Origin of the sequence: Caballeronia glebae (genome assembly GCF_001545035.1) — a bacterium.
In the GTDB taxonomy this organism is placed as follows: Bacteria; Pseudomonadota; Gammaproteobacteria; order Burkholderiales; family Burkholderiaceae; genus Caballeronia; species Caballeronia glebae.
In genome coordinates, this window is the sequence record NZ_FCOJ02000010.1 from 115,343 (window position 1) to 161,746 (window position 46,404).

General features: G+C 62.7%; 57 protein-coding genes and 1 tRNA gene (1 of these 58 running past the window's edge). 23 read left to right on the plus strand and 35 right to left on the minus strand.

Going from position 1 to position 46,404, the window contains the following annotated elements; genetic code table 11:
* The 3 genes from AWB82_RS09510 to AWB82_RS09520 form a co-directional block, all read left to right on the plus strand.
* Window positions 1-589, plus strand: partial view of a PhoH family protein gene (locus AWB82_RS09510; RefSeq protein WP_086966876.1) — the final stretch only. 1,268 nt of this gene lie to the left of the window's left edge; only the last 589 of its 1,857 coding nucleotides appear in the window; its start codon lies beyond the left edge, outside the window; its stop codon occupies window positions 587-589.
* Window positions 590-783: 194 nt separating this feature from the next.
* Window positions 784-1,755 (plus strand): C40 family peptidase, encoded by a 972-nt coding sequence (locus AWB82_RS09515; RefSeq protein WP_086966877.1) that lies wholly within the window; start codon window positions 784-786, stop codon window positions 1,753-1,755.
* Between the two features lie 58 nt (window positions 1,756-1,813).
* Window positions 1,814-2,620: an SDR family oxidoreductase gene (locus AWB82_RS09520; protein WP_086966928.1), complete on the plus strand. Its 807-nt coding sequence runs from the start codon at window positions 1,814-1,816 to the stop codon at window positions 2,618-2,620.
* 39 nt (window positions 2,621-2,659) lie between these two features.
* Here the strand turns inward: AWB82_RS09520 and AWB82_RS09525 are convergent, their stop codons facing one another.
* The 8 genes from AWB82_RS09525 to AWB82_RS09560 all read right to left on the minus strand — a co-directional run bounded on the left by AWB82_RS09525 (window position 2,660) and on the right by AWB82_RS09560 (window position 8,597).
* Window positions 2,660-3,670: an inorganic phosphate transporter gene (locus tag AWB82_RS09525; RefSeq protein WP_086966878.1), complete on the minus strand. Its 1,011-nt coding sequence runs from the start codon at window positions 3,668-3,670 to the stop codon at window positions 2,660-2,662.
* A gap of 112 nt (window positions 3,671-3,782) precedes the next feature.
* Window positions 3,783-4,409 (minus strand): DUF47 domain-containing protein, encoded by a 627-nt coding sequence (locus AWB82_RS09530; protein ID WP_086966879.1) that lies wholly within the window; start codon window positions 4,407-4,409, stop codon window positions 3,783-3,785.
* A gap of 123 nt (window positions 4,410-4,532) precedes the next feature.
* Window positions 4,533-5,921, minus strand: coding sequence for a replicative DNA helicase (locus tag AWB82_RS09535; protein WP_086966880.1), 1,389 nt, complete (start codon window positions 5,919-5,921; stop codon window positions 4,533-4,535).
* A 123-nt stretch (window positions 5,922-6,044) separates the two neighbouring features.
* Window positions 6,045-6,500, minus strand: coding sequence for a 50S ribosomal protein L9 (gene rplI / locus AWB82_RS09540; RefSeq protein ID WP_086966881.1), 456 nt, complete (start codon window positions 6,498-6,500; stop codon window positions 6,045-6,047).
* 28 nt (window positions 6,501-6,528) lie between these two features.
* The gene (gene rpsR / locus AWB82_RS09545) at window positions 6,529-6,804 is read right to left on the minus strand and encodes a 30S ribosomal protein S18 (protein ID WP_086966882.1); all 276 of its coding nucleotides are present in this window, start codon (window positions 6,802-6,804) and stop codon (window positions 6,529-6,531) included.
* A 2-nt stretch (window positions 6,805-6,806) separates the two neighbouring features.
* Window positions 6,807-7,106, minus strand: a complete 300-nt coding sequence (gene priB, locus AWB82_RS09550) for a primosomal replication protein N (protein WP_007000151.1) — start codon at window positions 7,104-7,106, stop codon at window positions 6,807-6,809.
* A gap of 44 nt (window positions 7,107-7,150) precedes the next feature.
* Entirely contained in the window at window positions 7,151-7,522 is a 372-nt protein-coding gene (rpsF, locus tag AWB82_RS09555; RefSeq protein WP_086966883.1) for a 30S ribosomal protein S6, read from the minus strand.
* A 121-nt stretch (window positions 7,523-7,643) separates the two neighbouring features.
* Window positions 7,644-8,597, minus strand: coding sequence for a LysR family transcriptional regulator (locus tag AWB82_RS09560; protein WP_086966884.1), 954 nt, complete (start codon window positions 8,595-8,597; stop codon window positions 7,644-7,646).
* Between the two features lie 168 nt (window positions 8,598-8,765).
* Here AWB82_RS09560 and gcl point away from each other — a divergent pair, with 168 nt between their 5' ends.
* The 4 genes from gcl to lysM all read left to right on the plus strand — a co-directional run bounded on the left by gcl (window position 8,766) and on the right by lysM (window position 13,147).
* Window positions 8,766-10,541 (plus strand): glyoxylate carboligase, encoded by a 1,776-nt coding sequence (gene gcl, locus AWB82_RS09565; protein WP_086966885.1) that lies wholly within the window; start codon window positions 8,766-8,768, stop codon window positions 10,539-10,541.
* Window positions 10,542-10,611: 70 nt separating this feature from the next.
* Entirely contained in the window at window positions 10,612-11,412 is an 801-nt protein-coding gene (gene hyi / locus AWB82_RS09570; protein ID WP_086966929.1) for a hydroxypyruvate isomerase, read from the plus strand.
* A gap of 27 nt (window positions 11,413-11,439) precedes the next feature.
* Window positions 11,440-12,348, plus strand: a complete 909-nt coding sequence (locus AWB82_RS09575; protein WP_086966886.1) for a 2-hydroxy-3-oxopropionate reductase — start codon at window positions 11,440-11,442, stop codon at window positions 12,346-12,348.
* Between the two features lie 304 nt (window positions 12,349-12,652).
* On the plus strand, window positions 12,653-13,147 hold the full coding sequence (gene lysM / locus AWB82_RS09580; protein WP_086966887.1) for a peptidoglycan-binding protein LysM: 495 nt from the start codon (window positions 12,653-12,655) through the stop codon (window positions 13,145-13,147).
* Window positions 13,148-13,317: 170 nt separating this feature from the next.
* Here the strand turns inward: lysM and AWB82_RS09585 are convergent, their stop codons facing one another.
* From AWB82_RS09585 to AWB82_RS09620, 8 genes are all read right to left on the minus strand, one after another.
* Entirely contained in the window at window positions 13,318-14,934 is a 1,617-nt protein-coding gene (locus tag AWB82_RS09585; protein WP_086966888.1) for a T6SS phospholipase effector Tle1-like catalytic domain-containing protein, read from the minus strand.
* 18 nt (window positions 14,935-14,952) lie between these two features.
* Complete coding sequence (locus AWB82_RS09590) at window positions 14,953-15,354, minus strand: DUF3304 domain-containing protein (protein ID WP_235023241.1); 402 nt, start codon at window positions 15,352-15,354, stop codon at window positions 14,953-14,955.
* 692 nt (window positions 15,355-16,046) lie between these two features.
* Window positions 16,047-17,039: an asparaginase gene (locus tag AWB82_RS09595; protein ID WP_086966890.1), complete on the minus strand. Its 993-nt coding sequence runs from the start codon at window positions 17,037-17,039 to the stop codon at window positions 16,047-16,049.
* Window positions 17,040-17,081: 42 nt separating this feature from the next.
* A complete protein-coding gene (locus AWB82_RS09600) occupies window positions 17,082-18,008 on the minus strand; it encodes a CysB family HTH-type transcriptional regulator (RefSeq protein WP_086966891.1) in 927 nt (308 codons plus the stop codon).
* 34 nt (window positions 18,009-18,042) lie between these two features.
* Window positions 18,043-19,113, minus strand: coding sequence for a sulfate/molybdate ABC transporter ATP-binding protein (locus AWB82_RS09605; protein WP_086966892.1), 1,071 nt, complete (start codon window positions 19,111-19,113; stop codon window positions 18,043-18,045).
* A gap of 15 nt (window positions 19,114-19,128) precedes the next feature.
* Window positions 19,129-20,025: a sulfate ABC transporter permease subunit CysW gene (gene cysW / locus AWB82_RS09610; protein ID WP_086966893.1), complete on the minus strand. Its 897-nt coding sequence runs from the start codon at window positions 20,023-20,025 to the stop codon at window positions 19,129-19,131.
* On the minus strand, window positions 20,022-20,906 hold the full coding sequence (gene cysT / locus AWB82_RS09615; protein ID WP_086966894.1) for a sulfate ABC transporter permease subunit CysT: 885 nt from the start codon (window positions 20,904-20,906) through the stop codon (window positions 20,022-20,024). The genes cysW and cysT overlap by 4 nt, the downstream gene beginning before the upstream one ends.
* A 93-nt stretch (window positions 20,907-20,999) precedes the next feature.
* Window positions 21,000-22,034, minus strand: a complete 1,035-nt coding sequence (locus AWB82_RS09620; RefSeq protein WP_086966895.1) for a sulfate ABC transporter substrate-binding protein — start codon at window positions 22,032-22,034, stop codon at window positions 21,000-21,002.
* 257 nt (window positions 22,035-22,291) lie between these two features.
* On the opposite strand from AWB82_RS09620, the gene lexA reads away from it, so the two are divergent.
* From lexA to AWB82_RS09635, 3 genes are all read left to right on the plus strand, one after another.
* Window positions 22,292-22,969 (plus strand): transcriptional repressor LexA, encoded by a 678-nt coding sequence (gene lexA, locus AWB82_RS09625; RefSeq protein ID WP_200818074.1) that lies wholly within the window; start codon window positions 22,292-22,294, stop codon window positions 22,967-22,969.
* A gap of 206 nt (window positions 22,970-23,175) precedes the next feature.
* A complete protein-coding gene (locus AWB82_RS09630; RefSeq protein ID WP_086966896.1) occupies window positions 23,176-23,502 on the plus strand; it encodes a hypothetical protein in 327 nt (108 codons plus the stop codon).
* A gap of 98 nt (window positions 23,503-23,600) precedes the next feature.
* A complete protein-coding gene (locus AWB82_RS09635; RefSeq protein WP_086966897.1) occupies window positions 23,601-24,200 on the plus strand; it encodes a DUF2939 domain-containing protein in 600 nt (199 codons plus the stop codon).
* A 4-nt stretch (window positions 24,201-24,204) separates the two neighbouring features.
* On the opposite strand, the gene AWB82_RS09640 is transcribed toward AWB82_RS09635, so the two are convergent.
* Entirely contained in the window at window positions 24,205-24,714 is a 510-nt protein-coding gene (locus AWB82_RS09640) for a universal stress protein (protein WP_086966931.1), read from the minus strand.
* A gap of 314 nt (window positions 24,715-25,028) precedes the next feature.
* Between AWB82_RS09640 and nodI the strand changes: the two genes are divergently transcribed.
* Window positions 25,029-25,991 carry a nodulation factor ABC transporter ATP-binding protein NodI gene (gene nodI / locus AWB82_RS09645; RefSeq protein WP_200818075.1) on the plus strand — a complete coding sequence of 321 codons (963 nt, stop codon included), beginning with the start codon at window positions 25,029-25,031 and terminating at the stop codon, window positions 25,989-25,991.
* A gap of 4 nt (window positions 25,992-25,995) precedes the next feature.
* A complete protein-coding gene (locus tag AWB82_RS09650) occupies window positions 25,996-26,841 on the plus strand; it encodes an ABC transporter permease (protein WP_200818076.1) in 846 nt (281 codons plus the stop codon).
* Between the two features lie 61 nt (window positions 26,842-26,902).
* Here the strand turns inward: AWB82_RS09650 and gnd are convergent, their stop codons facing one another.
* The 3 genes from gnd to AWB82_RS09665 all read right to left on the minus strand — a co-directional run bounded on the left by gnd (window position 26,903) and on the right by AWB82_RS09665 (window position 31,349).
* On the minus strand, window positions 26,903-27,883 hold the full coding sequence (gnd, locus tag AWB82_RS09655) for a phosphogluconate dehydrogenase (NAD(+)-dependent, decarboxylating) (RefSeq protein ID WP_086966898.1): 981 nt from the start codon (window positions 27,881-27,883) through the stop codon (window positions 26,903-26,905).
* A gap of 6 nt (window positions 27,884-27,889) precedes the next feature.
* Window positions 27,890-29,983 carry a transketolase gene (gene tkt / locus AWB82_RS09660; RefSeq protein WP_086966934.1) on the minus strand — a complete coding sequence of 698 codons (2,094 nt, stop codon included), beginning with the start codon at window positions 29,981-29,983 and terminating at the stop codon, window positions 27,890-27,892.
* Between the two features lie 313 nt (window positions 29,984-30,296).
* Window positions 30,297-31,349: an NADP(H)-dependent aldo-keto reductase gene (locus tag AWB82_RS09665; RefSeq protein ID WP_086966899.1), complete on the minus strand. Its 1,053-nt coding sequence runs from the start codon at window positions 31,347-31,349 to the stop codon at window positions 30,297-30,299.
* A 183-nt stretch (window positions 31,350-31,532) separates the two neighbouring features.
* Here AWB82_RS09665 and AWB82_RS09670 point away from each other — a divergent pair, with 183 nt between their 5' ends.
* Window positions 31,533-32,957: a DHA2 family efflux MFS transporter permease subunit gene (locus tag AWB82_RS09670; RefSeq protein ID WP_086966900.1), complete on the plus strand. Its 1,425-nt coding sequence runs from the start codon at window positions 31,533-31,535 to the stop codon at window positions 32,955-32,957.
* 5 nt (window positions 32,958-32,962) lie between these two features.
* On the opposite strand, the gene AWB82_RS09675 is transcribed toward AWB82_RS09670, so the two are convergent.
* A complete protein-coding gene (locus tag AWB82_RS09675; RefSeq protein ID WP_086966901.1) occupies window positions 32,963-33,253 on the minus strand; it encodes an XRE family transcriptional regulator in 291 nt (96 codons plus the stop codon).
* Window positions 33,222-33,602 carry a type II toxin-antitoxin system RelE/ParE family toxin gene (locus AWB82_RS09680; RefSeq protein ID WP_086966902.1) on the minus strand — a complete coding sequence of 127 codons (381 nt, stop codon included), beginning with the start codon at window positions 33,600-33,602 and terminating at the stop codon, window positions 33,222-33,224. Before AWB82_RS09680 ends, AWB82_RS09675 begins: the two co-directional genes overlap by 32 nt.
* 192 nt (window positions 33,603-33,794) lie before the next feature.
* On the opposite strand from AWB82_RS09680, the gene AWB82_RS09685 reads away from it, so the two are divergent.
* From AWB82_RS09685 to AWB82_RS09700, 4 genes are all read left to right on the plus strand, one after another.
* Window positions 33,795-33,992 carry a hypothetical protein gene (locus tag AWB82_RS09685; protein WP_086966903.1) on the plus strand — a complete coding sequence of 66 codons (198 nt, stop codon included), beginning with the start codon at window positions 33,795-33,797 and terminating at the stop codon, window positions 33,990-33,992.
* Between the two features lie 191 nt (window positions 33,993-34,183).
* Window positions 34,184-34,573, plus strand: a complete 390-nt coding sequence (locus AWB82_RS09690) for a hypothetical protein (protein WP_086966904.1) — start codon at window positions 34,184-34,186, stop codon at window positions 34,571-34,573.
* 4 nt (window positions 34,574-34,577) lie between these two features.
* Window positions 34,578-34,937: a hypothetical protein gene (locus AWB82_RS09695; RefSeq protein WP_086966905.1), complete on the plus strand. Its 360-nt coding sequence runs from the start codon at window positions 34,578-34,580 to the stop codon at window positions 34,935-34,937.
* An 18-nt stretch (window positions 34,938-34,955) separates the two neighbouring features.
* Window positions 34,956-35,417, plus strand: coding sequence for a lytic transglycosylase domain-containing protein (locus tag AWB82_RS09700; protein ID WP_086966906.1), 462 nt, complete (start codon window positions 34,956-34,958; stop codon window positions 35,415-35,417).
* A 22-nt stretch (window positions 35,418-35,439) separates the two neighbouring features.
* Here the strand turns inward: AWB82_RS09700 and AWB82_RS09705 are convergent, their stop codons facing one another.
* Complete coding sequence (locus AWB82_RS09705) at window positions 35,440-36,177, minus strand: SDR family oxidoreductase (protein WP_086966907.1); 738 nt, start codon at window positions 36,175-36,177, stop codon at window positions 35,440-35,442.
* A gap of 236 nt (window positions 36,178-36,413) precedes the next feature.
* Here AWB82_RS09705 and AWB82_RS09710 point away from each other — a divergent pair, with 236 nt between their 5' ends.
* Window positions 36,414-37,439: a methyltransferase gene (locus tag AWB82_RS09710; protein ID WP_086966908.1), complete on the plus strand. Its 1,026-nt coding sequence runs from the start codon at window positions 36,414-36,416 to the stop codon at window positions 37,437-37,439.
* 25 nt (window positions 37,440-37,464) lie between these two features.
* Here the strand turns inward: AWB82_RS09710 and AWB82_RS09715 are convergent, their stop codons facing one another.
* The 3 genes from AWB82_RS09715 to AWB82_RS09725 form a co-directional block, all read right to left on the minus strand.
* Window positions 37,465-37,668 (minus strand): hypothetical protein, encoded by a 204-nt coding sequence (locus tag AWB82_RS09715; protein ID WP_086966935.1) that lies wholly within the window; start codon window positions 37,666-37,668, stop codon window positions 37,465-37,467.
* Between the two features lie 114 nt (window positions 37,669-37,782).
* Window positions 37,783-38,178, minus strand: a complete 396-nt coding sequence (locus AWB82_RS09720; protein ID WP_086966936.1) for a DUF5594 family protein — start codon at window positions 38,176-38,178, stop codon at window positions 37,783-37,785.
* Window positions 38,179-38,209: 31 nt separating this feature from the next.
* Window positions 38,210-38,512 carry a hypothetical protein gene (locus tag AWB82_RS09725; RefSeq protein WP_086966909.1) on the minus strand — a complete coding sequence of 101 codons (303 nt, stop codon included), beginning with the start codon at window positions 38,510-38,512 and terminating at the stop codon, window positions 38,210-38,212.
* 182 nt (window positions 38,513-38,694) lie between these two features.
* Here AWB82_RS09725 and dusA point away from each other — a divergent pair, with 182 nt between their 5' ends.
* The 4 genes from dusA (at window position 38,695) to AWB82_RS09745 (ending at window position 40,783) form a co-directional block, all read left to right on the plus strand.
* Window positions 38,695-39,696, plus strand: a complete 1,002-nt coding sequence (gene dusA, locus AWB82_RS09730) for a tRNA dihydrouridine(20/20a) synthase DusA (RefSeq protein WP_086966937.1) — start codon at window positions 38,695-38,697, stop codon at window positions 39,694-39,696.
* 118 nt (window positions 39,697-39,814) lie between these two features.
* A tRNA-His gene (locus tag AWB82_RS09735) sits at window positions 39,815-39,890 on the plus strand.
* A 112-nt stretch (window positions 39,891-40,002) separates the two neighbouring features.
* Window positions 40,003-40,248 carry a hypothetical protein gene (locus AWB82_RS09740; protein WP_086966938.1) on the plus strand — a complete coding sequence of 82 codons (246 nt, stop codon included), beginning with the start codon at window positions 40,003-40,005 and terminating at the stop codon, window positions 40,246-40,248.
* 109 nt (window positions 40,249-40,357) lie between these two features.
* Window positions 40,358-40,783, plus strand: a complete 426-nt coding sequence (locus AWB82_RS09745) for a hypothetical protein (protein ID WP_086966910.1) — start codon at window positions 40,358-40,360, stop codon at window positions 40,781-40,783.
* Window positions 40,784-40,862: 79 nt separating this feature from the next.
* Here AWB82_RS09745 and AWB82_RS09750 read toward each other — a convergent pair whose 3' ends face one another.
* The 6 genes from AWB82_RS09750 to AWB82_RS09775 form a co-directional block, all read right to left on the minus strand.
* Window positions 40,863-41,972: an enoyl-CoA hydratase/isomerase family protein gene (locus tag AWB82_RS09750; RefSeq protein WP_086966911.1), complete on the minus strand. Its 1,110-nt coding sequence runs from the start codon at window positions 41,970-41,972 to the stop codon at window positions 40,863-40,865.
* Complete coding sequence (locus AWB82_RS09755) at window positions 41,969-42,658, minus strand: TetR/AcrR family transcriptional regulator (protein ID WP_235023242.1); 690 nt, start codon at window positions 42,656-42,658, stop codon at window positions 41,969-41,971. The genes AWB82_RS09750 and AWB82_RS09755 overlap by 4 nt, the downstream gene beginning before the upstream one ends.
* A gap of 49 nt (window positions 42,659-42,707) precedes the next feature.
* Window positions 42,708-42,890 (minus strand): hypothetical protein, encoded by a 183-nt coding sequence (locus AWB82_RS09760; RefSeq protein WP_086966913.1) that lies wholly within the window; start codon window positions 42,888-42,890, stop codon window positions 42,708-42,710.
* Between the two features lie 211 nt (window positions 42,891-43,101).
* Window positions 43,102-43,386 (minus strand): DUF1488 family protein, encoded by a 285-nt coding sequence (locus AWB82_RS09765; protein ID WP_086966914.1) that lies wholly within the window; start codon window positions 43,384-43,386, stop codon window positions 43,102-43,104.
* A 211-nt stretch (window positions 43,387-43,597) separates the two neighbouring features.
* On the minus strand, window positions 43,598-43,951 hold the full coding sequence (locus AWB82_RS09770; protein ID WP_235023246.1) for a hypothetical protein: 354 nt from the start codon (window positions 43,949-43,951) through the stop codon (window positions 43,598-43,600).
* The gene (locus AWB82_RS09775) at window positions 43,951-44,217 is read right to left on the minus strand and encodes a hypothetical protein (protein ID WP_086966916.1); all 267 of its coding nucleotides are present in this window, start codon (window positions 44,215-44,217) and stop codon (window positions 43,951-43,953) included. Before AWB82_RS09775 ends, AWB82_RS09770 begins: the two co-directional genes overlap by 1 nt.
* 333 nt (window positions 44,218-44,550) lie before the next feature.
* Between AWB82_RS09775 and AWB82_RS09780 the strand changes: the two genes are divergently transcribed.
* Window positions 44,551-44,904, plus strand: a complete 354-nt coding sequence (locus AWB82_RS09780; RefSeq protein ID WP_086966939.1) for a hypothetical protein — start codon at window positions 44,551-44,553, stop codon at window positions 44,902-44,904.
* 7 nt (window positions 44,905-44,911) lie between these two features.
* On the opposite strand, the gene AWB82_RS09785 is transcribed toward AWB82_RS09780, so the two are convergent.
* From AWB82_RS09785 to AWB82_RS09795, 3 genes are all read right to left on the minus strand, one after another.
* Window positions 44,912-45,250: a DMT family transporter gene (locus tag AWB82_RS09785; RefSeq protein WP_086966917.1), complete on the minus strand. Its 339-nt coding sequence runs from the start codon at window positions 45,248-45,250 to the stop codon at window positions 44,912-44,914.
* A gap of 47 nt (window positions 45,251-45,297) precedes the next feature.
* Window positions 45,298-45,795, minus strand: a complete 498-nt coding sequence (locus tag AWB82_RS09790) for a heme-degrading domain-containing protein (RefSeq protein ID WP_086966918.1) — start codon at window positions 45,793-45,795, stop codon at window positions 45,298-45,300.
* Window positions 45,796-46,059: 264 nt separating this feature from the next.
* On the minus strand, window positions 46,060-46,404 hold a 345-nt coding region (locus AWB82_RS09795; protein ID WP_143756696.1), incomplete at its 5' end, for a ShlB/FhaC/HecB family hemolysin secretion/activation protein.

Consider the following 46,404-nt stretch of genomic DNA (forward strand, 5'->3'; position numbering starts at 1 on the left):
AGTCGATTTCGTCACGCTGCTGGGTCAGGCCGGCACCGGCAAGACACTGATGGCGCTCGCCGCCGGTCTCGCGCAAGTACTCGACGACAAGCGCTACAACGAGATCATCGTGACGCGCGCGACGGTTCCGGTCGGCGAGGACATCGGCTTTCTGCCCGGCACCGAGGAAGAGAAGATGCAGCCGTGGATGGGCGCATTCGACGACAACCTCGAAGTCCTGCAGAAGACCGACGACGCCGCTGGAGAATGGGGCCGCGCCGCGACGCAGGAGCTCATCCGTTCGCGCCTGAAGGTGAAGAGCATGAACTTCATGCGCGGACGCACGTTCGTCGACAAGTACGTGATCATCGACGAGGCGCAGAATCTGACGCCGAAGCAGATGAAAACGCTCGTCACGCGCGCCGGCCCCGGCACGAAGATCGTGTGCCTCGGCAATATCGCGCAGATCGACACGCCTTACCTCACCGAAGGCAGTTCGGGTCTCACGTATGTCGTCGATCGCTTCAAGGGCTGGACGCACAGCGGTCACGTGACGCTCGCGCGCGGTGAGCGCTCGCGCCTCGCCGACTACGCTTCCGAAATCCTGTAAGCGCACGGCGTTCATCGCGATAAACGGCCCGGCGGAGCGATCCGCCGGGCCGTTTCTTTTTGTCATTACGTTCCACGCCCGCAACACTTACGGCACGAACTTCATGTAAATTCTCAAGACATCTTGCCGCACGAGCGTGCGGCGGCTAGTATCGGCACACTGCCCTTCCTGGCGAGTTTCGCTCGCCTATCGCAATGCGTCGAATCTGGCTGCCGCTTCTCGTGACCGTACTGCTCGCCGCGTGTGGAACCGCGCCGCAGCAGGCGGCACGCAGGCCGGCCGCCAGCACGAGCGCCAATCGTACTTTCAGTGCGCCGCCCGGCTTTCCGAATTTCGTCGATCACAGTATCGGGCGCGAGGAAATCTCCATTCAGGCGATGTCGCTCGTCGGCGTGCCTTACCGCTGGGGCGGCAACACGCCCGATGCGGGCTTCGATTGCAGCGGACTCGTGCGGTATGTCGTCGACCGCGCGGCGTCGGTCAATTTGCCGCGCACGACAGCCGATATGAGTTCGCGCGGCGAATCGGTCGAACCGGAGCAGATTGCGCCGGGCGACCTGATCTTCTTCAATACGACTGGGCGGGCGCATTCGCATGTAGGCATCTATGTCGGCAAGCTGCGCTTCGTGAACGCGCCGTCGACGGGCGGCACCGTGCGACTCGACTATCTGACGAACCCTTATTGGGCGAAGCGTTTCGACGGCATTCGCCGCGTCGCGCCGCCGAAGGCCGCACCCGCGCCGTTCGATGCGCCGACATACATGGCGTCGCCTGTGCCTGTGCCAGTTGTGCCAACGCCGACGCCCGCGCCGACGCCGACTTACGCGCGCCAGGCCGCGACCGCTCCGGCGAATGCGGATGCCTTCGAGCCGCCGCCTCCGTCCTTAAGTGCGGCGCAGCGTCAGGCGCAATCCGCGGGCGCAACGGCGCCGAGGATCGCGACGACCAACGCATCGTCCGATCCGATTCAGGCCGCCGCTGACGCCTTCGAACCGCCGCCGCCGACATCGAACGCCGCACGTCAGCAGGCACGCTCCGCGCAGGCCACCGCCGATCCCGCCGAGCCGCCCTTACGTGTCATGCGCGCCTCCACTGGCTCTCTTGCCGCGCCCCAACCCGTGCAGAACGACGATCCCATCGCCCGCTTCGCGACCGGCACGAACTGACGCGCGCTGCGCGTCTCTGCTATCGTGTTTCGATCATTCTTCGATGGAGCGCAACACCATGGACCTGGGACTCGCGGGCAAGGTCGTCCTGATCACGGGCGGCAGCAAAGGAATCGGATTTGCATGCGCCAAAGCGTTCGCGAGCGAAGGCGCGAAGGTCGCGATCGTCTCGCGCGACGCCGCGAATCTCGCCCGCGCCCGAGAGCAACTGGCGAACGCCGGGCATCACGTCCATCTCGCGCGCGCTGATCTGCATGAAGCGCACAGCGCCGAGGATGTCGTCGAGGAAGCGAGCGCCGCGCTCGGACCCATCGACATCCTTATCAATAGCGCCGGCGCCGCGCGCCGCTACGATCCGGACATGCTCGACGCCGCAGCCTACAGAGCGGCGATGGACGCCAAATACTTCTCCTACGTCTATCCACAGCAAGTCGTGCTGAAACGCATGGCCGAGCGCCTGCGCAACAATCCGGCCGCCGAGCCCGGCGCGATCGTCAATATCGTGGGAATGGGCGGAAAAATCGCGACGGACATCCACATTGCGGGCGGCGCGGCCAACGCCGCGCTCATGCTCAACACCGTCGGACTCGCGCATTACTACGCGAAGCTCGGCATTCGCATCAACGCGATCAACCCGGGCGCGACGCTTACCGAACGCGTCGAGGAAGCGCTCGATCTGGAAGCGAAGCGCCAAGGCGTGACGCGCGACCAGGTGCTCGCCGACAGTCAGGCTAAAGTGCCGCTCGGACGCTACGCGAAACCGGAGGAAATCGCCGACGTGGCGCTCTTTTTGGCGAGCCGCCGCGCGAGCTACGTGTCGGGCGCGATCATTCCGATGGACGGAGTCTCGTCGCCGATCATTTGATGCGCTGCGGGCCCGGAAGGCGCCCGCAGGCGGATGAAATCAAAGGAAGCGGTGGCCGACCCACCAGCCCGCTGCCGCGAGCGCGGCGGATGCGGGAATGGTCAGAATCCACGCCCACACGATGTTGCCCGCGACGCCCCAGCGCACCGCGCTGAACTTCTGCGTCGCGCCGACGCCGACGATCGCGCCGGTGATCGTATGTGTCGTCGAAACGGGAATGCCGAGGAAGGACGCGACGAAAAGCGTGATCGCCCCGCCCGTCTCCGCGCAGAACCCGCCGACCGGCTTCAGCTTCGTGATCTTTTGACCCATCGTGCGCACGATGCGCCAGCCTCCGAAGAGCGTGCCGAGACCCATCGACAGATAGCACAGGCCGATCACCCATACGGGCGGCGCGTCGGCGCTCGCCGAGGCGTAGCCGGTCGCGATCAGCAACATCCAGATGATACCGATGGTCTTCTGCGCATCGTTGCCGCCGTGACCGAGCGAATACAGGCCCGCCGATACGAGCTGCAAGCGGCGAAAGCGCCGGTCGACCTTCGAAGGCGGCGTACGGAAATACAGCCACGACACGAGCAGCATGAAGAACGAGCCGAGCACGAAGCCGAGCAGCGGCGAGATGAAGATGAACGAGACGGTCTTCAGCAGCCCGTCCACGTTGAGCGAACTCCAGCCCGACTTGGCAAGCGCGGCACCGACGAGACCGCCGATCAGCGCGTGCGACGAGCTAGATGGAATGCCGTAGATCCACGTGACGATATTCCAGCCGATCGCGCCGACGAGCGCACCGAAAATGACGTATTGATCGACGATTTCGGGATCGATCGTCCCTTTGCCGACGGTGGCGGCGACCTTCAGGTGAAAGATGAAATACGCGATGACGTTGAACGCCGCGGCGAATGCGACCGCCTGCTGCGGCTTCAGCACGCCGGTCGAGACGACCGTCGCGATGGAATTAGCGGCGTCGTGAAAACCGTTCATGAAGTCGAACGCGAACGCGACTATGACGAGGAAGGCGACTGCCCAGATTGCGAGTTGAATCGAATGCATCGGTTGGTGTTGTTTTGACCGGTCTTGAGGAGCGATGCCAGGGTATCGTCCCGGTTTTCGCGTGTCCCGCCGCGCGCGGGCCTGCCGCGCGCCGGGGGCTCGGACGGCTTGGTCAGGCGTTTTCCAGCACGATGCCTTCGATGATGTTCGCGACGTCTTCGCACTTGTCGGTGATCGTTTCGAGCAGCTCGTAAATCGCCTTCAGCTTGATGAGCGTCTTGACGTCGTCTTCCTCGCGGAAGAGCTTCGACATCGCCGAGCGCAGCACGCGGTCGGCGTCCGACTCCAGACGGTCGATTTCCTCGCAGATTTTCAGGATCTCGCTCGCGCGCTTCATGTCCGCCAGCAACGCAACTGCCTGCTGCACGCGCGTGACGGTGCCCGTGCAGATATGCGCGAGCTGGCTCGCCTCGGACGTCACGGCACGCACGTCGTACAGCGAAATAGCAGTGGCGACGTCCTCCATCAGGTCGAGGATGTCGTCCATCGTCGTGATGAGCTTGTGGATCTCGTCGCGGTCGAGCGGCGTGATGAACGTCTTGTGCAGCAGGTCGATAGTCTCGTGCGTGAGCTTGTCAGCGCGCTTTTCGTTCGCCTGCACGTTCTGCTTGTGGATCTCGGCGTCGTCGAGGTTATCGATCAGCAGTTCGAGCTCGCGGCTGGCGTCGACCAGGCACTTCGCGTGCGCGTTGAAAATCTCGAAAAATTTGCCCTCGGTGGGCATGAAACGACCGAACATGAAAATCCCGCTAAATGGGTCAATCTGAGTCAGACATCAAACTGACATATTGTACCTGTGCGCACTATTCGACGCACCGCGCGCATCTGTCGCGGACAACTGACAGCGAGTGCGCCGACCGGCTTATTCGCTGCCGTAGAAGTTCTGCGCGCCGGCGAAGTTGTCGAATTTCGTGTACTGGCCGTGGAAGGTGAGGCGCACCGGACCGATAGGACCGTTACGCTGCTTGCCGATGATGATTTCGGCGGTGCCCTTGTCGGGGCTATCGGGGTTGTAGACTTCGTCGCGATAAATGAACAGGATCACGTCCGCGTCCTGTTCGATGGCGCCCGATTCGCGCAGGTCCGACATGATCGGCCGCTTGTTCGGACGTTGTTCGAGACCACGGTTCAACTGCGACAACGCGATCACCGGCACGTCGAGTTCCTTCGCGAGACTCTTGAGCGAACGCGAAATTTCGGAGATCTCGGTTGCGCGGTTCTCGCCGCCGCCCGAGCCTGACATCAACTGCAAGTAATCGACGATGATCAGGCCGAGCTTGCCGCACTGCCGCGACAAACGCCGCGCGCGCGAGCGCAGTTCCATCGGATTCAGGCCGCCGGTTTCGTCGATGAAAAGTTGCGCCTCGCTCATTTTCTGCACGGCGTGCGTGAGTTTCGGCCAGTCCTCGTCCGTGAGACGGCCCGTGCGCATGCGATGCTGATCCAGCCGGCCGACGGAGCCGAGCATACGCATTGTCAACTGCGTGCCGGGCATTTCCATCGAGAACACCGCGACGGGCAAGCCGTACTCCACGGCCACGTATTCGCCGATGTTCATCGACAACGCGGTCTTACCCATCGACGGGCGCCCCGCCACGATGATCAGCTCGCCGCCGTGCATGCCCGAGGTCATCCGGTCGAGGTCGACGAAGCCTGTCGGCGTGCCGGTCACATCGCTCGGATTGGCCGTGTGATAAAGCGTATCGATGCGCTCGACGACCTGCGTCAGCAGCGGCCCGATTTCCAGGAAGCCCTGCGTGCCGCGCGCGCCGTCTTCAGCGATCGAGAACACGCGCGCTTCCGCTTCGTCGAGAATCTGGCGGACTTCCTTGCCTTGCGGATTGAACGCATCGGCGGAGATTTCATCGGCGACGGACACGAGACGGCGCAGCACCGCGCGATCGCGCACGATCTCCGCGTAGCGGCGGATATTCGCCGCACTCGGCGTGTTCTGCGCCAGCGCGTTCAGATAAGCGAGCCCGCCCACTTCCTCGGCCTTGCCGGCCATCGTGAGCGCTTCGTGGACGGTAATGACGTCCGCCGGGCGCGTCGACGCAATCAGCTTGCCGATGTGCTCGTAGATGATGCGATGGTCGTAGCGATAGAAATCGCTCTGATGCATCACGTCGGCGATGCGGTCCCATGCGGCGTTGTCCAGCAGCAGGCCGCCGATCACGGATTGTTCGGCTTCGATCGAATGCGGCGGGACCTTCAGCGCGTCGAGTTGCGGGTCTTTGGACGGTGCGTTCATGGGGTTGAATTATCGATGAATTCAGCGCGTAAGAACAACGCTCAGACAAATAAAAAAGGCAGGAACCTCGACGGTTCCTGCCCTTCTTTCCTGCGTTGCGAGGCGCGAGGCCTCGCCTGAAACTTACGCGTGCTCGCCGAGCACCGACACCGTGACGTCGACCAGCACGTCGGTGTGCAGCGCCACTTGAACCGGATGGTCGCCGACCAGCTTGATTGGCCCTTGCGGCAGACGCACTTGCGCCTTTTCCACTTCCGCGAAGCCTTGCTTCTTCAGCGCGTCAGCGATGTCCGCGTTCGTGACCGAACCGAACAGACGGCCGTCGACGCCAGCCTTTTGACCGATCTGAACGGTGAAACCGTTCAGCTTTTCGCCTTGAGCTTGCGCGGCTGCCAGCTTTTCAGCGGCAACCTTTTCGAGGTCGGCGCGGCGAACTTCGAATTCGGCGATTGCGTCCTTCGTTGCACGGCGGGCCTTCTTGCCGGGGATCAGGAAGTTACGGGCGTAGCCGTCCTTGACCTTGATGATGTCGCCGAGGTTGCCCAGGTTGACGACTTTTTCCAAAAGAATGATTTGCATTTTTGGCTATCCTTGTTGCGTCGTCTGATTAGGCCTTGTGCAGGTCGGTGTACGGCATAAGCGCGAGGAAACGCGCGCGCTTGATTGCCGTGTCGAGCTGGCGCTGATAGTGCGACTTCGTGCCGGTCAGACGAGCCGGCGTGATCTTGCCGTTTTCGCCGATGAAGTCCTTCAGCGTTTCCGTGTCCTTGTAGTCGATCTGATCGACACCGGCTGCCGTGAAACGGCAGAACTTCTTGCGCTTGAAGAGCGGGTTTTGTTGCTGACGACGCTTGTCGAATTTCTTGTTTGTCGGGCGGGGCATGATTAGTCCTTTCCAATGTCCTGCAATTCTGTGATGTGAAACACCAGGGTTCGCGCGTTACGGCTTTTCTTTGCCAGAAAGCCGGTGAAGCGTGTTTCGACGCCCATCGGACAGCTTTCCAGCCTGCCGCTCGCTTCTCCGGCCGCGACCGCCTGCAGTGTCAGCTCGATTTTTCGGGCGATGCCCGCTTCGACGACTTCTGCCGCGTGTTGCAACGTGCAGCTTGCAATCGGGATGCCGGCGGGCGTATACCGCACCGGTTCGCGTTCCACGACGCTTGCTGTCAGTTGCAGCCGGTTCACTTAAAGTGTTCGTTCCCTGATGGCTTGACAGTTCGAAACTGTCCTTAAGCCTGCGCTTCGGACGGCTGGTTGGCCGCCTTCTTGGCTTCTTCGCGCTGCACTTCCTTCATCATCGGCGACGGGCCGGTTTCGGCCTTCTTCATCTTGACGATCAGGTGACGCAGCACGGCGTCGTTGAACTTGAACGCGTGCTCCAGCTCTTCGAGCGTGGCTTGATCGCATTCGATGTTCATGCAGACGTAGTGAGCCTTCGCGAGTTTCTCGATCATGTAGGCCAGTTGACGGCGGCCCCAGTCTTCGATGCGGTGGATCTGACCACCGTGCGACGTGATCGTGGTCTTGTAGCGCTCGATCATGGCGGGCACTTGCTCGCTCTGATCGGGATGCACGATGAAGACGATTTCGTAATGACGCATATTCACTCCTTGTGGATAGAAGCCACCCGGGCGTCGGACCGGTGCGGCAAGTGAGAAGCCAAAGAGTATAGCTTTTCGCGCGCGCTCACGCAAATGCAAATTCGAACGCCTTTTCAATTAGTTAGCGCCCGTGCGCGGGCTCGGGCTGCGGTTCGCCGGGAAGCGTCAGCCGACGACTCCAGTAACCCGGCTGCGCGTAAATTTCCTTAAGATAATCAATGAAGTAGCGAACGCGCGCCGGAACGTAGCGCTGCTGCGGATAAACCGCGAGGATGTCGTAGTCGGGAAGCTCGAAGTCGTCGAGCACGGTTTCGAGCTCGCCCGATTCCAGTTGCCGCTGAATTTCCCAGGTGGAGCGCCAGCCGAGACCGAGCCCCTCAGACGCCCAGCGATGCAGCAATTCACCATCGTTGCAATCGAGATTGCCGGTCACGCGCACGGTTACGACCTTGCCGTTGCGGCGGAAATACCAGCCGCGGTTCTGACCGCCCTGCAGATTGAATGCGAGGCAATTGTGATTTGGCAAATCTTCCAGCGTTTTCGGCCGGCCGTGTTTCTTGAAATAAGCGGGCGTGCCGCAGACGACGCGGCGGTTGCTCGCCAGCTTCACGGCGACGAAATTCGGATCGACCGCACCGCCGATGCGAATCGACAGATCGTAGCCTTCGCGCACTAGATCGACGACGCGATCGGTCAGGTTGAACGACATCTGCAATTCGGGCTTGTCGCGCACGAACGGCGGCGCGTGCGGCGCGACGTGCATGCGCCCGAACGCGGCCGGCGCCGACACGATCAGATGTCCGCCCACCGCGCGCCGCCCCGCCGCCAGCTCGTTTTCCGCCTGATCCCAGTCCGCGAGCAGGTTCTTGCAGCGGTCGAGAAACGCCGCGCCTTCTTCGCTCACGACGAGTCGCCGCGTCGAGCGATACATCAGCTTTACGCCGAGGCGCTTTTCGAGTGCGTCGATGCGCCGCCCCAGGATCACGGGCGATACGCCCTCCTCCAGCGCCGCCGCCGCGAGACTGCCCGCCTCGGCCACGCGCACGAAGGTTTCTATCTGCTTGAAGCGGTCCATCCGCGTCTCCCGCCAATGCCTTGCAACTCGGGCATTCGATACTTTTTGTTTGGAAAAAAGCGACTGCCGCTGATCTTATCAAACCTTTTTCAGAGACTTAAAGTTCAATGGAACCCTGCTTGAATGCAGACAGCGATTTCGGATAGAGACCCCAGGAAGGAGACAACCATGCCCAAGATGAGAGCCGTCGACGCAGCCGTCCTCGTGCTGGAAAGAGAAGGAATCGATACCGCGTTCGGCGTGCCGGGCGCGGCCATCAACCCGTTTTATTCGGCGATGAAGAAGTCGGGCGGCATCAGCCACGTGCTGGCGCGTCACGTCGAAGGCGCGTCGCACATGGCCGAAGGTTATACCCGCGCGGCGCCCGGCAATATCGGCGTTTGCATCGGCACGTCGGGTCCGGCCGGCACGGACATGATCACCGGCCTTTATTCGGCTCAGGCCGATTCGATCCCCATTCTCGCGATTACCGGCCAGGCGCCGCGCGCGCGTCTGTACAAGGAAGATTTTCAGGCCGTCGACATCGAGTCGATCGCCAAACCCGTGACCAAGTGGGCCGTCACCGTGCGCGAGCCGGCGCTCGTGCCGCGCGTGTTCCAGCAGGCTTTCCATCTGATGCGCTCGGGCCGTCCGGGTCCGGTGCTGGTCGATCTGCCGATCGACGTGCAGATGGCCGAAATCGAATTCGACATCGACACTTATGAACCGCTGCCGGTCTACAAGCCGAAGGCGACGCGCGCGCAGATCGAAAAAGCGCTGACGATGCTCAACGACGCCGACAAGCCGTTGATCGTGTCGGGCGGCGGCGTGTTGAACGCGGCAGCGGAAGACCTGCTCGTGCAGTTCGCGGAAACGCTCGGCGTGCCGGTCATTCCGACGCTCATGTCGTGGGGCGCGATTCCCGACGATCATCCGCTCATGGCCGGCATGGTCGGCTTGCAGACGTCGCACCGCTACGGCAACGCGACGATGCTCGCCTCCGATTTCGTGCTCGGCATCGGCAATCGCTGGGCGAATCGTCACACGGGCAGCGTCGAGGTTTACACCAAGGGCCGTAAGTTCGTGCACGTGGATATCGAGCCGACGCAGATCGGCCGCGTGTTCGGACCGGACCTCGGCATCGTGTCGGATGCGAAGGCGGCGCTCGAACTGTTCGTCGAAGTGGCGAAGGAATGGAGGGCCGCCGGCAAGCTGAAGGACCGCGGTGCGTGGGTCGCGGACTGCCAGCAGCGCAAGCGGACCATGCTGCGCAAGACGCACTTCGAAAACGTGCCGATGAAGCCGCAGCGCGTCTACGAAGAAATGAACCTCGCGTTCGACCGCGACACCTGCTTCGTCACGACGATCGGTCTGTCGCAAATCGCGGGCGCGCAATTCCTGCACGTGTTCAAGGCGCGCAACTGGATCAACTGCGGCCAGGCCGGCCCGCTCGGCTGGACGATTCCTGCCGCGCTCGGCGTGCGTGCTGCCGATCCGCAACGCAAGATCGTCGCGCTCTCGGGCGACTACGACTTCCAGTTCATGATCGAAGAACTCGCCGTCGGCGCGCAATTCAAGCTGCCATACGTGCACGTGGTCGTGAACAACTCGTATCTCGGTCTGATCCGTCAGGCGCAACGCGGCTTCGACATGGACTACTGCGTGCAACTCGCGTTCGACAACATCAACGCGCCTGAACTCGAAGGCTATGGCGTGGATCACGTCGCGGTGGCCGAAGGTCTTGGCTGCAAGGCGCTGCGCGTGCACAAGCCGGAAGACATCGCGCCCGCGCTGAAGAAAGCGCAGGCACTGGCCGCCGAACATCAGGTGCCGGTCGTCGTCGAGATGATTCTCGAACGCGTGACCAACATCGCGATGGGCACCGAGATCGACGCGATCAACGAGTTCGAGCAGCTCGCCGAAACGAAGGCGGATGCGCCGACCGCCGTCACGCCGCTCGACTGAGTATCGCCGCCGCGCGTTCCCGCAAGAAACGCGCGGCGTGCATCCGCTGACCGACCATCAGGAAAGAACAATGCCGAAATTTGCCGCGAATTTGACCATGCTGTTCAACGAAGTCCCGTTCCTCGACCGCTTTGCCGCGGCCGCGAACGCGGGTTTCAAGGCGGTCGAGTTCCTGTTCCCTTACGCCTTCTCGATTAGCGACATCCAGACGCGTCTGAAGGACAACGATCTGCAGATCGTGCTGCACAACCTGCCCGCCGGCAACTGGGAAGCGGGCGAGCGCGGCATCGCGTGTCTGCCGGATCGTGTCGCGGAATTCCGCGAAGGCGTGCCGCGGGCGATCGAGTACGCGAAGGCGCTGAACGTGCCGCAACTCAACTGCCTCGTGGGGATTCCGACGGCGGGCGTGTCGGCGGAACAGGCGCGCGCGACGATCGTCGAGAACCTGCGTTTCGCGGCTGAAGCACTGAAGCAAGAAGGCATCAGACTGCTGGTCGAGCCGTGCAACGCGTATGACATTCCGGGCTTCGCGCTGAATCGTTCGAAGGAAGGACTGGATGTGATCCAGGCCGTCGGCTCGGACAATCTGTTCCTGCAGTACGACATCTATCACATGCAGCGCATGGAAGGCGAACTCGCCGCGACGATCGGGAAGAACCTGCCGAAGATCGCGCACATTCAGCTCGCCGACAACCCCGGCCGCAACGAACCGGGTACGGGCGAAATCAACTACCCGTTCCTGTTCGCGCTGCTCGACGAGATCGGCTATCAAGGCTGGATCGGCTGCGAGTACAAGCCGCTCAACGGCACGGAAGCGGGCCTCGGCTGGCTTCAATCGATCGGCGGCGTGAAGCAGCGCGCAACCGCTTAAACCAGACACACAGGAGGAGCTAGAAGTATGGCAACGATCGGTTTCATCGGCCTCGGCATCATGGGCGCGCACATGGCGCGCAATCTCATCAAGGGCGGCCACAAGCTCGTCGTGAACGGCAAGTTTCCAGTGCCTGACGATATTCGCGCGCAGACGCAAGTCGTCGCGGACTCGACCGCGGTCGCGCAGGAAAGCGAAATCGTCATCACGATGGTGCCCGACACGCCCGATGTCGCCAATGTGCTGTTCGCCGATGACGGCATCGCGAAGGGTCTTACGAAGGGCAAGCTCGTGATCGACATGAGCTCGATCGCCCCGCTGGAGACGCAGGAGTTCGCGAAGAAGATCAACGCGCTCGGCTGCGACTACCTCGACGCACCGGTCTCCGGCGGCGAAGTCGGCGCGCGTGAAGCGACGCTCACGATCATGGTCGGCGGCCCGGAAAAGTCGTTCAACATCGCGAAGCCGCTGTTCGACCTGATGGGCAAGAACATTTCGCTCATCGGCGACAACGGCGCGGGTCAGACGTGCAAGGTCGCGAACCAGATCATCGTCGCGCTGAACATCGAGGCGGTCGGCGAAGCGCTGCTCTTCGCCGCACGCTCGGGCGCCGATCCGGAGCGCGTGCGCAAAGCTCTGATGGGCGGCTTTGCATCGTCGCGCATCCTCGAAGTGCATGGCGAGCGCATGACGAAGCGAACGTTCGATCCGGGCTTCCGTATCGAACTGCATCAGAAGGACTTGAACCTCGCGCTCGACGGCGCGCGCAAGATGGGTCTCGCCCTGCCCCACACCGCGAGCGCGCAGCAACTCTTCAGCGTGTGCGCGGCGAACGGCGGCCGTGCGTGGGATCACTCGGCGCTCGTGCGTGCGCTCGAAATCATGTCGAACTTCCAGGTGGCCGAAGCGCCGCAGCAGACGAAAGCTGCTGCGTGATTCGCATCACCTGAACCGTGGGGCGTCCCGCGTATGGGCACGCGGGACAAATGCCGCTCTGGGCTGAGGGCGGCAAAGTGGGGTCCGAGAAGCGGCACCCGGCGGTGCGCCGGGTAAGCCTTGGTCGGTCAGACGGTTTGTCGTCGGGTGTCCGCGTCGGATTGTTGCAGTTTGCGTCCAACCGCCGAAGCGCGAGCGGTGCTACAAATCCTTTTGTTAAAACTCAGAACTATCTGGTGGACATCGCGACTAATCTGCCTAGACTTCGCGAGCCTTTACCACCGTTAATTAAGGAGTTGGAACAATGGGAATCCTCAGTTTTATCAAGGAAGCAGGCGAAAAACTGTTCGGCGCAGCCACGCCGAGCGCGCAGGCGGCACCCGCTGCCGCGCCGGTGGATGTCGCCGCGCTGAACCAGAAAGCGGGCGAAGCCATCGCGACGTACATCCGTTCGCAAGGTCTCAACGCGGACAATCTCGATGTGAAATATGACGGTGCTTCGCACACGGTGAGCGTTTCGGGGCAGGCGCCAGATCAGGCCACGAAGGAAAAGATTCTCGTCGCGGCGGGTAACGTGCAGCACGTCGACAAGGTCGACGATCAACTGACCGTGCCGAATGCCGAACCCGAGTCGCAGTATTACACCGTCGCGTCAGGCGACAATCTCTGGAAGATCGCCGAGAAGTATTACGGCAATGGCTCGAAGAACGATGTCATCTTCGAAGCGAACAAGCCGATGCTGAAAAGCCCGGACAAGATTTATCCGGGACAGGTGCTGCGCATTCCGGCGGCGAACTGATTGTTCTTCGTTGCACTCGAAACGCGGACCCTTGGGTTCGCGTTTTTGATTTGTGGATTGGGTTTGGCGGTTGTGTTTGACGCGTTGTTTGCGCTGCGAACGATGATAGGGCGCGCCACGTACGCGTAATCGCGCTGACATGCCTCGCCCCGATCGCAAGCTGGAAACGACTACGCAATTGCTACGTCATCGGCATTCACTTCCTTCGCGTTGGCATAGTACTTCTTGCTATCGCAATAGACGCCGCGCGGATCGTAAAGCGCACACGGCCATGACGTAAAATGCGCGACTGAATCGTGGACATGTTCGGCAAGCAAACCGTCAACGGCGGCTGGCGAACCCGCGCGATCATCCCAAGCGCTGAGAATCAGGCCCTCGTATGCGGTGCGCTTGCGCGGTTCCGGCGGCGGCCAATCGCGGTCGCCAGCACGATGTTCTACCGGATGACGAAGGAACGCAACGCGTTGCACAAGTCGCCGTTGCTCGCGAAGCAGTTGCGCCGCTTGCTCACTCGGATCGGACGGGACTTCATAGTCCCATTGGTTGTCACCGCATTTCGGATGGTCGGCATCGGTCGCCGCAGGGACCGCGGCGCATTTTGCCGCACTGACCTTGCCGTACAACCGACCAAGCACGCGAAAGTCATTCGGCTGACGTTCCAGCGCGCTGCGCCATTGGAACTGCACGCGACGATGCACTTGAATCAAGGCTTCAACGTCACCGCCCTCTGACGCAGGCAACGCAGCCATATACTCCCGGTATAAATGTACAACCGGCTCGTCATCGACGAGCGCGTAGTCTGCCCCTACGTCCTCTTTCATCTGCGAGGGTAACTTAAGAGGCACGCCCGCGCGCACGGCATCAGCGAGCATGTGCCGCAGCGGTATACGTGCGAGCATATTGCTGCGTCCTTGTTCGTCCGGTGCGTATCCGCCACCTACATCAGAATGCACGCCGGGATAGACGACTTCCTCGCAGTTCGCTGGATAGGTTCGATCGACCCTCACAGAATCGAGTGGAAAGGCTGCCCGCACTTCATGTGCAGCGACGTAGTGCACGCAACGTTCAACTTCGGGTGGAATTGCCAGTTCGCTCGCCCAGCCAAGATGCCGTGAAGGGCCGCCAACAGATGCGACCGTATCGAACAATCCCATGAAATTGATACGCAGCGGGACACGTTCGCCATTGGGCGCAACCCATATCAGGCCAGTTTCCGTGCGCTCACAATTCTTATCGATCAGCTTGCGTACGAATGCGCGGGCTTCAGTCGCGCCGCGCGAAAAGCCAAAAATTGCAACGCTGATGTACTGCATGCATTTCCACGACGCTGAACTCCAGTCGATTTTGAGGATGCGCGAGAATTCAGCCAGCGCATATTCGATACGCACATCGCCGCCAACGGCCAATCCAAGCCCCAGATTTCCACCTTTGTCGTCGGCTAGCTTATCCGTGTACCCAATGAGTTTGGGAAACTTGAACGGCGTGCCGACACCAGATATATAGCGTTTGCTCGCATGTCGTCCGGCGCGGTCTTCGCTCGCAAGGTTGAACAACTTGGCAACATTCGAGAGTCGGCCTAGGGGATCATCTATTTCGAGGTTGTTTCCTGTACCATCGAAAAAAAATGAAAGCTTCGGATAGACACGGCACTTTGCATCGTCGAGTCGCAGTGGCCCTGCTTTATTCAACGGGGAAAACCGATCCTGTGCGATTTTCTCTCCGCCCTGAAATGCTGCGTGTCTAAGGCCCTCATCGGTGATCGGCGCACCGGCTTGTCTGACAGTCATACGAATGGACTCTGATTGTTATTTGTCGGCGCACGCAAAAGCAGATGGCGAGAACGCCAAATCGACCGTATCTAAGTCTCGCAGAATGACGCACAGATACGCGTCGTCCTTGCTCATATCCGGATCACTGTGCGGGCCCACAGCAGGGAAATGCGCAATCACCTCACGCCGCTCCCGCTTTTTCAGAATGATCTTGGTCTGCGGATCCGATTCCTGTCCCCATGTCCACCGAACCGTGACAGGCCGACTCCAGCGTTTTAAGCCTGGATAGCAGCAACTTGCCGATCCGCCGCCGCTTTGTTCATCTACGTCTCCCGCCCAATACTTGTCCACGAAGATGCCCACCGCATAGCGGTCTGTGTGATTGATCGGCACGATGCTCAAGGCTTTGCCTTCGCCGTCAAAGGGATCGTCAGGCATTGCGCCTCCGGCGCATGCCGACAGCGTGAGCAAGGCCAATCCGGTGAGGACGGTAGCGCGAGCGAATCTGAGCCGTCCTTTTTCGCCGCCAGCTCTGCGAACCCGGACTGGATGAATCAGATGATCCCGGTGCATTCAATTATCCGTTTTTGTTCAATACAACTATGCAGGTCACTTGCCTTGAAATCGACCGACTTCGTTCGTAATGCTAATGCGGCGGGTGATTTAATTTTTTAAATTTTTGTCAAATACCTTCTGCGCTTACTCGTGATGCCGTGGACGGAGCGCACAGGTGCCGTTGCACACGGACGGCTGGAGATATCAAGCACAACAATCCATGCTGCGCGCACGCGATGACCCGGTGCTTGCAACCGGTTCGCTGGACGACTCTTGACTCGCGCGCTAGCGGTCGCGTTTGCGTCTAATCGCGCCGGCATGTTCGGTCATGGCAGACCCAATTCGATTGCTTCGTCGAAGAATGCGCCGTGACCGTCGCTGTGCAAGACGTGTCAGAAGATGACTCTTGCTGAACGTCGCGCGACATAATCGCGCAAGTAAGCGAATTTATAAGTCATGTTATCGCGCATAACTTTGCCGATAGCCACGCAGTTTTTCTCTTTGATATTTCTTCTCGTTTGAGCTTCAAATCAGGAATTCACGAACGACGAAACGAACCACGCGCGAACGCCAAATCAATACACATCGAAAACACGCTGCAGATCCCGCACCTGCGAACCCAGCGCGAGCATCAACAGCACGCGCGCCTTGTACGGATTGAGCGTGCCGGCACTGACGGTGCCAAGCGCGTCATCATTGGCTGCGCCGTTGCGCATCACATGACCCGAGCCCACGCGCGACGCACGCACCACCGCGACGCCCCGCTTCACCGCATCGGCGAGCGCCTGCGTAAGCGTCGCGTGCATCGAGCCGTTCCCCGTGCCCGCAACGACGATGCCGCGTGCGCCCGCCGCGACGAGCGCATCGACCATCACGCGCGATGCATCCGAGTAGCTCGCGACGATCTCGACCATCGGCCATTGCCCGGTCGCGAAAAACTCGCTCGCCGTGGTATGCGGCCGCATGACCGTGCGCTGGAACTCGACGCGTCCGTCCTGCACGAAGCCGAGCGCGCCGGTTTCGGGCGAGCGGAATGCATCCACGGCATAGGTGCTCGTCTTGGTGACATCGCGCGCGCTGTGAATCTGATTGTTGAAAGCGACGAGCACGCCCTTGCCCACCGCGTCCTTCGACGCCGCGACCGTCACCGCGTTGAGCAGATTCAACGGACCATCGGCGGAAAGCGCGGTCGATGGACGCATCGCCGCGGTCAGCACGACGGGCTTCGCGCTCTTCACCGTGAGATGCAGCAAGTACGCGGTTTCTTCGAGCGTATCGGTGCCGTGCGTGACGACGACGCCATCGATATCGTCGCGTGCGAGCAGTTCATCGATGCGTTTCGCGAGCTGAGTCCACAGCGTGGCGCTCATGTCCTTGCTGTCGATGCTCGCGATCTGTTCAGCGTGGATTTGCGCGACGGAGCCGAGCGCGGGCACGGCGTCGAGCAGCTTGTCGACGCCGACCACGCCCGCCTTGTAGCCAGCTGTCTTCGACGCGTCGCCCGCCGATCCGGCGATGGTGCCGCCCGTCGCGAGCACGGCGATACGAGGTAGGGAAGAGGTGTTCATGCCGGCGATTGTAAATCAGCCGGCATCCGCATTACGCGGGAATCAGACCGGCTCGCGAAGCTGGGCCGCGATCTGCGCCTCGTCGAGTTGCGGCGCGAACATTTCGATCAGCCGGTAAGCGTACGCACGCAGGAACGCGCCCTTGCGCAGGCCGACACGCGTCGTGCTCGCCTCGAACAAATGCTGCGTGTCGAGCGCGACGAGTTCGGTGTCGCGCTTTGCGTCATACGCCATCGCCGCAACGATGCCGATGCCCATGCCCAGTTCGACATACGTCTTGATGACGTCGGCGTCGATCGCCGTCAGCACGATGTCGGGAATCGCGCCCGCGCTCGCGAACGCCTGATCGACGTGCGAACGGCCGGTGAAATCGTTGTCGTAGGTGACGATCGGATATTCCGCGATCTGTTCGAGCGTGATGTTCTCGTGCCCGACGAGCGGGTGATCCTTCGGCACCACGACCGTGTGATGCCACGAGTAGCACGGGAATGTGACGATGTCCGGATAACGGTCGAGCGCTTCGGTCGAAATGCCGATATCCGCTTCGCCGTTGATGATCATTTGCGCGATCTGCTGCGGACTGCCCTGACGCAGCGCGAGATGCACCTTCGGGTACACCTCGGTGAACTTGCGGATGACCTTCGGCAACGCATAACGTGCCTGCGTGTGCGTCGTCGCAACCACGAGATGGCCGTTGTCCTGATCCGCGAACTGGCGCGCGACGCGCCGCAGGTTCTCGGCATCGAGCAGCATGCGCTCGATCAGCTGATGCACTTCCTTGCCCGGCTCCGTGAGTCCCGTGAGACGCTTGCCGCGGCGAATGAAGATATCGACGCCGAGTTCGTCTTCGAGATCCTTGATCTGCTTCGACACGCCCGACTGGGACGTATAGAGCACATTGGCGACCTCCGTCAGGTTCATGTTCTGACGCACGGCCTCGCGCACGAAGCGCAATTGCTGAAAATTCATGTGAATCTCTCCGTGATGCTTTTATGTTGTTATGTCATTGCGCCGATGACGGGGCCGGAAACACGCGCAGCGCGCGCGGCACGGCCGTCACGCCATCGCCGATATCGAGCCTGAGCGCGCGCCATGCCTCGCGATCCAGTTCCGCCTCGATCACGCCGCCCGCGCTGCCTTCGAGTTCGACGCGCACCGAGCCGCCCAGCGTCACGACGCGCCGCACGTCCACCACGATGCCGTCGCGATGCGTGCCGTCGGCGGGATACAGCGCGAGATCGTGCGGACGCACATAGGCGAGCGCCCGGCCGCTGAAATGCGCCTGAGCCGCGATCGGGCTCGTGGCGCCATCGACGATGAAGCCGCGCGCATCGACCTCGCCCTGCAGCCGGTTGGCCGCGCCGAGGAACTCGTAGACGAACGACGTCTGCGGATGATCGTACACGTCTTGCGGGCTGCCGACCTGCTCCACGCGGCCGTGATTCATCACGACGATCCGATCCGCCACTTCGAGCGCTTCTTCCTGATCGTGCGTGACGAAGAGCGTCGAGATATGCAGATCGTCGTGCAGACGGCGCAGCCAGCTACGCAGTTCCTTGCGCACTTTGGCGTCGAGCGCGCCGAACGGCTCGTCGAGCAGCAGCACTTTAGGTTCGACGGCGAGCGCTCGCGCGAGCGCGATGCGCTGCCGCTGCCCGCCCGAGAGTTCCGACGGAAAGCGCTCCGCGAGCCAGTCGAGTTGCACGAGCTTAAGCAATTCATGCACTTTTTCGCGAATCACGGCTTCGCTCGGACGTTCGCGGCGCGGCTTCACGCGCAGGCCGAACGCGACGTTTTCGAACACGGTCATGTGCCGGAACAGCGCGTAATGCTGGAACACGAAGCCGACCTGACGCTCGCGCGCGCCGACTGCCGCGACGTCTTCGCCATGCAGCACGACTTGTCCCGCGTCGGCGAATTCGAGGCCCGCGATCACGCGCAGCAGCGTGGTCTTGCCGCAACCGGAAGGGCCGAGCAGCGCGACGAGTTCGCCCGCCGGAAAGTCGAGCGTGACGTTGTCGAGCGCGGTGAAATTGCCGAAGCGTTTTTGCAGATTGCGAACGATGATGCTCATGATGTTATCGGCCTCTCAATTCTGTGCGGTGGCTTGGGCGGCGGTGAATGCTTGCGACATGCGCCGCTCCGCGAGGAGTTTCAGCGCGAGCGTCACGAGCGCGAGCAGCGCCAGCAGCGACGCCACCGCGAACGCAGCCGAGAAGTTGTATTCGTTGTAGAGAATTTCGACGTGCAGCGGCATCGTGTCGGTCTGTCCGCGAATATGACCCGACACCACCGACACCGCGCCGAACTCGCCCATCGCGCGCGCGTTGCAGAGAATCACGCCGTAGAGCAGACCCCACTTCACGTTGGGCAGCGTCACGCGCCGGAAGATCTGCCAGCCCGATGCGCCGAGCACGTGCGCCGCTTCCTCTTCATCGTTGCCTTGCGCCTGCATCAGCGGAATCAGTTCGCGCGCGACGAACGGGAACGTCACGAAGATCGTCGCCAGCACGATGCCCGGCACCGCGAAGATGATCTGCACGTCGTGTGCGGCGAGCCACGGGCCGAACCAGCCTTGCGCGCCGAACATCAGCACGTAGACGAGACCGGAGATCACCGGCGACACCGAAAACGGCAAGTCGATGAGCGTGGTGAGCAGCGCCTTGCCGCGAAACTCGAACTTCGCGATCGCCCACGACGCCGCCAGCCCGAAGACGACATTCAGTGGCACGGCGATCGCGGCGGTGATCAGCGTGAGCTTGATCGCGGACCACGCGTCGGGGTCCTTCAGCGACTCGAAGTAATAGTCGACGCCTTTCGCGAACGCCTGCACGAACACCGCGACGAGCGGCACGACGAGAAAGAACGCGAGAAACGCGAGCGCGATGCCGGTCAGCAGCCAGCGCACGGCGCGCGGCTCGGTGACGGGATTCAGGCCGTGCGTATCGCGCTGTGTCGTCGTTTGCAACGGAAGCACCTTGCTCATACCGTTTCTCCCGCTGCCAGCGCGACCTTGACAGGCGCTGCGCCCGTCTTGCCCGTGCGCCGTTGCAACCACCATTGCAGCGTGTTGATGAGGAGCAGCATCAGGAACGATACGCACAACATCACGACGGCCAGCGCGGTCGCGCCGGCGTAGTCGTACTGTTCGAGCTTGGTGATGATGAGCAGCGACGTGATCTCCGACTTCATCGGCACATTGCCCGCGATGAAGATCACCGAGCCGTACTCACCCAACGCGCGCGCGAACGCGAGCGCGAAGCCGGTCAGGAGCGCCGGAAAGAGCGAAGGCAACACGACACGGCGGAACGTGAGCCAGCGCGTGGCCCCGAGGCACGCGGCGGCTTCTTCCTGTTCGCGCTCGAAGTCTTCGAGCACCGGCTGCACCGTGCGCACGACGAAAGGCAAGCCGATGAACGTCAGCGCGACGAGCACGCCGAGCGGCGTGAACGCGACCTTGATGCCGAGCGGCGCGAGATATTGCCCGATCCAGCCATTGCCCGCATAGACCGCGGCGAGCGAGATGCCGGCGACCGACGTCGGCAGCGCGAACGGCAGATCGACGATGGCATCGACGATCCGCTTGAACGGAAAGGTGTAGCGCACGAGCACCCACGCGACGAGAAAGCCGAACACCGCGTTGATGAGCGCGCCGCCGAGGGCCGCACCAAATGTGAGCCGATACGACGCAAGCACGCGCGGCGACGTCACCGCGCGCACGAACTGCGCCCAGTCGAGCGTCGCCGTCTTCGCGAAGGTCGCGGCAAGCGGAATCAGCACCACGAGGCTCAAATACGCCACCGTGATGCCGAGCGTCAGGCCGAAACCGGGCAGCGCGCTCGGCTTCCTGAATGTGAAGGTCGTCATCCTTGATTCGTCCTTTTTGCGCGCGGGGTCGGCGCGCGTGGCTGCCTGGGGCGCGCGGCGTCATTGACGCGCCGCGTCGCCCGCCTCTTGCGCTTATTGCGGCTGATAGATCGAATCGAACACGCCGCCATCCGCGAAGTGCGTCTTCTGAGCCTTGGTCCAGCCGCCGAACGTATCGTCGATGGTGTAGAGCTTCAGCTTCGGAAACTGCTTCGTGAGATCGGCGGGCACCTTGTCCGAGCGCGGCCGATAGAAATTGCGCGCGGCGATCTGCTGCCCTTCGTCGCTATACAGATACTTGAGATACGCTTCGGCGAGCTTGCGCGTGCCGTGCTTGTCGACGACCTTGTCGACCACCGCGACCGGCGGCTCCGCCAGAATGCTCACCGACGGCACGACGATCTCGAACTTGTCCGGACCGAATTCCTTCAGCGACAGGAACGCCTCGTTCTCCCATGCGATCAGCACATCGCCCTGGCCGCGCTGCACGAAGCTCGTGGTCGCGCCGCGCGCGCCGGAATCGAGCACGCCGGCGTTCTTGTAGAGCTTCGTCACGAAGTCCTTGGCGGTCTGCTCGTTGCCGCCCGGCTTGTGCTGCGCGTACGCCCACGCCGCGAGGTAGTTCCAGCGTGCGCCGCCCGAGGTTTTCGGGTTCGGCGTGACGATCGACACGCCCGGCTTCGCCAGATCGTCCCAGTCCTTGATGTGCTTCGGATTGCCCTTGCGCACGAGGAACACGATCGTCGACGTGTACGGCGATGCATTTTCCGGCAGGCGCTTCTGCCAGTCCGCGCCGACGAGTCCCTTGGACGCGAGCGCATCGATGTCGTAAGCGAGCGCGAGCGTGACGACATCCGCCTGCAGTCCGTCGAGGACCGCGCGAGCCTGTCCGCCCGAGCCGCCGTGCGACTGCTTGAAGGTCACGGTCTCGCCCGTGTCGGCCTTCCATTTCTTCGCGAACGCCTGATTGAAGTCCTGATACAGCTCGCGGGTCGGATCGTACGAGACGTTCAGAAACGACGTCTGCGCATAGGCCGTCGCGGTCATGCCGAAGCTCGCCGCCGTCAGCGCCGCCGCCGCGAGCAGACGCCGCGCGCTCTTGCCCAATCCCAGTGTGATGCTTTGCATTCCCCGTTCTCCGTCTTATCGAATTGACGGAATCAGTCTATCGAGGCCTCTATATGATTAGAAATAATCGTTATTCACTTTTTTATACGTAAAACTGCTAAGAACGATATTCCTGTATGGAAAAAGCACGAACCATCGTGAATCGAGCGCGCGGGGGCCGTCGGCGGCGAACTTAAAGTAAAGCTTGAAAAGCGCGGAATACTGTATAAAAATACAGGCACCTGTCCATTCATACAGTGCATCAGGGGCCTGAGCTAGTGATCAAAACATCAAAACTTACCGCGCGGCAGCAGCAGGTGCTCGAACTCATCCAGCGCGCGATCGAACGCACGGGTTTTCCGCCCACGCGCGCCGAGATCGCCGCGGAACTCGGTTTCAGCTCCGCGAATTCCGCGGAGGAGCATCTCAGGGCGTTGGCGCGCAAGGGCGTGATCGAACTGGCGGCGGGTTCGTCGCGCGGCATTCGGCTGCTCGGCGACGCATCGCGCATCGATCGTTCGGAGGAACTGCCGCATCAGTTCACGCTGCCGCATCAGAGCATCATGCAACTGTCGCTGCCGCTCGTCGGCCGGGTCGCGGCGGGCAGCCCGATCTTGGCGCAGGAGCACATCTCGCAGCATTACGCGTGCGACCCCGCGCTCTTTTCCAGCAAGCCGGACTATCTATTGAAGGTGCGCGGCCTGTCGATGCGCGACGCGGGCATTCTCGACGGCGATCTTCTCGCCGTGCAGAAGCGCAATGAAGCGAAAGACGGTCAGATCGTGGTCGCTCGTCTCGGCGACGACGTCACGGTCAAACGCTGGAAGCGCCGGCCGGACGGCGTCGAGCTAATCGCCGAAAACCCGGACTACGAAAATATTTTCGTGCGCTCCGGCAGTAGCGAGTTCGCGCTGGAAGGCATCGCGGTCGGGCTGATCCGTTCGGGCGAGTTCTAAGGCGCCGCCTTCGAATGAGCGCGCAGCGAAAATCGACGGCAAATTGTGTGGCCGCTATCGCAACGGGACAAGAAATGTCTCATTGACATCGCAAGATAGCCTCACCAACCGTTTTCGACACCTGGTTCGGGCGTCTCAAACACAACAAGCATGACGGCCACCGTGCGCGGTGCGCCGCGGTGCGTCCTATCGTCTGGAGAGTCATCATGGAACGTTTTGCCCGTCTGCTGCCCTTCCGCCAATTCGGTCGCCTGCGCCATCTGCGCACGTTGATCGCGTGCGGCATGCCGAGCGCCGAAACCACGCCCGATCTCTTCGACGAAATGCCCGCATTGCCGTCTCGTCAGCCGGCTTTCGCGCGCGTCTCCTTGAGCAGCACGGTGCACGCCGACCCCGAGCAGCGCGCGCCGGTGCGGGTTTATCGCGGGCAATCGCGCGTGATTCTGGTCGGCAAGATCGACGAGGTGTCGCGCATGATCGACCGCTGCATCGCGGAGGAAAACGCGGGGCTGGCCGACGGAGTCCTCGCCTGAAAGAAGCTGGACCGTACGCACAACGTGAATTCACGGGATATAACCGGCACGCATGCGGTCAATCCGTGATTCACGTTTTGCAAGAGGCTCGCCGCTGTATGTCCCGCACTACCCGCTCACTCGCCACGGCGCTCGTCGTCCTGATTCTCGTCGCGGCGCTCGGTTTCATTTATGCGTCGCCTTACATCGCACTGAACCGCGTGAAGCGCGCGGCCGACGCGCGCGACGCGCAGACCGTCAACCAATACGTCGATTTTCCGGCGTTGCGGGCGAGCCTCAAGGAACAGGTCGCGGCGCTGCTCACGCGGCGGGTGGATATCCAGAAGAGCGGCAATCCGCTCGCGATCATCGGTGCGATGATCGGCGCGGCGCTCGTGGGTCCGCTGGTGGATTCATATGCAACACCGGACGGCGTCGCGGCGATTCTGAACGGCATTCCGCCGCGTGGCGATCCGGGCGAGCGTCCGCCACAGGCCGGCGACGGCTCGTCGGCGAGCCTGGCGAACGCGCCCGCCTCCGGCGTCACGAGCGCGCAGCAGCCACCGAGGGAGCCGCCGCAGACCACGGCGGGTTATCGAAGCCTGAACACGTTCGTCGTGACCTATCGGCACGGCGCCGGCGATGCGCGTTACTCCGCGATCTTTCATCGCGACGGGCTCGTGTCGTGGAAGCTCGTCGCGGTCGATCTCGGCGGTTGACGCGTCAGGCGCCGGCTTCGGCCTTGACCGGCTTCGCCGCATACGCGGCTTCGTCTTCGGCTTCGGCGGATTCGCCCGCCTGACACACGGCAACCAGAATGCTGCACTTCACGCGATCGAGCAGCGGCGTGTTGCCCGCGCCCATCCACCATCGCGCGAGACCGCTGCGGCAACGATGCCCGACGACGACGAGATCGACCTGGAGGCTCTCGGCAAGCGCCGCGATTTCATCGATCGGATGTCCGAACGCGAAATGTCCCTGTGCCTGCAGTCCGCGCTCGCGCAGCCATTCGACGCCCTCCTGCAGAATGTCGCGCGCGGCCTCCTCGAAGCGTCCGCAGGCCATATCGGTTAGCAGTCCGGCACTCTGCGCGATGCTCGATCGCATGTCCACCACCGCGAGCACGTGCGTCTCCGCGTTCAGATCCAGCGCGAGATTGGCGCCCTGACGCAGCGCCTTGCGGCCCTCTCTGGAGCCGTCGTAGCACAGCAGGATTTTTCGGTAGCTATCCATCTTGACCTCCCTGGCCAACTTGCCGTTGAGCGCGACTTGCCCGCGGCGTTGTTTCATCATCGTGCGTCGTCCCAAGGGAGACAACGCTGGAAAACGCTTACCGGCTCGAACACGCTAGCTCGCACCGTGCCAGAATCACCAGGACGCCGACGGACAAGCCTCTGGCACTTTCAGCCGGAACCGGTTCAACGCGCGCCGCACAGGTTTGACACGCACGCGCCGCGCGCGGTTGCACGCCACGCGCCGCCTTGGTGCAATGGATTACACTAGCCCGCTGGATTTCCCTCATGCGGTTTTCCCTGCGGCACGAATGCATGACTGATCAAACATTGCAACAAAGCCCGTCACGAGCGCCCGATGAAAGCAGCGCGCCCGCCATCGAGTTCAGCGAAGTAAGAAAGCACTACGGTGAGCGCATGGTCGTCGATGGCCTGTCGTTCGACGTGCGGCCGGGCGAATGCTTCGGATTGCTCGGACCGAACGGCGCGGGCAAGACGACGACGCTCAAGATGCTGCTCGGCATCACCTCACCCGATAGCGGCGCGATCCGTCTCGTCGGCGAGCCGGTGCCCGCGCGCGCCCGTTTCGCGCGCCAGCGCGTGGGCATGGTGCCGCAGTTCGACAATCTCGATCCCGATTTCACCGTCCGCGAAAATCTGACGGTGTTCGGCCGCTACTTCGGAATGACGGGCGCGCGCATGGACGCGCTTGTGCCGTCGCTGCTGGAATTCGCGCGGCTGGAGAGCAAGGCCAATGCGCGCGTCGGCGAATTGTCGGGCGGCATGAAGCGGCGTCTTACGCTCGCGCGCGCGCTCGTCAACGATCCCGATGTCCTCGTGATGGACGAACCGACCACCGGACTCGATCCGCAAGCGCGGCATATGATCTGGGAACGTCTGCGCTCGCTGCTCGCGCGCGGCAAGACCATCCTTCTGACGACGCATTTCATGGAAGAAGCCGAACGCCTCTGCGACCGCCTGTGCGTGATCGAGGAAGGCCGCAAGATCGCCGAGGGACGGCCGCGCGAGCTCATCGAATCGGTGATCGGTTCGGACGTGATCGAGATCTACGGTCCCGATCCGCAGGCGCTCGCCGCCGAACTGGAGCCGCTCGTCGAGCGCATGGAAGTGAGCGGCGAAACGCTCTTTTGCTATGTCGACGATCCGCAGCCCGTGCATGCGCGCGTGAAGGGGCGCGCGGACGTGCGCTATCTGCATCGTCCGGCGAATCTCGAAGATGTTTTCCTGCGTCTCACGGGACGTGAGATGGTGGACTGAGTCAATGGATACGCTCGAACGATCTCGCATCGGCAAAAAGCGCGAGCCGAAGCACGCGCAAAACTTCACGCCGCTCGCCAGCGCGCTGCCCGCGAACGCCACGCACTGGATGTCGGTGTGGCGCCGCAATTATCTCGTCTGGAAGAAGCTCGCCATCGCCTCGATGATCGGCAATCTCGCCGATCCGATGATCTATCTCTTCGGTCTCGGCCTCGGTCTGGGCCTGATGGTCGGACACGTCGACGGCGTGTCGTATATCGCGTTTCTCGCGGCGGGCACAGCGGCGTCGAGCGTGATGATGTCCGCGAGCTTCGAGTCGATGTACTCGGGCTTCTCGCGCATGCACGTTCAGCGCACGTGGGAAGCGATCATGCACACGCCGCTCACGCTCGGCGACATCGTGCTCGGCGAGATCGTCTGGGCCGCGAGCAAGTCGGTGCTGTCGGGCGTCGCGATCATGATCGTCGCGGGCGCGCTCGGCTACGCGAGCTTTCCGTCGATGCTGATCGCGCTGCCGGTCATCGTACTGACGGGACTCGCGTTCGCCAGCACGGCGATGGTCGTCACCGCGCTCGCGCCGAGCTACGACTTCTTCATGTTCTATCAGACGCTCGCGCTCACACCGATGCTGCTGCTCTCCGGCGTGTTCTTTCCGATCGCGCAACTGCCCGCGCTCGCGCAGCATGTCACGCAGGTTTTGCCACTGTTTCACGCGGTCGAGCTGATCCGTCCGGCGATGCTGGGCCGTCCGTTCGACGGCTACGCGCTGCATGTGCTCGTGCTTGTCGCGTATGTTGTCGTGCCGTTTTTCCTGTGCGCGTGGCTTTTCAGGCGACGCATGATGAAATGAAAAAACGGCGATGGACCTTGAAAGCCCATCGCCGTTTTCGCATCGTCAAAGCAGAAGCGCGCTATTTCACAGGGAACTCGTGATGGCCGCCGAAGCCGAAGCGCATCGCGGATAGCAGGCGCTCGGGGAACGACTCGGCATCGCGCGAGCGAAAGCGCGTGTACAGCGCCGCCGACAGCACTTGCGCCGGCACCGCCTCCTCGATCGCGGCCTCGATCGTCCAGCGCCCTTCGCCGCTGTCCGCGACTTCGGCCGAATAGCGATCGAGCGAGGTGTCGCCCGCGAGCGCGCCCGCGGTCAGATCGAGCAACCACGACGAGACCACGCTGCCGCGACGCCACACTTCCGCGATATCGGCGATATCGAGTGAGTAGCGCTCGTTCTCCGGCAGCTCCGTCGAGTCCTTGCGTTCGAGCACGTGAAAGCCCTCGGCATACGCCTGCATCAATCCGTATTCGATGCCGTTGTGCACCATCTTCACGAAGTGCCCGGAACCGACCGGCCCGCAGTGCATGTAGCCGTTCTCGACCCGTGCATCGCGCCCTTCGCGGCCCGGCGTCGCGGGAATGTCGCCGCGTCCGGGAGCGAGCGTCGCGAGAATCGGGTCGATCCGGCGCACGACCGGCTCATCGCCGCCGATCATCATGCAGTAGCCGCGCGTCAGGCCCCACACGCCGCCCGACGTGCCGACATCGACGTAATGGATGCCCTGCTCGCGCAACTGCGCGGCGCGGCGGATGTCGTCCTTGTAGAAGGTGTTGCCGCCGTCGATGATCACGTCGTCCGCGCCGAGGATCTTGCGCAGGTCGTTGAGCGTGTCTTCGGTGATTTTCCCCGCCGGCAACATCAGCCAGACGACGCGCGGCGCGGCCAGCTTCGCGACCAGATCGCCCAGATCCTTCGCGCCCGTCGCGCCTTCGCTCGCGAGCGCTTCGGTCGCCTCAGGGTTGTGGTCGTACACCACGCACGTATGCCCGCTGCGCATCAGGCGCCGCCCGATGTTGCCGCCCATGCGCCCCAGTCCCACAATGCCAATCTGCATGATGATTCACTCCTTACCGTTTGATTTCACGCGTTCGATCTGCTTTTTCGCGGCGTCGTAGACCGCTTCCGGCGTGAAACCGAACTTCGTCTTCAGTGCTTTCAATGGCGCGGATGCACCGAACGTATGCATCACGATCTGCGATCCGAGGCGGCCGACGTAGCGGTCCCAGCCAAGCGTCGCGGCCTGCTCGACGCACACGCGCGCGTTCACGTCGGGCGGCAGCACCGATTCCTTGTACGCCAGATCCTGCTTCTCGAAGATGTCCCACGACGGCATCGACACGACGCGCGCCGCGACGCCTTCGCTCTTCAGCTTTTCATATACCTCGACGCACAGCGACACTTCGCTGCCCGTGGCCATCAGGATGACTTCGGGCTTCTTGCCGCCCTCGGTGTCGGCGAGCACATAGGCGCCGCGCCTCACGCCTTCGGCGGATGCGTATTTCTTGCGATCGAAGGTCGGCAGCGGCTGGCGCGTGAGCACGATGCACGACGGCTCCTTCGCATGCGTGAGCGCAACGCGCCACGCTTCTGCAACTTCGTTCGCGTCGGCGGGCCGCAGCGTGCACAGACCCGGCACGCCGCGCAAAGACGCCAGTTGCTCGATCGGCTGATGCGTCGGGCCGTCTTCGCCGACGCCGATCGAATCGTGCGTGAACACGTAGATCGTCGGCACTTCCATGATCGCGGAGAGGCGAATCGGCGGCTTCATGTAGTCGCTGAAGATCAGGAACGTCGAACCGTACGGACGCAGCCCGGACAGCGCGAGGCCGTTGCAGACCGCGCCCATGCCGTGCTCGCGAATGCCGAAGTGCAGATTGCGTCCGCCGTAGCTGTCGTGCTCGAAGCTGCCGGCGCCTTCGAACTTCAGGTTCGTCTTCGTCGACGGCGACAGGTCCGCCGCGCCGCCGATCAGCCAGGGCAAGCGCTGCGCGATCGCGTTCAGCACCTTGCCGGACGAATCGCGGGTCGCGAGGCCCTTCTCGTCCGCCTCGAAGGTCGGGATGTCGGCGTCCCAGTTGTCGGGAAGCTTCGATCCGAGCATCTGCCAGGCCTCTTTCGCGAGTTCCGGATTGGCCTTCTCATAGGCGTCGAAGCGCTGCTTCCACTCGGCATGCAGCTTCTTGCCGCGCGCGCCCACGCCGTCGGCGAAGTGCTGCATCACGCCGTCGGGCACGTAGAACTGCTTGTCTTCGGGCCAGCCGTAGAACTTCTTCGCGAGCTTGACCTCTTCCTCGCCGAGCGCTTCGCCGTGCGCGCTCGCCGTGTTCTGCTTGTGCGGCGCGCCCCAGCCGATGATGCTTTTCACGATGATCAGCGTCGGCTTGTCCGTATGCGATTTGGCCTTGTTGAACGCCGCTTCGAGGGCGGCTCCGTCGTTGGCGTCCTCGACGTGCAGCGTGTGCCAGTTGTAGCCGTGAAAGCGCGCTGCGACCTCGTCGCTGTAGGCGAGATCCGTATGGCCTTCGATCGTGATGGTGTTGCTGTCGTAGATCCAGATGAGATTCGAAAGCCGCAGATGCCCCGCGAGCGAGGCCGCTTCGTGCGACACGCCTTCCATCATGTCGCCGTCGCCGCACAGCGCGTAGACGCGGTAATCGAAAATATTGTCCTTGCCCTTGTTGAAATGGGCTTCTTTCCAGCGCGCGGCCATCGCCATGCCGACGCTATTGCCGAGGCCCTGCCCGAGCGGTCCGGTCGTGGTCTCGACGCCGGTCGTCATGCGGTATTCCGGATGGCCCGGCGTCTTGCTGTCGAGTTGACGGAACTGCTTGATGTCATCGAGCGACACGGCGGGCTTGCCGGTCGGCTTGCCGTCGCCGCCGAATTCCTTCACGCCCGTGAGGTGCAGCAACGAATAAAGCAGCATCGACGCATGCCCGACCGACAGCACGAAGCGGTCGCGATTCGGCCATAGCGGCGCGTCGGGATCGTAACGAAGATGGTTCTGCCAGAGATGAAACGCGACCGGCGCAAGCGCCATCGGCGTGCCGGGATGGCCGGAATTGGCCTTCTGCACCGCGTCCATCGAGAGCGTGCGGATGGTGTCGATCGTGAGGCGATCGAGATCTTTGGCCTGAGGTGTTGCTTGAGACATGAGCGACGACTCCTTTGCGAAGAGCGCGCTGTGGCGAAAGGCGCCGCAGCGGGCAAGCAGAACCATCGGGCAAGTGTAGTGCCTTGCAGCCGGCACCGCACCGCGAGTGCTGCGAGGGCTGCGCCGCGTGCGTAGAGCGGGAGACACTTCACGCATCACGGCGGTATTACGAAAGGCGGCGGATACTGCGTGGCGGCCGCGTCCTTCGGCAAGACTTTCCAGCCGACGATCCGGCCTGCACAAACGTCAATGCTGACACATTCGTAGTCGTCCCATCGGATTCCGCGACAAAACCCTGACCTTCGACAGATTTTCAGGGCGCCGGATTCGGCTGGCGCTCGTGCAGCGCTTCAATTTCGGCCAGAATTTCGTCCGACAGTTCGACGTTCACGCTGTCGATGTTCTCCTTCAACTGCGGAATCGACGTCGCGCCGATCAGCGTGCTGGCCGTGAATGGCCGCGTGTTGACGAACCCGAGCGCGAGTTGCGTCGGCGTGAGTCCGTGGCGCTTCGCCAGTTCTACGTAAGACGTGATCGCCGCAACCGCTTGCGGCTTGCTGTAACGCTGAAAACGCTCGAACAGCGTGATGCGCGCGCCCGCCGGACGCGCCCCGCCTTCGTACTTGCCCGACAGCCAGCCGAACGCGAGCGGCGAGTAAGCGAGCAGTCCGACACCTTCCTTGTGCGTGAACTCGGACAGCCCGAGCTCGTAGGTGCGGTTCACGAGGCTGTAGGGATTCTGAATGCTAACGATCTTCGGCAGCCCCGCCTTCTCGGCCGCGCGCAGGAATTGCGCGACGCCCCACGGCGTTTCGTTCGACACACCCACATGGCGGATCTTGCCCGCCTTCACGAGATCGGCGAGCGCGGCGAGCGTTTCCTCGATGGGCACCGTGTACTCGTCGTCGATATACGGGTAAGCCGGGCGGCCGAAGGTCATCGTGCTGCGGTCGGGCCAGTGCAACTGATACAGATCGACGTAATCCGTTTGCAGACGTTTCAGACTGCCGTCGATGGCTTCGTTCAGGTTCTTGCGATCGAACTGATTGCCCGCGCCGCGGATGTGCCGCGGATTGTGCGGCTGGCGCGCGGGCCCGGCGATTTTCGTCGCAAGCACGATGCCGGCGCGCTTCGCCGGATTTTTCGCGAACCACGTGCCGATGTATTCCTCGGTGCGGCCCTGCGTCTCGGGGCGCGGCGGCACCGGGTACATTTCAGCGGCGTCGATCAGGTTCACGCCCTGAGCCAGCGCGTAATCGATCTGCTCGTGTGCTTCGCTTTCGGTGTTCTGCTCACCCCAGGTCATGGTGCCGAGCCCGATCAGGCTGACGTCGACACCCGAATCACCCAGTTTCCGAAACTTCATTGCTCATTCCTCTCGTTGACGTTTTGTTTGCGCGCTGTCGGCCCGCCGTAGGCGCATTGTCGGGAATGCCGCCCGGCCGGGTTCCGGCAATCGCAAAAACTACCATAGCCGCGAAAGGTCTGCTGTCGCGACTAGAATGGCAGGCTTCCAACCCCCAACCCGTCAGGCAGGAGCGCGCAACCGATGCCATTCGCCAGCGATCGCGAGAGTAAAGGCTCGTCGCTCATCGTCATGCTCGTCGCGGCGACGTTCTTCATGGAGAACCTCGACGGCACGATCATCGCCACCGCCTTGCCGCAGATGGCGCGCTCGTTCAACGTGCATCCCGCCGACATGAGCCTCGGCATCACGGCTTATCTGCTGACGCTTGCCGTATTCATCCCGATTTCCGGCTGGGCCGCCGATCGCTTCGGCCTGCGCACGGTGTTCGCGAGCGCCATCGCGGTATTCACCGCGGCGTCCGTGCTGTGCGCGACGACCTCGACCTTGCCCGCCTTCGCCGCCGCGCGCGTGTTGCAGGGCATCGGCGGCGCGATGATGGTGCCCGTCGGACGCCTGGCCGTGCTGCGCGCGACTCCCAAGGAAGGCCTGATGCGCGCGATCGCCATCATCACGTGGCCCGGGCTTGTCGCGCCGGTGATCGGTCCGCCGCTCGGCGGCTTCATCACGACATATTCGTCGTGGCGCTGGATCTTCTATCTCAACGTGCCGCTCGGCGTGATCGGCTTGCTGCTGACACTGCGCTATATCGGCAACGAACGCGAAGACGCGAAGCGCCGCTTCGACCTGACCGGTTTCGCGCTGTGCGGCATCGCGTGCACGACGCTGCTCTACGCGATGGAGCTGGTCGGCCGCAGCGACGCGGACTGGACCTTCGTCGGCGTGCTGGTCGCGGTGGGCGTCGTGGCGGGCATCGCGTCGTGGTGGCATCTGCGGCGCGCGGCGCATCCGGTGGTCGATCTGTCGGCGCTGAAGGTGAAGACCTTTGCCGTGGCGATGGGCGGCGGCTCGCTCTTTCGCATCGCGATCAGCGCCGCGCCGTTCCTGTTGCCGCTGATGTTCCAGGTCGGCTTCGGCATGAACGCGTTCGAATCGGGCCTGCTCACGCTCGCCGTGTTCGCGGGCAATCTGTCGATGAAACTCGTCACGACGCCCGTGATGCGTCAGTTCGGCTTTCGGCCGGTGCTGATCGTCAATGGCGTGCTCGCCGCGCTCTCGCTTGCCGCGATGAGCCTGCTCACGCCGTCGACGCCCACGCTCGTGATCGTCGTTGTCCTGTTCGCGAGTGGCTTATCGCGTTCGCTGCAATTCACGGCGCTCAACACGCTCTCTTTCGCCGATGTACCGAAAGCGCAGATGAGCGGCGCCTCGGCGCTATCGAGCACGTTGTTCCAGATGACGATGGGCATCGGCGTGGCCGTCGGCGCAATCGCGTTGCGCATCGGCGAATGGCTCCACGGGCACGATGCGCATTCCATCGGGCCGGAGGATTTCGGCGTCGCGTTTCTGATCGTCGCGTTCGTGGGGCTCGTCGGCGTGTTCGATCTGTTCGGGCTCGCGCGGGACGCCGGCGCGCTCGTGTCGGGGCATCGGAAGCCGAAAGCGTGAAGGTTTTATGACGCGTTGACCAATTCGAACTTGAACCGCTTGCCGAGTGCCGCCGCGGCGCTCGCCAAGGTCGTCAGCGTAAGGCTCGTATCGGTCTCGTCGAGCAGCCGGTTAAGCGCCGAGCGACTCGTTTTCATCTTCGCCGCCATCGCAGTTTTCGTGATGTGCTGCGCCTTCATTTCCTGCTCGATCTGCCAGGCGATCACTCGCTTGATCGCCGTGGCCGTGACTTCCTCGAGCACGCCTTCTTCCCGAAGGAAATCGTCAAAGTCGCTTCCGACGTGTTTCTTGCTCATATCGCACTCCGTCGTGAACTTCTTTCATCCGTGTTTCGGCAAGATCGAAATCGCTTTTTGGCAACATCTGAGATTTCTTGATGAAGCCGTGAAGCAGGACCATTTCGCCATCCCTTACCGTGAAAAGAACTCTCGCAATTCGTTGATGCAAGTGAATCCGCACTTCCCACAAGTCTCTCGCCAATTTTCGGACAAGCGGCATTCCGAGTGGCCACCCGATCTGCACGGTCTTGATGTCCGCGCCGATAGCTTTCTTGTCTGCCAGCTCTAGCGCGCCCAACCATTCACGAACCGGCTCACTGCCTGACAACTGCCGAAAAAAGCGAACCTTCAAAACGAGTTGCTGCATTTGTTTGTGACCTATTCTTGTTTCCGCGCATTGCTTTCATTACGTAACCCTTCTCGGCTTGGACTGTTCTTGATATGCGCGCGTAATAGGTGTCTTCGCTCGCTGATTGAATTGTACCAACCTTGGTACACTCCGTAAATTCTTCTCGGCTTAAGCGCTAAAGTCCAAAACGTTCATGCCGTAATCCGCGTTATGAACTCGCACACGCTCGACGCCCTCGCCGCCCTGACCGAAACGGTTGCCGTCATCCGCCACGCGCGCGGCCTGAAAAATCCCCACGATTTCCCTGACGGCACGGTCGAGCGGCAAGTCGCCGCCGACGCCTTCGCCAACGATTTCCTGCGCGCACTCGACGCCGAGCCGAGCATCGGCGCGTGGTGGCCGATCTGACGGCGTCGCGCGTCATCTGACCGTCACATCGGCAAGGTCGCGGTATTCGTCGCCGCGATCCGTGCGAGTCGATTTCTCGAAACGACATCTTCTGAGTCAAGTTTTGCTATTTGGCGAAACGTTTGCGAGCGGCTATCAAGTCGCGCCCACGCGCGCCGACAACTCGCATATCGCCATGACTCAATCAGGAGATGCCAGTGAAGTGGGCAGCGTCACTTTTTGCTATCGTCGTCGCACTCGCCGCGACCGGCTGCGCGCCGATGCCGGCGGCCAGCACGGCCCCGCAGGAGAAGCCGTCGGCGTCCGCCGAGATCATCCGCTTCGAAATTCCCGCTGACGCGCTCGGCGCGCGCGACCCGCAACTCACCGCGATCCTCGCGAAAGCGGGCGCACTCGCGGCCGCGCAAAAGCAGCCGACGACCATTCTCGTCACCGCGCTCGCGCAAGACTTTCCGTATCTCAATCAGGCGATCTGGAAAGGCATTCCCGCCCGGCATACGGTCAAGCTCAGCCTTGAAAACCTGACGGCCGGCGCACGGCAGCCGTACAGCGTGTCGCTCAAGCCGACGCAGGGAGGCTGACGCGATGCGCCCTATCCCGACTTTGAGCCTTGCCGCCGGCGTGCTGGTTTCGGCGAGCGCCTTCGCCGGTCCGCTCGACGTGAGCGCGCCCGCGTCCGTGCAAACGCTCGCGGCGCTCACGCCCGTCACCGTTACCGTCCCGCAGAAGGTCTATCCGCCCTTGCCGACGCTCGCGATGCTGCCGCCCGCCATCGGCGACGAAGACGACGCGCCCGCCAGACCCGCGAGCAAGAAGGCCAGGAAACCGCGCCGCGTCGCCGATTGCAAATGCAATGGCCCGGAACCGCGCCTCGTCGTGTCGGACGAATCGCGCACCTACATGAAGGACGTCGAGCGCCGCATCGACATCGCGCTCGCGCCGTAATCGAAGGAGACAAGCAATATGTTCCGTCCGATTTACGCGGCGCTGGCCGCCTGCGTGCTGCTCGGCGCATCGCTCGCGCCGCGTGCCGCTCACGCCGACGATTGCTTCGAGCAGGCCGGCGCGTATCAGGGCGTCAATCCGCTCGTGCTGCGCGCGGTCGCCTGGCGCGAATCGAAAGGCGATGCCGCCGCGATCAACCGCAACGCCAACGGCTCGATCGATATCGGTCAGTTGCAGATCAATTCGATCCATTTCCCCGATCTTGCGCGTCAGGGCATACCGCATCGCGCGCTCGCCGATCCGTGCGTCAACGTGTTCGTCGCCGCATGGCTGCTCAAGCAGAAGATGGTGAAGTACGGCAACACATGGCGCGCGATCGGCGCCTATCACTCGGAATCGCCGAAACATCGCGACGCCTACGCACGCAGCATCCAGCAGATTTTGGTTAGCTGGGGCGAGCTGCGGCCTGAGATGCACTGAGCGCGCAACTCGGGCCATCGACTCAAAGCTGGCTCATGCCGCCGTCGATCACGATCTCCGTGCCGACGATGAAGCCCGATTCCTGCGCTGCCAGATGCAGCACGGTCGCCGCGACTTCGCTCGATTTGCCGAACCGGCCGAGCGGAATCTGGCTTTGAAGTTGCGCGGCGGCTTCATCGACGAGGCCGAGCTTGCCGTGCAGCGGCGTCGAGACCGGACCGGGGCTCACGACATTCACGCGTGCGCCGCGCGGCAGCAATTCCGCCGACAGCGTCTTCGCGAGCGACACGAGCGCCGCCTTGCTCGCCGCATAGACCGACGACATCGGCATGCCGATATGCGCATTGATCGAACCGTTCAGCACGATCGACGCGCCTTCGTTCAGCAACGGCACGAGCGACTGGATCTGAAAATACGGTCCCTTCACGTTGATCGCGAAGGTTTCGTCCCACGCTTTTTCGTCGATGTCCGTGAACGGCGCAAAGGTGCCGACGCCCGCGTTGACGAAGATCGCATCGAGCCGGATGTTCGCATCGGCCAACGCTTGTGCGAGTTCGCGCGCCGCGCCGACCGTGCCCGCGACGTTGCGGATCGCGATGGCGTTCGCGCCGAGCGTCTCGCGCGCCGTTGCCAGCGAGGTTTCGTCGCGACCCGTGATGACAACGCGCGCGCCTTCCGCCGCAAATGCCTGCGCCGCCGCGAGACCGATGCCGCTATTGCCGCCGGTGATCAGAACTGTCTTGCCTTCGAAGCGATTCATGACGTGTTCTCCTTGTGAACGTCGATCAGTGTGAAGGCATTATGGCCGGACGCGCGCCCGTTGCCGTGCGACGTGGCCGGCGCACTCGTTCGATTTCGTCGAACGTGTTTTCGTCTGCGTGTTGCGCCCCACACTTCCGCCTTGAAGCGCGGGGGATCGCCTCCTAAAGTTACGCAGTCTCTTCCGGGCTGCTTACGGCTTCGTCATTTCGTCGTACTTTCGACAGTAGGCGCATCATGCAAGACGCGCAACGCGGTGCACCGCCCAGTCCGGAGCGGTTGCTGCAATTGGGAATGGCGTTCTGGGCGTCGAAGGCGCTGCTTTCGGCCATCGAACTGGGCGTGTTCACGCAACTTGCGCCCAGCCCGCGACCGGCCGACGATCTCGCGCAGGCGCTGGAACTGCATCCGCGCGGGGCGCTGGATTTTCTCGATACGCTCGTCGCGCTCAACCTGCTCACGCGTCAGGACGGCCTCTACGCGAACGCGAAGGACGCCGATCTCTTTCTCGATCGCAACAAGCCTTCGTATGTCGGCGGTTTGCTGGAGATGGCGAACGCGCGCCTCTATCCGTTCTGGGGTTCGCTCACCGAGGCGCTGCGCACGGGGTTGCCGCAAAACGAATCGAAGCACGGCGGCAACACCTTCGAAACGCTCTACAGCGACCCGGCGCGGCTGCGCGGCTTTCTTCAGGCGATGAGCGGCGTGAGCATGGGCGCGGCCCAGGCAATCGCGCGGCAGTTTCCGTGGGACGAGTACCGCACCTTCATCGATATCGGCGCGGCTCAGGGCGCGCTGCCGGTGCAGGTGGCGTTTGCGCATCCGCATCTGACGGGCGGCGGCTTCGATCTGCCGGTCGTCGGCCCGATCTTCGACGAATACGTCGCCGCGCATGGCCTGCAAGACCGGCTGCGCTTTCATCCCGGCGACTTCTTCGAGGACCCGTGCCCGTCGGCGGATGTGCTCGTGATGGGTCATGTTCTTCACGACTGGAATCTGCCGCAGAAGCTCGAACTGCTCGCGAAATGTCATGCGGCGCTGCCGCCGGGCGGCGCGTTGATCGTGTACGACGCGATCATCGACGACGAGCGCCGGCAAAACGCCTTCGGTCTTCTGATGAGCCTGAACATGTTGATCGAAACGCCCGGAGGCTTCGACTACACCGGCGCCCAATGCTGCGCGTGGATGAAGGAAGCGGGATTCGCGACGGCGCGCGTCGAGCCACTCGTCGGGCCGGATTCGATGGTGATCGCGACGAAGTGAGCGAGCCGCGCGCCCGGGCGCTTCGTCAGCGGTCGTTCGACATCCCTTTCAGGCGATCGTTGCCGGCGTCCCGGGCGGCGTCGGCGGTGGAGAAGTTCTCTTCGGAAACCAGCGCGCGTTTGACTTCGCGCGCCGCAAAATCGACGAGCGTGAGGACCCACACGAAGCCGCCCGCCTGTTCCGCGGTCTGCACGAATGCGCGCAGATCGCCTTCATTCGACGATGCCATACCGACCTCCTCGTTCATGTTGATGCGCCCTGCCGGTGTCGCGAGACGCGTGCTGACCGGCGATGCGATGCGTCGGCTGAACGGGCGCTAACGGGCGGCAGCCGGCCGCCTTGATCAGGCTTCGAAATCCAGACCGCCGAAGAGCACCGACGATTCCGCCTGCGAGCGCGTTGCGAGATCGACGTCGCGCGCGCCCTGCCACGCGTCAAGCTTGGCGCCGATCGCGTCGAGATATCGCACGAATCGGGCCTCGCCGCCCGCGCCCATCAAGCGCTCGATCTCTTCGTCGTCCCAGGTCAGAAATACATTCAGCGCAAACGGATAGACGTGCCGATGTTCATCGCCCTGTCGCGGTGCATGTCCGGCGCTGATACGCAGACGCGTCGGCAGGGCCGGGCTTTCACGGGGAAGGATATCGACGCGCACGCCGTGATCGACGAGATGCGTCACCCGCTCGACGATGCGCGGCATGAACTCGGCCTCGAAGCGCAGCGCCTGTTCCCGATTCAACATTGGTCTCCGTGAGCGCTGTGCGGCGTATTCAGACGGCCGGCAAGTCTTCGAGCGATTTTTCGATCTGGCCGTCCTGCACGCGCGCCTCGATGCCGATGTGGCCGTTCGTATACGGCAGCGCGCTGACTTTCGGGCCGAGGAAGGCACGGCCGCCGAGCTTGAAGAGCGTGCGGACTTCCTTGCCGCTCTTGATGACGTCCACGACCTGCTGGACATCCACGATGGTGGTGGGCGCGGCCCAGTCGTTCGTGGCCGGGTCGAAACTGCCCCAGCGCACGCTGGTCACGCGGTCGTTGACCCAGCGCACACCGTCGATCGCCAAAGTAGCCATGTCTGCCTCCAGTGTCGTCGTTTGGGGTGGATTGGAAATCCTAGCATGGCGGGGCGAAGGCGGTGGACCTTTGCGCCGGGCCGCGCGCCAGCACGGCGCGACCAATCTGCCGCGCTGCGGTAAAATCGCGGATTCCCCTTGAAATTCAAGCGGTTCGCATGAAGGTGCGGCCGCCGTCGCCCATGTCCGTATCGAAGATCAGTCCCCGCCGCGTTTCCGTTGCTCCGATGATGGACTGGACTGACCGCCATTGTCGGTCCCTGCACCGGCTCGTGACGCGTCATACGTGGCTCTACACTGAAATGGTGACGACGGGCGCGCTGCTTCACGGCGATGTCGCGCGGCATCTCGCATTCACGCCCGCCGAAGCGCCGGTCGCGTTGCAACTCGGCGGCAGCGAGCCGGCCGATCTCGCGAAATGCGCGAAGCTCGGCGAGCAATGGGGCTATGACGAAATCAACCTGAATTGCGGCTGTCCTTCCGAGCGCGTGCAACGCGGCGCATTCGGCGCGTGCCTGATGAAAGAGCCGCAACTCGTCGCGGATTGCGTGAAAGCGATGCGCGACGCCGTCTCGATTCCGGTGACGGTCAAGCATCGAATCGGCGTCGATACGGTCGAGGATTACGAGTTCGTGCGCGATTTCGTCGGCACGATCGCCGATGCGGGCTGCGAAGTGTTCATCGTGCACGCGCGCAACGCGATCCTCAAAGGTTTGAGCCCGAAGGAGAATCGCGAGATTCCGCCGCTCAAGTACGAGTACGCGTATCGGTTGAAGCGCGACTTTGCGCATCTGGAGATATCGATCAACGGCGGCATCAAGACGCTGGAGGAAGTCGAGGAGCATCTGAAGCATGTCGACGGCGTGATGCTCGGGCGCGAGGCTTATCACAATCCGTACGTGCTCGCCGGCGTCGACACGCGCTTCTATGGCGCGGATACGCCTGTTCCTTCGCGCGAGGAAATCGAAGCGGGGCTCATCGACTATGCGCGCGGCGAGCTTGCGCGCGGCACGTATCTCGGCGCGGTGACGCGGCATGCGCTCGGGTTGTATCGCGGTGCCGCGGGCGCGCGCGGATGGCGTCGCGTGCTTTCGGACAGTCGCAGTCTCGCGAAAGGCGATCTGACGATTTTCGATGAAGCGCGCGCTCATCTTCGCGAGGCCGTGGAAGCGATCGAATCCTGATGCCCATGCTTCGGAAAAAGATGCTCAAAGGGACTAGGCAAGTGCAATCATTGTTCGTATAATCTCGTTTCTTGATTGCTGCAGCGGTTCTGAAGCAGTCGGGAACGCGGTATCAGTGGTGGCTGTAGCTCAGTTGGTAGAGTCCAGGATTGTGATTCCTGTTGTCGTGGGTTCGAGCCCCATCAGCCACCCCACCGAGTATTCGTGCAAAAAGCCCAGTCGAATGACTGGGCTTTTTGCATTTCCGGTCTAGCTCGGGCACGCGCCATGCACGTGAAAGCGTGTCCTTTTCGCGAAAGACCGATCATGACCCGACATCACCTCGCGATAGCCGCCCTGCTCCTTGCGACGACATTCGCAGCCGAAGCGCAAACCGCGCGCCCCGACGAAAACGCTTCCATGGTCAAACCGCCGAGCGCACCCGGCGCGCCGTCCGCGAGCGCCACGCGTCCCAACAATCCCGACAACATGCCGGTGAAGCGTCCGAATCCGCCGCAGAACAGCGATCGCATGCTGCATCACAGCCCGGCGAGCGACGCGATCGCAAAATAACCCGCGACGGCCCCAAACGCCGCCTGGAAGCACGCGCGACGCCACTATAATGGCGCTCGTCACGATAATCGAAGCAAACCGCGTGTCGAATCTCCACGCGGTCTAGCCAATGCAAAAAGTCATCCTGCCGTTCGTTTCCGGTTTTCTCGCCGCGCTCTTTTTTCGCGAATCGACCCTGGCGCTGCTGCACGCAGCGGGTCTCGTCGATCCGGCCGGCTTCTCGACCGCACCGTTTCTTCCGCTCGGCATCCCCGAATTCATCGCCAATGCGCTGTGGAGCTCGATCTTCGGCGTGCTGATGGCGTGGCTTCTACGCATCGCGCCCGATCGCAGCGCGCCGTGGATCGGCGCACTCGTGTTCGGCGGCATCGTGCTGACGGCCATCGGCGTATTCGTCATCGGTCCGGCGCGCGGCGTCTGGCCGAGCGGCAACATGTTGCCGCGCCTCGCGCCGATTTTCATCGCCAATGCAATCTGGGGCTGGGGCGTGCTGGTCTTCATGCGCGCGTTCATGGCGCGCGGCGAGCCGCACTGACGCATCGTCGAAAAACGCATCGCTGAAAAACGCACCGCCGAAAACAAAAGCGGCCCGCGCGGGCCGCTCGTCTCACAGATCAGTCCTTCAGCAGCCGCAGCGGATGCGCCGCGGGCGTCCACGCGCTCTCGAACATGCGATCGACATCCGCCGCATTCACGTCCTCGGCGCGCGCGATCTTCCAGCGCGGCTCGTTGTCCTTGTGGACGATGCGCGCGCGAATGCCCTCCAGCACGTCGCCGCGCTCGAACACCGTGCGCGTGAGATCGAGATCGCGGCGCAGGGTCTCGGCCATCGTCGAGAACTTCGCGCGATCGACTTGCTGCAGCGCTACATCGACGGAAAGCGGCGAGCGCTCGCGCAGTTCGGCGGCCGTGCGCTTCGCCCAGTCGTTGCCGATGTCCGCCTCGCGTTCGAGCGACGCCAGAATCGATGCGCCATTGCCCGCCGCGAAGTGCTTGTCGATCATCGTGCGCGCCGCGGCGAGTTCGCCCTTCTCGGGAATCGGCGCGACCTTGTATTTCGTCGTTTCGTTCTGCACGAAGCGCACGATCTCCACGCCATCGAGAAAGCGCTGGTGCCTGAGCGATTCGATGAGACCCGGCAACGCGCCGTCGTCGAGATACGCGTCGGCCATGCGGGCGTAAAGCGCGTCGGCGGCGCTGAGGCTCGCGCCCGTCGCCGCGAGATAACGGCCGATCGCGCCTGGCGCACGCGCAAGGAACCAGCTCACGCCGACATCGGGAAAGAGGCCGATGCGCGTCTCGGGCATCGCCATTTTCGTCGACTGCGTGACGATGCGAAGCCCGCCCGTGTGATGCGCGCCCTGCGAAATGCCCATGCCGCCGCCCATCACGACGCCGTTCACGACCGCGACATACGGCTTCGGAAACGTGAAAATCGCGTGGTTGAGCTTGTATTCGTCGGTGAAGAACGCGTCGATCGCCGCCCGGTCGCCCGCCTGCGCGGACTCGTGCAGAAAGCGGATATCGCCGCCCGCACAAAACGCGCGCACGTGCGGACTGTAGACGATGACGGAGCGGATCGCCTGATCGTGGCGCCACGCGCGCAAAGCCTCGCTGATCGCGCGCAGCATCAGCGGCGTCAACGCATTGAGTGCCTTCGGACGATCGAGCGCAATGAAGCCGATGCCGTTGGCGGTGTCGATACGGATGTCTTCGGTGGTCATCGTGTTGAAGTGTCGGGTCGATTCGCTGAGTCGAATCGAGGTTCGGTTCGGTTAGCCGGCGGGAACCACGCATCGAGCGACAACTCGACGAGCGTCGCAGCCGGCGTCTCGGGCAACGCCGCGCCGGTCAGCTTTAGCGCGACGATGCCATGCAGATTTGCCCACAGTCCTTCCGCGCACGCAACCGGCGCGGCGTGCGCCGGCAGCCGGTTGGCCGCGCGCAATTCGACGAACGCGTCCGCGATCAGCGAAAGCGTCGTCGCGCCGTGCTCCGCTGCGTGACCGTTGCCGGTGGCATCGGCGCCTGCCTGCGCGGAATCCGTGTGCTCCATGAACATCAGCCGATACGTCTCGGGCTCGGCCAGCCCGAATTCGACATACGCGCGGCCCATCGCGTTCAGACGCGCAGCCGGGTCCACAATCGATGTATGGGCGAGAAACGCGGCGCGCAGACTCGCGTGCCCTTCCGCGCGCAACGCCCGCGCGATATCGCCACGGCTCTTGAAGTGAAGATACAGCGCGGCAGGCGAATAATCGATCGCCTCGGCCAGCTTTCTCATCGATAGCGACGCGAACCCTTCGCGCCGCACGATCTCGCGCGAGACTTCGAGTATGCGCTCGCGCAGCGCCTCGCGCTGCTCGCGTCTTTGCTCGGTGCGGCGCTCTTGCGGACCCATGCGAGGCATTGTCGGCACCGCCTCTTTCGAAGTCAAATCGCGACGCGCACGTGCGCGCTCAGATGGTCATCTTGCCGTCGTCGTTCCGGCGCGAAGCCGCGCGGTAAAGCGGCTCGTCCGAGTCGCGCAACACGACCGATGAGAACACGATGCACAGCGCAAGAATCAGCACACCAACGGCTGCCCAGATGAGCCATAGCGCATTGGACTCGACAAGTGAGTGAAGAAAGGATTGAAGCATGACGACCCCGCGCGATTTTTATATTTGATTGCTCAAGCGTATGGCGTTGAGCAAATAATGTGCCGAGCGAATCGCATCGCGTGCGGCGAATAACGAGATGGTACTCCGTTGCGCGATCACGCGGAAGGAGGTGCGGCGTATCGCGCATCGATAAAGCGCCGGCGCGATGGAGGTCTTACATCGCGCCGTGTAAGAGATGAGCGTCAGCGCGTCAGACAGTCACGCGCCCGGGCGGGAAGTGTCCGCTTTTCAGAAGCACCGGCATGCCGTTGGTCACGCGCAGATGTTCCCGCGCGACCGCTTCGATGCGCGTGCGGCCCGCGTCGAACGCGCCGATCCAGCCGGTGCTGTCATACGACTGCGCGCCGAAATGATCTTCCAGCGCTTCGACCGAAATGGCGCACGCCACGCGCCGGCCATCGACCATCGCGGCGAACTCGACGGTCAGGTTGGAATCGCGGTAATCGGGCGCGTCCGGGAGGAATCGAATATTCATGATTGTCTCGTTGCTGATGCAGCGGAGCCCGGTTGCAAAGGCGTCGAGCCGGGACCGGTGCGAAGACGTTCAGGCGCTCCATCGCCGTGTTCGATGCGAGACCGTCTGCGGCGGCGCAAACGATCGCACGAATCGATTTCGGCGACTATGGTACCCGCGCTCGCGCCGCGCGGTCCAGCGTTGTGCCGCTCGTCGGCCGCTCATCGCCCGCTTATGCGGCGAGCACGCTTTCGTCGATATCCACGACGAGCAGCGAACTCGCCCGCGGATCGGCGTAGTTGAAGTCGAGTTGCCGGCTCATTTCGCGCACGCGATCGCAAATGCGTTGACGTGCGTCCAGCGAAAGAGTCGGATAGTCGCGCAGCACTTGCGCCTCGAAGCGGTAATGCACGCCCCAGCCGATATTGCCCGGATGATTCGCCACGCCGCTCGTGCGCCAGCTCACGAAGAGCGCGGGCGTCGCCTCCACGCCGATTTCCGCGACGTCCGCGCCGCTCGGAAACAGATCGATCAGGCAAATTGCGACGTCGTACAGCACGGTGTGTCGGAGATGAACGGGGCGCATCACGTCGATTGCAGCAAGCGGTCGATGTATCCGCGCGCGGCCTGCTCCACGTGCGCAAGCGCCTCGTCTTCAGTTGCAAAGCGCTGTTCCGGTCCGAGATCGACAAGAGCCTCGAAACGATGGACGTCGTCGGGACCGCCGCGCGCGAGACTCACCGATCCGACGTAGATCGGCGCGCCGCTCTCGTTATCCGCGTGCGCCTGCACGAGCCGCGCCGAAGCGCTGATGTAATACCCTCGATATGGCCCCGTGACTCTTTCCGCCATGGTTATGCCCTCCTTTTTTTTGATCTGCCGCGTGCCAGTGTGCATGGAACCCGACAGGCAATTCCAACCGAAATCCCAGAAGGCTAAGTCGCGCGATCCGGAAAATAGTTCATCGGTCGGGTTCGTCCGGCGCGTTTCAGCCGCTACTTCTCTTTCGCAAGCATCGCGCCCGCGTGTATCGCGCTAACAACCGCTTACGTGTCGCGTAAGACGCGTGTGGGACAATGCACATCTCAAAAAAAAGCGCCCCTGCCGCGAAGCCGGCATGCGGCGTATATCGCAATTCGCTCTCACGAGGTAAAGATGAAGGAATCCGGTCGGCGCATGCGCCGTATGTCAGCACGCGTCGCACAGAGCGGCGCTGTCTCGCGCTTCTCGTGGCTGCGTGCCGCGACGCTCGGCGCGGCTGTCGTTGCGATCTCGGGTCTGGGCGCATGTGCGTCGTCGAACGAGGCATCGCTCATCAATTTGCCCGATGGACAGACCGGCTATGCGGTCAACTGCAGCGGCGCGGACGCCGCGTCCAGTTGGGCGAGTTGCTACGTGCTCGCCGGCAAGAAATGCGGCGCGACCGGTTACGACATCGTGTCGAAGGACAACGAGGAAGGCGGCCCGACCGGCGGCGGCATCAGCAACGTGGTCTCCGCGAACGTCAAGAACCGCTCGATGATCGTGCGCTGCAAGTAAGCGCGCGTCAGTGCGCGCTCATCTTCGAGAAGGCGTTGAGCACGACCACGCCGGCGACGATGAGGCCCATGCCGAGCATCGCGGGCAGATCGGGCGTCTGTTTGAACAGCAGCGCCGCGACGAGCGTGATAAGCACGATGCCCGCGCCCGACCACACCGCATACACGATGCCGACGGGCAACGCGCGCAGTGTCAGCGACAGCAGATAGAACGACACGCCGTATCCGATCACGACGATGGCGGCGGGCAGCGCGCGCGTGAAGCCATCGGACGCGCGCAGCGCGGAAGTCGCGATGACTTCGGCGACGATCGCGATGGCGAGAAGCACATAAGCGGTTGAGCGCATCGGCGTTGAGTTTCTCCGGATCTTGATCTTGTTCGTCGTCGATGGGCTCAGTCGCGTCCGAGAGCGAGGTTGCCGAAGTCTTTGCCGAGCACGGCGCATAGCGCTTCGACCACCAGTTGATGATCGTCGCGCTGCGGAAGACCCGACACCGCGACCGAACCGATCACGCCCGCGCCCTGCACGCGCAAAGGAAATGCGCCGCCGTGCGTCGCGAACTCTTTCGGATCGAGGCTGTGCTTTTCGGCGAGCGTCGTGCCGGCTTGCTGAAGCGCGAGGCCGATCGCATATGAGCTGCGACGAAAATGTTCGACGGTGCGCGACTTGCGCTCGACCCATCGCGCGTTGTCGGGCGTGGTGTTGTCGAGCGCGGCATAGAAGAGCTTGCACCCGAACGTGCGCACATCGATGACGATGGCCGCGTCGCGGGCGAGCGCCATCTCGCGCAATTGCGAACCGATCTGCCACGCATGTTCCGCGTGAAACTGCGGGAACACGAGCGTGTGTTCCTGATGCGCGATGGCCTGTAGATCGTGTGGGATGTCCATGAGGGAGCGACTCCTTTGGCGTGCGTGGGTTGAGGTTGGCGCGTGCGAATGCGAGTACGAATGCGCCGAGCCTTGCGATTTTGACATGCGCATGAGAAGCCGCAATGTGCGCGTTGGTCATGAAGCGGTGCAATTGCGACTTCGCCATCAGTGAGCTTTGGGCATTCGCTAGATAGCAGACGCCGGTGTAGGTGGCTCGGCCGGCGCTTGTTCGGCCATCGATTTTACCGGCGATCGAGATTGTCGATGTATGCCTCACTGTGGCTAGAGTTGCGCCGTCACTTGAAATCCGACCGTCACGCGCGAAGTCGGAAACCCCGACGGCTTGTAGATCGGCGTGCCCGCGAACAGCTCGTAGCTGAACCCCGCATACTTCGCCGGAATGCCGCCACGAATCCCGATCACCGCGCCCACCAGTTGCGTGCCCGTGAGGTAGGCCGTGGTGGGACCGAACACGCGTCCGTAGTCAATGCCCGCGTAGAACGACTGGCCCGTCTTGCCGATCGGCGCCTGAAGTTCGTTGCGCCAGTAGAAGCCCTTTTCGGCCGCCAGCATCTGCTCGCCATCGAAACCGCGCACGGTGTAGCGGCTGCCGATGGTCAGATCGTC

What these genes read in the sequence shown, in the direction of transcription:
- AWB82_RS09515 (WP_086966877.1), top strand. Translation starts at nt 784, where the DNA reads ATGCGTCGAATCTGGCTGCCGCTTCTCGTGACCGTACTGCTCGCCGCG.
- AWB82_RS09520 (WP_086966928.1), top strand. Translation starts at nt 1,814, where the DNA reads ATGGACCTGGGACTCGCGGGCAAGGTCGTCCTGATCACGGGCGGCAGC.
- AWB82_RS09525 (WP_086966878.1), bottom strand. Translation starts at nt 3,670, where the DNA reads ATGCATTCGATTCAACTCGCAATCTGGGCAGTCGCCTTCCTCGTCATA.
- AWB82_RS09530 (WP_086966879.1), bottom strand. Translation starts at nt 4,409, where the DNA reads ATGTTCGGTCGTTTCATGCCCACCGAGGGCAAATTTTTCGAGATTTTC.
- AWB82_RS09535 (WP_086966880.1), bottom strand. Translation starts at nt 5,921, where the DNA reads ATGAACGCACCGTCCAAAGACCCGCAACTCGACGCGCTGAAGGTCCCG.
- rplI (WP_086966881.1), bottom strand. Translation starts at nt 6,500, where the DNA reads ATGCAAATCATTCTTTTGGAAAAAGTCGTCAACCTGGGCAACCTCGGC.
- rpsR (WP_086966882.1), bottom strand. Translation starts at nt 6,804, where the DNA reads ATGCCCCGCCCGACAAACAAGAAATTCGACAAGCGTCGTCAGCAACAA.
- rpsF (WP_086966883.1), bottom strand. Translation starts at nt 7,522, where the DNA reads ATGCGTCATTACGAAATCGTCTTCATCGTGCATCCCGATCAGAGCGAG.
- AWB82_RS09560 (WP_086966884.1), bottom strand. Translation starts at nt 8,597, where the DNA reads ATGGACCGCTTCAAGCAGATAGAAACCTTCGTGCGCGTGGCCGAGGCG.
- gcl (WP_086966885.1), top strand. Translation starts at nt 8,766, where the DNA reads ATGCCCAAGATGAGAGCCGTCGACGCAGCCGTCCTCGTGCTGGAAAGA.
- hyi (WP_086966929.1), top strand. Translation starts at nt 10,612, where the DNA reads ATGCCGAAATTTGCCGCGAATTTGACCATGCTGTTCAACGAAGTCCCG.
- AWB82_RS09575 (WP_086966886.1), top strand. Translation starts at nt 11,440, where the DNA reads ATGGCAACGATCGGTTTCATCGGCCTCGGCATCATGGGCGCGCACATG.
- lysM (WP_086966887.1), top strand. Translation starts at nt 12,653, where the DNA reads ATGGGAATCCTCAGTTTTATCAAGGAAGCAGGCGAAAAACTGTTCGGC.
- AWB82_RS09585 (WP_086966888.1), bottom strand. Translation starts at nt 14,934, where the DNA reads ATGACTGTCAGACAAGCCGGTGCGCCGATCACCGATGAGGGCCTTAGA.
- AWB82_RS09590 (WP_235023241.1), bottom strand. Translation starts at nt 15,354, where the DNA reads ATGCCTGACGATCCCTTTGACGGCGAAGGCAAAGCCTTGAGCATCGTG.
- AWB82_RS09595 (WP_086966890.1), bottom strand. Translation starts at nt 17,039, where the DNA reads ATGAACACCTCTTCCCTACCTCGTATCGCCGTGCTCGCGACGGGCGGC.
- AWB82_RS09600 (WP_086966891.1), bottom strand. Translation starts at nt 18,008, where the DNA reads ATGAATTTTCAGCAATTGCGCTTCGTGCGCGAGGCCGTGCGTCAGAAC.
- AWB82_RS09605 (WP_086966892.1), bottom strand. Translation starts at nt 19,113, where the DNA reads ATGAGCATCATCGTTCGCAATCTGCAAAAACGCTTCGGCAATTTCACC.
- cysW (WP_086966893.1), bottom strand. Translation starts at nt 20,025, where the DNA reads ATGAGCAAGGTGCTTCCGTTGCAAACGACGACACAGCGCGATACGCAC.
- cysT (WP_086966894.1), bottom strand. Translation starts at nt 20,906, where the DNA reads ATGACGACCTTCACATTCAGGAAGCCGAGCGCGCTGCCCGGTTTCGGC.
- AWB82_RS09620 (WP_086966895.1), bottom strand. Translation starts at nt 22,034, where the DNA reads ATGCAAAGCATCACACTGGGATTGGGCAAGAGCGCGCGGCGTCTGCTC.
- AWB82_RS09630 (WP_086966896.1), top strand. Translation starts at nt 23,176, where the DNA reads ATGGAACGTTTTGCCCGTCTGCTGCCCTTCCGCCAATTCGGTCGCCTG.
- AWB82_RS09635 (WP_086966897.1), top strand. Translation starts at nt 23,601, where the DNA reads ATGTCCCGCACTACCCGCTCACTCGCCACGGCGCTCGTCGTCCTGATT.
- AWB82_RS09640 (WP_086966931.1), bottom strand. Translation starts at nt 24,714, where the DNA reads ATGGATAGCTACCGAAAAATCCTGCTGTGCTACGACGGCTCCAGAGAG.
- nodI (WP_200818075.1), top strand. Translation starts at nt 25,029, where the DNA reads ATGACTGATCAAACATTGCAACAAAGCCCGTCACGAGCGCCCGATGAA.
- AWB82_RS09650 (WP_200818076.1), top strand. Translation starts at nt 25,996, where the DNA reads ATGGATACGCTCGAACGATCTCGCATCGGCAAAAAGCGCGAGCCGAAG.
- gnd (WP_086966898.1), bottom strand. Translation starts at nt 27,883, where the DNA reads ATGCAGATTGGCATTGTGGGACTGGGGCGCATGGGCGGCAACATCGGG.
- tkt (WP_086966934.1), bottom strand. Translation starts at nt 29,983, where the DNA reads ATGTCTCAAGCAACACCTCAGGCCAAAGATCTCGATCGCCTCACGATC.
- AWB82_RS09665 (WP_086966899.1), bottom strand. Translation starts at nt 31,349, where the DNA reads ATGAAGTTTCGGAAACTGGGTGATTCGGGTGTCGACGTCAGCCTGATC.
- AWB82_RS09670 (WP_086966900.1), top strand. Translation starts at nt 31,533, where the DNA reads ATGCCATTCGCCAGCGATCGCGAGAGTAAAGGCTCGTCGCTCATCGTC.
- AWB82_RS09675 (WP_086966901.1), bottom strand. Translation starts at nt 33,253, where the DNA reads ATGAGCAAGAAACACGTCGGAAGCGACTTTGACGATTTCCTTCGGGAA.
- AWB82_RS09680 (WP_086966902.1), bottom strand. Translation starts at nt 33,602, where the DNA reads ATGCAGCAACTCGTTTTGAAGGTTCGCTTTTTTCGGCAGTTGTCAGGC.
- AWB82_RS09685 (WP_086966903.1), top strand. Translation starts at nt 33,795, where the DNA reads ATGAACTCGCACACGCTCGACGCCCTCGCCGCCCTGACCGAAACGGTT.
- AWB82_RS09690 (WP_086966904.1), top strand. Translation starts at nt 34,184, where the DNA reads ATGCCAGTGAAGTGGGCAGCGTCACTTTTTGCTATCGTCGTCGCACTC.
- AWB82_RS09695 (WP_086966905.1), top strand. Translation starts at nt 34,578, where the DNA reads ATGCGCCCTATCCCGACTTTGAGCCTTGCCGCCGGCGTGCTGGTTTCG.
- AWB82_RS09700 (WP_086966906.1), top strand. Translation starts at nt 34,956, where the DNA reads ATGTTCCGTCCGATTTACGCGGCGCTGGCCGCCTGCGTGCTGCTCGGC.
- AWB82_RS09705 (WP_086966907.1), bottom strand. Translation starts at nt 36,177, where the DNA reads ATGAATCGCTTCGAAGGCAAGACAGTTCTGATCACCGGCGGCAATAGC.
- AWB82_RS09710 (WP_086966908.1), top strand. Translation starts at nt 36,414, where the DNA reads ATGCAAGACGCGCAACGCGGTGCACCGCCCAGTCCGGAGCGGTTGCTG.
- AWB82_RS09715 (WP_086966935.1), bottom strand. Translation starts at nt 37,668, where the DNA reads ATGGCATCGTCGAATGAAGGCGATCTGCGCGCATTCGTGCAGACCGCG.
- AWB82_RS09725 (WP_086966909.1), bottom strand. Translation starts at nt 38,512, where the DNA reads ATGGCTACTTTGGCGATCGACGGTGTGCGCTGGGTCAACGACCGCGTG.
- dusA (WP_086966937.1), top strand. Translation starts at nt 38,695, where the DNA reads ATGTCCGTATCGAAGATCAGTCCCCGCCGCGTTTCCGTTGCTCCGATG.
- AWB82_RS09740 (WP_086966938.1), top strand. Translation starts at nt 40,003, where the DNA reads ATGACCCGACATCACCTCGCGATAGCCGCCCTGCTCCTTGCGACGACA.
- AWB82_RS09745 (WP_086966910.1), top strand. Translation starts at nt 40,358, where the DNA reads ATGCAAAAAGTCATCCTGCCGTTCGTTTCCGGTTTTCTCGCCGCGCTC.
- AWB82_RS09750 (WP_086966911.1), bottom strand. Translation starts at nt 41,972, where the DNA reads ATGACCACCGAAGACATCCGTATCGACACCGCCAACGGCATCGGCTTC.
- AWB82_RS09755 (WP_235023242.1), bottom strand. Translation starts at nt 42,658, where the DNA reads ATGCCTCGCATGGGTCCGCAAGAGCGCCGCACCGAGCAAAGACGCGAG.
- AWB82_RS09760 (WP_086966913.1), bottom strand. Translation starts at nt 42,890, where the DNA reads ATGCTTCAATCCTTTCTTCACTCACTTGTCGAGTCCAATGCGCTATGG.
- AWB82_RS09765 (WP_086966914.1), bottom strand. Translation starts at nt 43,386, where the DNA reads ATGAATATTCGATTCCTCCCGGACGCGCCCGATTACCGCGATTCCAAC.
- AWB82_RS09770 (WP_235023246.1), bottom strand. Translation starts at nt 43,951, where the DNA reads ATGCGCCCCGTTCATCTCCGACACACCGTGCTGTACGACGTCGCAATT.
- AWB82_RS09775 (WP_086966916.1), bottom strand. Translation starts at nt 44,217, where the DNA reads ATGGCGGAAAGAGTCACGGGGCCATATCGAGGGTATTACATCAGCGCT.
- AWB82_RS09780 (WP_086966939.1), top strand. Translation starts at nt 44,551, where the DNA reads ATGTCAGCACGCGTCGCACAGAGCGGCGCTGTCTCGCGCTTCTCGTGG.
- AWB82_RS09785 (WP_086966917.1), bottom strand. Translation starts at nt 45,250, where the DNA reads ATGCGCTCAACCGCTTATGTGCTTCTCGCCATCGCGATCGTCGCCGAA.
- AWB82_RS09790 (WP_086966918.1), bottom strand. Translation starts at nt 45,795, where the DNA reads ATGGACATCCCACACGATCTACAGGCCATCGCGCATCAGGAACACACG.